Below are 56,917 nucleotides of genomic sequence, written 5' to 3'. Positions count from 1 at the left end.
GTGCGAAGGCGATGAGCGGGCGCGGACCGTTGCCGGTCCACTCCGCCTTCGGCTCAATCACGATGCCGCTGACCGGAATCTTCTCACCCTTGCGGTTGGTGGAGGAGTATAGGATGCGCTGTGCCTTGTACGGGCCCACGTTGGTAATGCCCAGCGTGTTGGCGGGATTGCGCACGGCATCGGAGCGGAAGAGCTGGCCTGGCTCAGAGCCTTCGAGCTCGACTGGGTCGTGGTAGAAGGCCTTGTACTCGTCGCCGACCTTGTTATCGGAGGGGGCTGCGGCGTCGGTGCTTGGCGCGGCGTCGTCAAGCTCCTTGGCGTCGGTTGCGATGTCGGAGGCCTCAGCCGGGCTCTCGTCAGCGACTGGATCTTCGAGGGCCTTTTCAATGAGGGCGCTTTCAGGCAGCTCGGTGTTCGGAGCATCGGCAGCGACGGCGGCGGGGCAGATGCTGAAGGTCAGGCAAGCAGAAGCAAGCAGTGGCAGGTAGGTGCGCAGTGATTTTTGCACGGCAACGTCCTTTCTAGAGATCGGAGGAGTCTTAGTGTTTGTCTGGCTACGCCGTTAGGGGGCGGGGAGAGCGCTGCGCGGTGGAGCTGACACCGATTATTATTGGTTTAATTTTGCTAACTAACAATGGGGAAATGAATTTAATCCGTTTGTACAGGCCCGTATAGGGGTGTACACCGTTAGCATTACGTTTCCGGGCGGGCGTGCTTGAATGGAATCATGATTGATGCGCGCGATAGTCAGGCCCTCGATGTGGCCAAGCTGTACTACAACTCGCACCTATCCCAAGCGGAGGTAGCGCAGTGTCTGGGTATTTCGCGCCCTACCGTCTCCAAGCTTTTGCAGCATGCGCACGACCAGGGCTTCGTGGTCATCAGCATCAACGATCCTCGCGAACGCTCCGATGAGCTGGTGCGTGAGCTAAAGGAGCACTTCGCGCTTGCCGACGCCCGCGTGGTCACCACCCCACGCGGCGGCAACCTCATGCAGGACCTAGGCGCAGCTGGCGCCGCGCTGCTCGAAGAGCTCGTCCACGACGGCTCCAGCGTCGGCGTGTCCTGGGGCCAGACCATGTCCGCCGTGGCAGAGCACCTGCGCCAGCTGCCGCTCGAGGGGGTAAAGGTGGTGCAGCTCAAGGGCGGGCACTCGCACACGCAGCGCTCCACCAAGGACTTCGCCACCCTCCAGGGCTTTGCGCGCGCCTTCAATGCGGAGACCTTTATGCTGCCGCTGCCTGTCATTTTCGATTCGGCCGAGGCGAAGCAATGGGTGGAAAAGGATCGCCATATTGCCCACATCGTGGAGATGGGCTCCCAGGTCGACGTCGCGGTGTTCACGGTGGGCGCGGCCGCGCGCGAGTCTTTGGCGCTGAACCTGGGCTATCTCAGTGGGGAGGAAACGCAGCTCATCTTGGAGCGCGCGGTAGGCGATGTCTGCTCCCGCTTCTTTGACGCTGAAGGCCGCGTCGCTGTGCCCGAGGTGGACGCGCGAACGGTGAGCATTACTTTCGACGCCCTGGCGGCGCGGCCGGCACGCGTCCTCGTTGCCGGAGGGGCGGAAAAGGCCGACGCCATCCGGGTGGTACTCGAGCAAGGATTGGCCACGCATTTGGTCATCGATCACAACACGGCGCAGCGCGTTCTAGCAGGGGAGTGAGCCGTATCATAAAGGTGAACAAATGTAAATAGCATCATTGACATTTGTGCTGGCTGCGGTAGTGTAATGCCTGAAAGTCATTGTCCTTCCGATAGGAGTTCACCGTGTCTGAAGCCGCACACGCAAACGAATTTTCCACCGAAATCGCCACCCCGCACATCAACCCCAAGGGCGCGGAAATCGCAGAGACCATCTTGCTGCCAGGTGACCCACTGCGTGCAAAGTTCATCGCCGATACCTTCTTGGAAGACGTCGTCCAGTTCAACGAGGTCCGCAACATTCTCGGATTCACTGGCACCTACCAGGGCCACCGCGTCTCCGTCATGGGCACCGGCATGGGCATGCCTTCCATCGGCATCTACTCCTGGGAGCTAATCCACAACTACGGCGTGAAGAACCTGATCCGCGTCGGCTCCATCGGCGCACTGCAGGAGGACATCGACCTGCACGATGTCATCGTCGCCTCCGCCGCTTCCACCGACTCCAACTTCCTGAGCCAGTACAACCTGCCGGGCCAGTACTCTCCGACGGCTTCGTGGAAGCTGCTCAAGGCACTCGTCGATGAGGCAGAAAAGCAGAATGCCCACATCCACGTCGGCAATGTCTTGAGCTCCGATGTCTTCTACAACTTCGACCAGGCCGTCAATGACCGCTGGGCACACATGGGCGTGCTCGGCGTCGAGATGGAATCCGCTGCGCTTTATGCCACCGCTGCCGAGGCAGGCGTGAACGCCCTCGGTCTGTTCACCGTCTCTGACAACATCGCTGCCGATACCCACCTTTCGGCTGAGGAACGCCAGACCGCATTCCACACCATGATGAAGCTCGCACTGCCACTGGCAGGCCTGGACTAGGAAGGATGGCTTAAAAAGCCATGTCAAAAGCTACAAACGCTAAGCCATCGGGCGTCGTAAAGCGCGGCGTCGATGCAGCCCTCAACCCCAAGGCAGCCGTACCGGTGCTGCTATTCTGCTTCGTCTTCTCCCTCGTGGTGGATAATGGTTTCAAGACCATGACCATGCCGATTGCGCAAGGCTTGGGCATTGATGACAACACTGCCTCGCTGCAGGCATCCCTTGCTGGCGTCATCATCGGCATCGGCGCCGTGGTCTACGCGGCGCTGGCGGACTCCGTGTCCATCCGCAAGCTCATGATCACCGGTGTGCTCCTCGTGGCTGTCGGCTCGGTTATTGGTTTCGTGGGCTCGGGCTCTTGGCCCATCGTGCTGGCCGCCCGCCTGATTCAGACCACCGGCCTAGCCGCCGCGGAAACCCTGTACGTCATCTACGTGACCAAGCACCTATCTGAAGCAGACCAAAAGACCTACCTCGGCTTTTCCACCGCCGCCTTCCAAGCCGGCCTGCTGATTGGCGCGCTGACCTCCGGCTTTATCTCCACCTACATCTCGTGGACCGCGATGTTCCTCGTGCCGCTCATCCTGGTGCTGTGCATTCCTGCCATCCACAAGATGGTGCCCGAGGACGAAGCAGTGGAGTCAAGCCTGGACGTGCTCGGCCTTATCCTGGTTGGCTTCTTTGCCACCGCGCTGACCATGTTCATGCAGGCGTTCGACTGGAAGTGGCTCATCCTGGCCGTCGTGGCAGTGATTGGATTTACGCTGCACATCCGATCCGCTAAGGCGCCCGTGGTGCGCCCGGAATTCTTCACCAACGGCCGCTACGTGTGGGCAATCACCCTGGTGTTCTTCATCTACTCCACGCAGCTGGGCTACATCTTCCTGTTGCCATTTGCGGCCAACGAGCTGCACGGCATGAGCATTGACCGCGCCAGCCTACTGATGATTCCGGGCTACATCTGCGCCATCTTGGTCGGTGTCTTCTCCGGCAAGATCGGCAAAGTCCTGAACTCCCGCCAGACCATCTACACCGCACTGGTCATGATCGTCGGCTCCCTGGCCGTAGCCGCTCTCTTCGTACAGGAGCACGTCGCCGTGCTGGCCGTGACCATCGTGACCTTCGCATCTGGCTTCGCGCTGATGTATGCACCGCTGGTCAACACTGCGCTGCAAAACATCCCGGCCGCGAAGTCCGGCATTGCCATCGGCTTCTACAACCTGACCATCAACATCGCCATCCCGCTCGGCATCGCGTACACCGCAAAACTCATTGACGTAAGCGATGGCTTCAACCTTGCCCTCGGCGTGCTGACCGCCGTTGGCGCATGTGGCGCCGTCCTCTACGTCGTGGCCGACCGCGTTATGGCGCGCAGTGAAGCGCGCGAGGCGCGATCGGCGTCTCGCGCGGATTCCGTCGACGCTTCCGAAACACTCGCTTAAAGGAGAAGAAATGTCATCCAACGTCGCATCCATGATCGACCACACCCTGCTCAAGCCGGAAGCCACCGCGCAGGACGTCGCCGCACTCATCGAGGAAGCCCAGCGCCTGGGCACCTACTCGGTGTGCATTTCCCCGTCCCAGCTGCCGGTCGAGGTTCCCGAGGGCCTACAGGTGGCAACCGTCGTGGGCTTTCCCTCCGGCGCCGTCAAGCCGGAGATCAAGGCCGCCGAGGCAGGCCTTGCCGTGGACAACGGCGCCGAAGAAATCGACATGGTCATCAACATCGCGCTGGCCATTGAGGGCCGCTTCGACGCACTTGAGGAAGAGATCCGCATCGTGCGCAGCGCCTGCCAGGGCAAGGTCCTGAAGGTCATCATTGAGTCCGCCGCGCTTTCCGACGACGCGATTGTCGCCGCCTGCCGCGCCGCCGAGGCTGCCGGCGCTGACTTCGTCAAGACCTCCACCGGCTTCCACCCAGCCGGCGGCGCCAGCGTTCACGCAGTAAAGCTCATGGCAGATACCGTGGGCGGCCGTCTCGGTGTGAAAGCCTCCGGCGGCATTCGTACTGGCGCGGACGCGCAGGCGATGATCGACGCCGGCGCCACCCGCCTCGGCCTGTCTTCCTCCGCTGCGGTGCTGGCGGACCTAGAAAACTAGTGGCTTAGAAGCTGAATCGAGGAAACAATGTCACTTGTTGAATACGCTCGCACCTGGGCCGAACACGACCCAGACCCGTTAACCCGTGACGAGGTCTTGGACTGGATTGAGGCTGGCGACGAAGCTGCTTTGTCCGCCGGCTTCGCTGGCCCGTTGGCCTTCGGCACCGCTGGCCTGCGCGCCGCCGTTGGGGCAGGCGAGTCCCGCATGAACCGTGCCGTGGTCATCCGCACCACCTATGGCTTGGTTTCGTGGCTAAAGCAGCAGGTGGAAAACCCAGTCGTGGTCATCGGCTGCGATGCCCGCTACGGCTCGGCCGATTTCTACCAGGATGCTGCGGAGGTCATCTCCGCTGCCGGCGGCCGTGCCCTGGTGCTGCCCAAGCAGAACCCCACGCCGCTGACCGCTTATAGCGTGCGCGAGCTCGGCGCCGACGCCGGCATCATGGTCACCGCCTCCCACAACCCGCCAGCCGATAATGGCTACAAGGTTTACCTGGGCGGCCGCGTGGCCACCGGCGACGCCAACGGCGTGCAGCTGGTCTCCCCGGCGGATGCAGAGATCTCAGCGGCTATTGCTGCGGCGCCGCCTGCCGACGAAGTGCCGCGTTCCGCCGACAACATCGAGGAAGTCGATACCCGCGCGCAGTACCTCGAGCGCGCCGCCAAGCTGGTGGGGCAGTCCACCAGCGCCAAGATTGCGCTGACTGCCATGCACGGCGTGGGCGCAAAGCTGGGCACCGCGCTGCTCGAGAAGGTCGGCTTCGAGGTTTCCCTCGTGCCGGAACAGGCCGAGCCGGACCCGGATTTCCCAACCGTTTCCTTTCCCAACCCGGAAGAGCCCGGCGCTCTGGACCTGGGCAAGGCGCACGCGGAAAAGATCGGCGCGGACATCCTTATTGCATACGACCCGGATGCTGACCGTTGCGCGGCCGCTATCCCGACGCACGGTGCGCAAGGCGGCGTCGTCTGGCGTCAGCTCACCGGCGACGAGACCGGCGCCTTGCTGGGTGACTACCTGGCGCGCAGGGGAGTGGGTGGAACGTTTGCTAACTCGCTGGTTTCCTCGCGTCTGCTGGGCCGCATTGCCGCGCACTACGGCCTGCCGCATGAGGAAACACTCACCGGTTTCAAGTGGATTGCCCGCACCCATGACTTGAGCTTTGGTTACGAGGAAGCCATCGGCTTTTGCCCCGACCCGCAGGCCGTGCGCGACAAAGACGGCGTTGCCACCTCGGTGGTTCTGGCCAGCCTGGCCTCGGAGTGCAAGGATGCAGGCATCACCCTGCAGGATCGCCTCGCAGAGATTTACTCCACCGTGGGCCGCCTGGCCACCGCTCCGCTGACCTTCCGTGTGGAAGACCTTTCGCTGATTACCCGCGGCATGGAAAAGATCACCTCGACCCCACCGACTCAACTGGCGGGCTCGGAGATTGCAAAGGCAGAGAAGTTTGCCCAAGGCATGAAGCTCTACACCGTGGACGATGACCGCGTCATCGTGCGCCCGTCCGGCACCGAGCCGAAGCTCAAGTGCTACTTGGAGTCCCCGGATCCGGCCCGCCTGGATGCCATTGCAGAGGATCTGCGGGTCTTTTTCGACATGTAGCTGCAAGTTCTTTGCCTTGGGCCGTGATGCCTGGAAGGAGATGGGGCGTAACGCTGAGCGCGTTACGCCCCCTTTCGCGTCTGGTGCCATTAATTTTAAGAAATTTATGGGTTGTGACCTAACCGTTACCTAACCCTATAAGCTGGCTTTTAACGCTTGAATGAAGACATTTCACAGGTTTATGGCAGGCGATGTCCATACATTGCGGTGGCGGAATCTCGCGACTTCCGTACTGTGGGCTTCAGCGCCGTAAAGCGAGCTAGCACAAACGCTTAGGCTTTCCAAACGGCCTGATAGTTACCTATTTTTTAAAGAAAGAGGAGATCATGACTAACCAGAATGTACGCGATATCAAGGACCTGTTCAACAAGACCGCATACGACGTAAACGGCGACAAGCTGGGCTCCGTCAAGGAAGTATTCGTTGATGACAACTCCGGTCAGCCAACCTTCGTTGAGGTTAGCCACGGTCTGTTCGGCATGAGCGAGTCCATCGTTCCGATGCGCGGCCACAAGTTCGCTGGCGAAGATGACCTCATCCTCGCATTCGACAAGGAGCGCATCAAGGATGCTCCAAGCGTTGACACCGACAAGGCTCTTAGCGCAAACGACCAGAACGAAATCTTCCGCCACTACGGCGTTGACACCATGAAGGACGAGCAGGCCTACACCGGTGGCCGCCACGACGTTTCCGATAAGAACAAGGCTGGCCTGGCTGCTGGCGCTGGTGCAGGTGCAGGCGTTGGCGCTGCTGCTGGTGCAGAGCACGCTGCTGGTGCAGAGCACAAGGAGCACGCTCACAAGGACCACGTTGCTGGCACCGAGGCTGCAGACCACACCAAGAACGCTGGCCACACCCACGCTGACGTTGATGGCCGCGATTCCCTGGTTCGTTCCGAGGAGCAGCTGGACGTTAACAAGGAGCGCGTCGAGACCGGTGAGGTTCGCCTGCGCAAGTATGTCGTAACCGAGACCGAGAACGTTGAGGTTCCGGTTACCCGCGAAGAGGTTCGCGTCGAGCGCACCCCAATCTCCGAGGAAGAGGCTGCTTCCTTGCGCGGCAAGAATAACCTGACCGATGACGAAGCATCCGTCACCCTCCACGAGGAGCGCGTCCGCGTTGAGAAGGACACCGTTCCGGTTGAGAAGGTTGAGCTGAACAAGAAGCAAGTTACCGACACCGAGCGCGTCTCCGAGGATCTGCGCAAGGAGCGCATCGAGACCGAGGGTGTAGACGGCAAGACCACCAAGTAAAAACTTGGATAGTACTAGGTAGCTAGTACCTAGTACAGACACCTCCTAAATAGGCCGCTGGCAGTATTGCCGGCGGCCTATTTGTCTTTATGTCTTTCTCGCTTCCTCCCGCGTTCGGAAAAGACTAGGAACTTCCCTGCCGTAGGGCGCCTCTGCCCATAGACTGGAATCATGAATGTTGAGGTGGATCCGCTGATTGAGGCGCTGTACTACTGGTCCGACGTCAGCGGCGTGTTATTGATGGGGATCATCGGTGGCACGCTTGCTCGCCAGCGCGGCTATGACATTGTGGGCTTTTTCTTTATCGCGATGTTCTCAGCCTTGGGCGGCGGCATGATCCGTGACGTCCTCATCAACCGCGGCACTGTCGCTGCCATGTCGCAGCCGGAATACCTCTACCTTGCTTTCGCCGGCGCGCTGATTGCACGATTCTTCTACTTCAAAGGCAGAACCTGGGACTATATTCAATCTCACGGGGATGCCATAGTCTCCGCGCTGTGGGCAGCCACCGGTACCGTGAAGGCGCTGACCTATGGCCTGCCGCTTATCCCATGCGTGATGATGGGCGTGTTTACTGCAACGGGCGGTTCCATGATCCGTGACATCAGTATGGGCCGCGAGCCAGCCGTCTTCGGCGATAATCAGCCCACGGTGATCCCCGCGGTGGCCTGTGCCGCAGTGGTGCTCGTGGCCGATTCCTTCGACCACCTGGCCACTGGCATGCTGGTGGGGCCGGTCGTTTCCTTCATCCTGACCTTGTTCGGCATCTGGGCCGGCTGGCGCATTCCTGCCCGCCAGGAATGGGCGCCGCTGAACGATACTGCGGCGCAGGTCATGCTGCTCGCGCGTAAGGCCGAGAACAAAGGCCGGGCAGTGGGGCGTCGCCTAGAGCCCACCAAGGTGCGCAGCTGGCGGCACCAACAGATGGAAAAAGCCCTGCAGCGCCGCATCGAAAAGCAAGTGCAAAATGGTCGCCTCCGTGCGGCCGCCACCAGCGATGCCACCGAGCTGCTTGAGTCCTTCACCGACACCATGGAGCAGCTCCACGGCGAGGCCATCCCAGCCACCGACTCCGATTCTGCCGCGAAGAATGAGGAAGCTCTAAGCCAAGAATCCAAGGGCATCCTGCAGGAAATCGGCGTGGACTTAAGCGGCGATTCCTATGAGGACTATGACGAGGATGAACCGCTGCTCGATCCAAAAATGCTCAAGGAGCAGCGTGAGAACCTAGACATCGTGCTCTCGGATGAAAAGCTGACCGATGAGTTGGTGGAGCACTTAGTCCAGCGCTATAAGAAGCAGAATTAAAAAGTGGATACTTAAGTGTAAAAACTCACCTTTTCTTCTGCTTTAGCTGGGCAATCATATAAGCTTATGCGGTGGAATCATTCAGGACTTTCCGAGGCGATTCCTTATATAAGTGGAAAGGGGGAAAACGTCATGTTAAAGCGCGTATTAAGCGTTAGCGCAGCCGCCACCCTGGTATTGGCATTATCGGCGTGTGTTCCCCCAGACCAGACCCCGGATATCTCGGGCGTTGACTTCATCACCACTGACGGCGCGGAGCCGCAGAACCCGCTGCTGCCAGCGGATATCAACGATGTGCCGGCCGCGACCATCGTTAATCTCATCTACTCCGGCTTGGTCTACCTCAACGAGGAAGGCGAGGCGGAATACGACGTTGCTCAGAAGATTACCCAGACCTCGCCTACTGAATACGACGTCGTCTTGCGTGAGGATGCGAAGTTCTCCGACGGCTCTTCAGTTCGTGCGCGTGACTTCGTGGATTCCTGGAACGCAGCTGTTCAAAACAACATGCTTTCCTCCTACTTCTTCAAGCCGATTCTGGGATTTGGGGAGGGCGAGCCCACCATGCGTGGTCTTAAGGTAACAGGCGATAGAACCTTCCACATTGAGCTGGCCGAGCCTACCGCGAACTTCGTGAAACGCCTGGGCCATTCGGTCTTTTTCCCCATGCATCCTTCAGCCGAGAAGGGCTATGACGCATATGGCATGAACCCCATCGGCAACGGTCCGTACCGCCTGGCGCGCTGGGATAGGGATGAAAAGATCAACCTTATCCCAAACGCGGAATATGTCGGCCCGCGAAAGTCCCGTAACGAGGGGCTGGAGTTTCGCTTTTATGAGACCGAAGAGGAATCCTATGCTGCCCTGCAGCGCGGCGAGCTGGACTTGGTCACGGATGTGCCGATCACGCATATCCACCGCTTTGAGGAGGAACTGGACGGGCGAAGCTTCAACGAGACTTCCGCCATGTTCAGCTTCATCACCATCCCGGCCAATGACCCGATGTTCCGCGGAGAGGCCGGCGCTTTGCGACGCCGCGCCATCTCCATGTCCTTCGATCGCACCCGCATCGCGCACGAAGTCTTGGACGATACTGTCACTCCGGTTACATGTTTTGCCACCCAAAAATATTGCCCTGAGATGGGGATGATTCCGGGTCAGGAAGTGCTGGTTTATAACCCAGAAAAGGCACGCGAACTGTGGGCAAAGGCTGATGCCATCTCGCCGTGGACGGGGCCATTTCTTCTGGGATATAACGCGGATGGCGGGCATGCGGAATGGGTCGATGCGGTAACTAAACAGGTTTCAGAGACACTTGGTATCGAGGCTTATGGCCGTGCTTTCTCGACCTTTAAGAAGTACCGGCAAGCCGTAACGGACCGTCAGATGCGCGGTTCCTTCCGTTCCAGCTGGCAGGCTGCGTACCCCTCGGAGGTCAACTTTCTGGAGCCGGTCTTCGCATCTAGCTCGTTGCTCAACGAGTCCGGCTTTAATAACCCGGAATTCGACAGGCTGCTCAAGGAAGCCAATTCCGAACTCGATAAAAAGGTCCAAGAGCAAAAACTGCTTGCAGCGCAGTCCATCCTTTTGCATGACCTGCCGGCGCTGCCGCTGTGGGAATCCAACGTGGTTGGCGGCTATGACACCGATATCGCGCGTCCACATTTCAGCTGGAAGGGAAAGCCGTTTTACTTTGAGCTGACTCGCGACAAAGGCTAACAGCGCATTTTTAGCTTTTAGCCGGTTGTCGTTGCGGAATCCTGGCTAATCTAAAAATATGAACCTCGTTGGCTACTTCTTTTATCGGATGTGGCAGGTCGGAATCGACCATGTCCTGCCGCTTGTCGCGTTGTTGCTGCTGGGCATGTTGGTGCCGCGGCTGGGTCGGCTGGCCATCCGCGTCCTGGAATCGCGGCTCGAGGAAGGCGAAGAGTCCACGAAGGCGCGCCTGGCCTTGGGCGGAGCTTTGGTCTACGTATTGCAGGCGGTGGCATATTTCTTGCTCGTGCTGGCCGCACTCTCGAACGTGGGCGTGCCGGCGCTGGGCGCGGCAATCCCGGCGACGGTGGTTTCTGCCGCCCTTGGTTTTGGTGCACAGAAGATAATCGGGGACTTCCTCGCGGGCTTTTTCATCCTTTCGGAAAAGCAATTCGGCGTCGGTGACTACGTGAGCTTTGAGGGCACAACGGGCGTGGAAGGAACCGTGGTGGCGCTGACCCTGCGCACCACGAAGGTACGTACGCCCACGGGCGAGGTGGTCATGGTTCCCAATGGCTCGGCGGGCGTTATCACCAACTTCTCGCAGGATTGGTCCCGCGCTGTAGTGGACCTTTCGGTGCCGCTCCACGAGGGCGAGACCCTTGAGGAAATCACTTCCCAGGTGCGTACGATTTCCCAGCAGGCCATCAAGGATCCGGCCATTGCTGGCGACGTCGCCGGCGAGCTCGAGATCCTTTCTGCCACCGGCATCGTGGAACCAACTGTTGCGGGTCAGCCTTGGCAGGTTAAATACCGCGTGCTCGTGCAGGTCAACCCTTCGCGGCAGTGGGCGGTTGAGCGCGCAATCCGCTCCGCGCTGCTCTCGGCGTTTTGGGATCACTACAACCTACCCAGCAACGCGACCGGCGTATTTCCTGCAGGTCCTTCCAGCTCCGTGGAAAAGCCCGGTATCGAGCGCACCCCTGAAACCGCGGCGGAAAAGGGGCTGGGCGCGGCAGTGGCGGCGTCGGCAAGCGCAGATGGCGTCGCAGCGCGCGCTAGCGCCCACAACGCAGACAATGATGACACCGCCCTGGAGGAAGTTGCCAAAGCCAAGGACCATGGCCCCGGCAAGCCCGCGAGTGCGGATGTGGAAAAGGAAGAAAAGCCGGCCACCGGCATCTGGCGTGCGGATACCCCAAGCAGCAAGTTCCAGTACGTGTGGACTGCCGGTGGGCGCGTTCGTTCTTCTACCACCACGCTGCTGGCGGCACTTGCGATTACCGGACTGCTCATCTTTGCCTCCTGGAATCCGGAGGACGCCGGCACCGGTTGGCTAAACCCTGCCTACTGGTCACAGCGCGACGCCGCCACCTCGGAAGCGCCCGCCCCAGTCGCGCCGGGGGAGGAGGCCGACTCCTCGGCGGAGACCCCGCCTGCCCCGGGGACCACCACCCCGACCGAGGCCGCGGAGCCAACCACAAGCGCGGAAAGCTCTGCCGATTACGGCTCCAGTGAGGACGGCTCTAGTGAGGACGGCTCTCGGGCGGACTCGCGCTCGGGCTCCTCGGGCGCTGACTCCGACGCCGCCACCACCGTACCTGCTGAAACCGCAACACAGAGCGCGGTGCCTAGCGCGGAGCCCACCGCGGCAGAAGAAAGCGCCGCCGCTGGGGGAAGCGACGGCGCTTGAGCGATAGGGAGGATAGGGCAATAAGTGAAGGGGAATAGGGGGAGATTCCCAACGGCGCCCGCGCGCCGCGTAATGGATATCGAAACGCGCAGGGAAATGTTAACAAGCAACCAGATTGGGGGTAACCGGGGGTAAATTCCTTATTTAAAGCCCCTATTTGAAGCCCTGCCCCTTGCGCCACGTCATCGTGAGGCTATCGCGAACTGGCGAGCCGGGAGTCAAGATGTCATCCACGCGCAACCAATGCATCTCCGCTTCCTCGCGACGCACGGTGACGAAGGAATAACCGTGGTTATCCAGGTCCACGTGCTTGCAGTGTGGGTTGGCGCTGCGCAGGATGTGCTCGGCGGCGTCGGAAAGCGCGTTATTTTGCGGAAGCTTCAACTGCTCGTTGATGTTCGGTGCCGTAACCGAAGCGCACACCAGCTCCGCGCCGATGATGTTGCCTTGGTGGGTGATGTTGTGTGCCCACTCGGTGTGGATATCGCCGGTGACGAAGAGCGCCTGGGAGCCCTTGGCGGCCAGTGCCTCGATGACGCGGCGTCGCTCAGCGCTGTAGCCATCCCACTGATCACCGTTGACGGGGATGCCCGTGATGTTGGAAGAAAGCGCCGAAGATACCTTTTCGGTCTGCGGATCCTGCTGCAGCGTAATCAGGTTCAGCGGGGAAAACATCACGGAATTGCCCAGCATATTCCACGCGGTCTGCGAGGTTTCCAGCTTGCCGAGCAGCCATTCGTATTGCTCGGAGCCCAGCATCGTGCGGTCCTCCTTCGCAAAGCCCGCCGGGTCCCAGGAAAGCTCCTTGTCGCGGTAGGTACGCAGATCCATCATGGTCAGCTCCACCAAATCACCGAAGGTAAGTGAACGGTAGATGTGGCCATCCTGAGAAGGATTCGTCATGCGCACCGGCATCCACTCGAAGTAGGCCTGCATCGCGCCGGCGCGCCGGGAATTCCAGTCGCCCTCGGTTGCCGGATCGTGGTTCTCGGCGCCGCCGGCCCAGGAGTCATTGGCTGTTTCGTGGTCATCCCACACCACAATCCAAGGCAGTGCGCCGTGGGCTGCCTGCAACTCTGGGTCTGTGCGGTAGCGGCCGAAGCGCACGCGGTAATCCTGCAGCGAAACAATCTCGTGCGCCGGGTGATGGTGGCGCACCGGTCCAAAGCCCGAGTACTCGCCGACGCCGTATTCGTAGATGTAATCGCCCAAGAAAATCATGTAATCCAGCTGGCCAGCGCGCGCCCGCTTGGCGATGTCCGTATAAGCACTGAAAAAGCCCGACTCCCAGTTCGCGCAGGAGCCCACACCAAAGGTTAGCTGTTCCGGGGAAGCATTCGCCGCTGGGGCAGTCTTCGTGCGTCCGACCGGGCTTGCCTTGCCCGCGTGCTCGCCGTCGGTGACGCGAAAGCGGAAGAAGTACGTGGTCTCGGGGTTAAGCCCGTGCGGGTCCACGTTAACGGTATGGTCGCGCTCGCCTGTGGCTACCACGTTGCCACGCTTGACGACGTCGCGCATCTCCTCATCTCTCGCCACCTCCCACTCGAGCGTGATGTCGGGACCCACGCCGGAGCCAGGCATTGTGTCAGGCGAGGAGGTAACTCGGGTCCACAGGATGACGGAATCCGGAATCGGATCGCCGGAGGCCACGCCGTGCAGGAAAGGTAGCTCGCCCTTTGGCGGATCGATGAGCTGGCGTTTGTTGCCGGGAAGTGAGCTCTGCGCGTTGGCCGGGCTAAGCCCGCCCGCGGTCAGCGCCGCGGCGGAGGCGACGCTGCTGGTTTGGAGGAAGCGGCGGCGGTTAAAACCGCGGCGGGCAGGCGCATCATTCTGAGAGTTGTTTCGCGGAAAAATATTCATGTTCCCCAAATATTCTCCGGTTTGGAAAGCTCGCAACTCGGGGAGAAAGATTTATTTTTGCCTTTACTTGCGGTTTACGTAGCGTTTTTCTGGCCTTTCGAAAGGATGGGGCTGGGTACGCTGGAATGCATGAGTGAGTTCTCCAAGATTTCCGAATGGCCAGCTGACAATATCGCTGGGGCGCTGCTGCATCGCGGCGAAATCGTTGAGTCGGTGGGCGCGCTGGACAGGGCCTTCTCCGTCGCATCGGTGACCAAACCGGTGGTGGCCTATGGCGTTGCCATGGCCGTGGAGGAAGGCGCGGTGGACCTCGATATGCCCGCCGGGCCAGAAGGCTCGACTTTGCGGCACCTGCTGGCGCATGCTTCGGGCGTGAAGTTTGATTCCCGCGAGCCGCAAAAGCCGGTGGGCGAGCGGCGCATCTACTCCTCGGCCGGCTACGAGTGGGCGGCAGAGGTGGTGGAAGAGGCTACGGAAATGCCTTTTCCGGAGTATCTGCGCGAGGGCGTGTTTGCTCCGCTGGGGATGGGCTCGACGCGTCTTGAGGGCTCTGCCGGCCACGGTTTGGTGACCACGGTCAGTGACCTTGCGGCCTTTACCGCCGAAGTCTATTCGCCACAGCTGTTGGACTCAGGCACTGTGGCCGAGATGCGCCGCGTACAGTTTCCTGGCCTGCGTGGAATTGTGCCGGGCTATGGCAGCTTCAAGGATTGCACCTGGGGCTTGGGCTTTGAGATTCACGGCGAGAAACAGCAGTGGATGGGCGCGCTGCCTTCCAGCGCTGTAGGCCACTTCGGTATGTCTGGAACCTATCTGTGGCTGGCGGGGGATTGGGCCATGGTGGCTCTGACGGATCGCGATTTTGGCGACTGGGCCAAGCTCTTGTGGGCGGAGGCGAACACAGCGATTTGGAAGGAGTGTCAGGCGCGATAGGCGTTACTGGTGAGGCTCTCGAAAACCCTTGTTAACTAATGTTTCTCGTGTGAATTTTCAACCTTCGGTTGAGGTTTATCAAACGGGGGTTGAAGTGGTTGTTTAGGGTTGATGGGGCTCATGTGACGCGGGAGAATCGGCCCCAACGCGCAGACAGTTCGTTGGGGAAGACGAAGCTCGTCTGGCAGCACTTGGAGGCCGCCCCTTTTTAGGGAGGTCTGTGAAGCGCTGCTTTAAACATGTCGAAGGAGAATCGGCGTGAATACTCGCGTTCACGAAGCCGTCGCCACTGCAACGGCACCCAGCGCCTGGCCGCACCGCAATGCCGGTCAGGTGCACACCGCCGTGCTCACCATTGCGGGGATGCCCCGCAAACTGCGCCCGGCAGTAGAGCGTGCCATGGCACGCTGCATCACCACTGAGTCAGAGTTCATCGTCCCCGGCGACGATCCACTCACCGCCCAGTGGTGCACACGGTGGTACCGGGACATGCCCGGTGACGCCGAACTTGTGCGCGCCGTCGTACCGGCACGCGTGGGTATCGGCTGCCGCCAAGTCATCACCGGCACGCAAAAAGAGCTCGCCGCCCTCGAAAGGGAAGTCGAGCTCTTATCAAGCGAGCACGCATTCAGCGCGCGCGTTGACGTAACAATCTAGCCTTAGCTCCGAAGAACTAGTCCTCGGGGAAGGGGCTAGTGACGCGATCAGCCAAATCTGCCACCGAATCCAGCACCTGGTTCGGGCGGAATGGATAGCGCTGGATTTCGCGATCGTCGCTAATGCCAGTGCGCACCAAGATGGTCCGCAGGCCGGCCTCCAAGCCGGACTTCACATCGGTGTCCATGCGGTCACCAATCATGACCGTGTTCTCGGAATGCGCGCCTATGTTATTGAGCGCCGAGCGCATCATGACCGGGTTTGGCTTGCCCACGTAATAAGGCTCCCGGTTGGTTGCCGCGGTAATCAGTGCCGCGACCGCACCCGTTGCTGGCAACACGCCCTGCGGCGCCGGGCCCGTGACATCAGGGTTGGTGGCAATAAAGCGCGCGCCGCTGCGGATGAGATTAATGGCGGTGGTAATAGCCTCGAAGGAGTAGGTGCGCGTTTCGCCCAAGACCACGAAGTCTGGGTCGTTGTCGGTGAGTACCCAACCTGCTTCATGGAGGGCCGTCGTCAAGCCGGATTCGCCCACCACATAAGCCTTGCCCTCGCCCGTCTGGGTGGTCAAAAATGCTGCGGTGGCGGTGGCGGAAGTCCAGATGCGCTCGGCTGGAATCTTCAGGCCCGTGTTGTGCAGGCGCGCGGACAAATCTCGCGGAGTGGACATCGAGTTATTCGTCAGCACCATGAACTCGATGTCATTGTCATAGAGCGCCTGGATGAACTTATCAGCGCCGGGCACCATCTCGCCCTCTTTGATGAGGACGCCGTCCATATCGGATAGGTAAGAAATCAAAGCTAAACCTCCATGTGCTTATCTAGGTATTCGGTAAGTTGGCCGACGGTGTGGATGTCTTTCATTGCGGCCTCGTCAAAGCGCACCTTGAAGCGTTCCTCGGCGCGCACAGCCAGCTCGATGCGCTCGAGCGAATCCACGCCCAAGTCCTCGAGGGCGGCCTCACGCTCTACGCCCTCCGCGCTGCCAGTGACTTTCTTGATGAGCTCAGCCACCGCGCCGAAAGTGTCTTGGCGCTTATCCTCCTTTTCAGGGGCTTGGTTGAAGCGAGCTTGCAGTTGCGCGGAAAGGTCGTTTGCCATGCGTCCTAGTCTAATAGGGTCATATAGGTAGGTGCGGCTATTATGGGAAGGTCATGATTTATAGGGCTCGAGCAAAGACGATTGCGCACAGTTGGGCGCGCCGTTTGCGGCCGACGCGTCGCAACGAACAGCACCTCATGTACGAGTCCTTGCACAATCACACGGACGAGCCTGGGCTGACTGGAATCGATTCCTTGGGCACCGTGCGCAACGATGGCCTGGACATCGCGTGGTACGAGGTCGGCCCGCAGGACTCGGACATCACTGTGGTGTTCATCCACGGCTACTGCCTGTCCGCGGAGGCCTACTACAGTCAGGTGGACTACATGCGCCGGCATTTCCCGGAGGCACGCTGCCTGCTTGTCGACATCCGCGGCCACGGCCTTTCCCCCGAAGTCACCCCCGCGCAGTGCACGGTGGACGCCGCGGCTGACGACGTCCTCGCTGTCCTTTCCAAGCGCGCCTCCCGTGGCAAGCTCGTGGTCGTGGGGCACTCTTTGGGCGGAATGGTGGCGCTCAATGTGATTCGCCGCGCGCCGGACGAGGTGTACCAGCGCGTTGACTCGGCGCTGTTGATTGCGACGTCGATGCGCCGCTTTGCGGCGAAGGGTGTGGCGCAGATTCTCGAGTCGAAGGCGCTGGGCAGTTTGTATAACGCGTGCATGCGGCTGCCGAGGCGGATGGACCGCATCCGCTTTGAGGTCGCGCAGTGGGTTGCGCCGCTGTTTGCTGCTTTGCTGGCGGGTTTTCCGCAGATGGAGAAGCTGCAGTTCCACGTGGCCATGCTGATGGACACGCCGCTGTCCAGTTACACGGGCTTCTTTGACGACCTTCTCGACCACTCCGAGTATGCTGCCGCCGACCGTCTGGCCCGCCTGCGAGGCGAGGTCATCGTGGGTTCAGCCGACATCGTAACCCCGCGCAGCCAGTCGGACGTCATCTTGGAACACTGGCCGGCCGCCCGGCTGACTGAGGTGGACGGCGCAGGCCACATGGTCATCCTCGAGGAGCCCGAGGCCATCTCGGAGGCGCTTGGCCGACTCTTGGTTCCGTTGGTGGACTAGCGTTGCCGCGGCCGCCGGCCCTTTGCCGGCCCTCTACCGACCACCGCGCGCCTCCGCTTGTTTCCCAGAACCCCCGTAGGTTTGGTCCCATTCGTTTGGTCCCATTCGTTTGGTCCGTTTGTGGGGTAAAGGGACCACTAGCGGCTTCTGCCCGGAACCGGTTACTCGTAAAACTACCCTTAGTAGGGGACCCAACCAATGGGACCAGTTGGCCGGTCGGCCAGCGAGTTCGTTGTACGACAAGCCTGCGCCCTTCTGCGCCCTTCTGTGCCCCGGCCGCAACGCAAAACGAGAAGACCGCCCCTTGGCGCCCTGCTAGGAGGGCAACCGAGGAGCGGCCTAAACCGTCCTAGAGCGAGTTATTACTCCTCGTCAGAGGAGGTGGACTCGGTGGCGGTCGGGTCATCGAGCTTCAGCTTCTTCGCTGCTTCCTCGACGACGGAACGCTCCACCTTGCCCTCGCGTGCCAAGCCCTCGAGGACTGCCACGACGATGGACTCGGCATCGATGTTGAAGAAGCGACGAGCGCCCTCGCGGGTGTCGGAGAAGCCGAAGCCGTCTGCGCCCAGAGCGATGTAGGTGCCCGGAACGTAAGGGCGAATCTGCTCCTGCAGGTCGGTGGTGAAGTCAGAAACACCAACGAACGGACCATCAAAGCCCTTGAGCTGCGTGGTGGCGAATGCCTCGGTCGGCTCGACGCCCTTCTGCAGCGCCTCCTTGTTGCGGCGCGCGCCGTCGCGAGCCAGCTCAACCCAGGAGGTGACAGAGAACAGGGAAGCCTTGACGTCGTAGTCCTTGGCCAGGATGTCCTGTGCGCGCAGCGCCTCGTGCACGCCCACACCGGAAGCCAGGATGTTGGCCGGGATGGAGCCGGACTCAGCGGTGTTGTAGTGGTAGATGCCCTTGTGCAGGCCCTCGATGTCGAGGTCCTCCGGCTCAGCTGGCTGGGAGACCGGCTCGTTGTACACGGTCAGGTAGTACATGACTGCCTCGGAGTCTTCGCCGTACATGCGGTTGATGCCGCGGTGGATCAGGTGAGCCACCTCGTAGCCGAATGCTGGGTCGTAGGAAATAACAGCCGGGTTGGTGGAAGCCAGAACCGGGGAGTGACCATCCATGTGCTGCAGACCCTCACCGGTCAGGGTGGTGCGGCCTGCGGTAGCGCCGATGATGAAGCCGCGGCCCAGCTGGTCGCCGGCTGCCCAGAAAGAGTCGCCGGTGCGCTGGAAACCGAACATCGAGTAGAAGATGTACAGCGGGATCATGGCCTCACCATGGGTGGCGTACGAGGTTGCAGCCGCGGTGAAGGACGCAGTAGCGCCTGCCTCGGAAATGCCCTCGTGCATGATCTGGCCGTCGGTAGCCTCGCGGTAGGAGAGCATGAGCTCGTTGTCCACTGGCACGTAGTTCTGGCCGCGTGGATTCCAGATCTTCATGGTTGGGAACCAGGAGTCCATACCGAAGGTACGAGCCTCGTCCGGGATGATCGGAACGATGCGCTTGCCCAGCTCCTTATCACGCATGAGCTCCTTGAAGGTACGCACAAGCGCCATGGTGGTAGCAACGTTCTGCTTGCCCGAGCCCTTACGCACGGAGCGCAGCTTCTCGATGCCCGGAGTGACCAGCGGGGTGAACTTGTCACGGCGCTCCGGCAAGAAGCCGCCGAGTTCTTTACGACGCTCCAGCATGTACTTGATCTCCGGTGCGTCCTCGCCTGGGTGGTAGTACGGCGGTGCGTAAGGATCCTGCTCGAGAACTTCGTCGGAGATCGGGATTTCCTGCTTGTCGCGGAAGAGCTTCAGATCCTCCAGAGTCAGCTTCTTCATCTGGTGGGTTGCGTTGCGGCCCTCGAAGTTGTGGCCCAGGCCGTAGCCCTTAATGGTGTGGGCCAGGATGACGGTCGGCTTGCCAGTGCCCTTGTTGGACAGTGCCTTCGCGTAAGCAGCGTAGATCTTGCGGTAGTCGTGGCCACCGCGGCGCAGGGCCCAGACCTCGTCATCGGAAAGATCCTCAACCAGCTTGAGGGTGCGCTCGTCGCGGCCGAAGAAGTGCTCGCGGACATACGCGCCGTCGTTTGCCTTGAAGGTCTGGTAGTCACCATCCGAGGTGGTGTTCATGATGTTGACCAGGGCGCCTTCTTTATCGGCGTCGAGAAGCTTGTCCCAACCGCGGCCCCAGATGACCTTGATGACGTTCCAGCCAGCGCCGCGGAAGAAGGACTCCAGCTCCTGGATGATCTGGGTATTGCCGCGGACCGGGCCGTCGAGACGCTGCAGGTTGCAGTTGATGACGAAGGTGAGGTTATCGAGCTCGTAGAGCGCGGCGGTCTGCAGGAGGCCGCGGGACTCTGGCTCGTCCATCTCACCGTCACCCAGGAAGGCCCAGACGTGCTGATCGGAGGTGTCCTTGATGCCGCGGGTCTCCAGGTACTTGTTAAAGCGTGCCTGGTAGATAGCGTTCATCGGGCCGATACCCATGGAAACGGTTGGGAACTCCCAGAAATCAGGCATCAGGCGTGGGTGCGGGTAGGAAGGCAGGCCCTTGCCTTCGCCGCGGGAAACTTCCTGGCGGAATCCGTCGAGGTCTTCTTCGCTGAGGCGGCCTTCCATGAACGCGCGGGCGTACATGCCCGGGGAAGCGTGACCCTGGAAGAAGATCTGGTCACCGCCGGAAGGATCGTCCTTGCCCTTGAAGAAGTGGTTCAGGCCGACCTCGTAAAGCGGGGCAGCGCCCGCGTAGGTGGAAATGTGGCCGCCGACGCCGATGCCTGGGCGCTGCGCGCGGTGCACCATGATGGCTGCGTTCCAACGGATCCAGCGGCGGTAGCGCTTCTCCAGCTCTTCGTCACCTGGGAACTCCGGCTCCATGTTGGTCGGGATGGTGTTGACGAAGTCAGTGGAGGTCAGGGCAGGCATCGGAACGCGCTTGGCGGTCGCACGCTCGAGCAGGCGGAGCATGAGGAAGCGGGCGCGTTCTGGATCGGCGTGATCCAGCAGGCCGTCGAGGGATTCCATCCACTCGCGGGTTTCCTCGGGATCGCTGTCGTGCAGGTAAGAAGCAACTCCGTCGCGGACGATCGGGAAGTTGGACTCATCCTTTACGGCGTCCTGGTCGGCCATTTAAACCTCCTAGATTGGTTTTACACAGTTTGCACCCCAGGATACGCGCACCCTGATCATCTGTGTGTGTGAAGGGGGTCAATTGCCGTACGCGGCCGGTAAAAGGCGCTATTTGCTAACTTTGCAAAACTGCTGTGTGCAGTAAATCTCCTGTGTAATCGCGAAAACTACTGTGCAAGGCGTTATGATCTTGCTCATGCCAGAAAATGGAAGGAATAAAGCAGTGGCTGATGCGGCCAGCAAGCTCGGAATCACCGAGGGGCAGATTGCCCTTGAACTCGGGTGGGACGAGGATTGCGATTCCAGCATCTCCGAATCTATTGAGGATGTCCTTGGAGAGGATTTCCTCGATGAAGAAACCGACGAGCTTTGCGACGTCGTGCTTCTTTGGTGGCGCGCCGAAGACGGCGACCTCGTCGATGGTCTTGTCGATGCAACCCGCCCGCTAGGGGACTCTGGCCGGATCTGGCTTATGACCCCAGGGGCAGGCAAGCCGGGCAACCTCGCGCCGGGTGACATCTCCGAGTCCGCTCAGCTCGCAGGCTTGGTGCAGACTAAAGCGGAGCGCCTAGGCGAGTGGCAAGGTTCTTGTTTGGTTGCTCGCGGATATACCAAGAAATAACTTTTACCAGGCGATTTGTTAGCTAACGCTTGTGTGGGCTAATCTTATGCAAGCGTTAACGCAATGCGGCTTTAGCTCAGCTGGAAGAGCAACTGGTTTACACCCAGTAGGTCGGGGGTTCGATCCCCTCAGGCCGCACCAGTGTGAAGTCTCGAGACATCGTTCCTTTGGATGGTGTCTCGAGACTTTTTGTTTCCTTCAAACGCCCTTCGCATTGCCAGGCGTGGTTTCATGTACCGATATATGTAAATAGCGGCCAGAAACCTGGTGATTCAGGCACGCTAAATACACGCAGAGGTACACACGCCGTGGACTGTCTTCAGTTTCCTTAATATGGGCTGCCTACGCGGTATTCTGCTCTAGCCATGCGTTGATGCCGCCGCGCAGGGAGTAGACCTGCGTGTAGCCGCGCTCGCGCAGTGGGGCGACGGCTTGGGCGGAGCGGCTGTCTGGGCGGAAGCCCGCAAATGGTGAGGAGGGATGGGTATATCCAGGCTACTCACGTCACACTGGTTGCTTTGAGGAACAAGAGTTGCGGGGCGACCTCACCATTTGGATGCAAAGGGCGCTAAGCCGCCGTAAATGGTGAGGTCGGCGGCTTAGAAGCGTTCCTGGCCGCGTTCGCGGATCTTTTCATAAAAATCCGGCTTGGAGTCGCCGTAGCGGGAACGGCTGCGACGCGAAGGCGTCGTGTCTGCACGCGGGGTGGATTCCGCGGCGGCCGCGGGCTCCGTGGTTTCCTTTACGGAATCCGTGGAAGGGCTTGCAGTGGGGGCAGAGTCTGCAGCAGAGCCAGGGCCTGCAGTGGGGGCAGAAGCGCCCTCTGCGCTGGTGGCAGCCCGTAATGCCGCTTCTTCCTCGAGGGCCCGGCGGCGTTCGCGGATTTCGGACCACACGAAGTAGCCCAAGCCCAGCGGCGCCATGATGCCGAAGGCAATCCACTGGTAGCCATAAGACAAGTGGTTACCGCGGTCGAGCTGCGGGACCTCCAAGGCGGTCAGCTCACCGGGTTGCTCAGGCGAGAGCTGGATGTAGTCGTGGCCCAACTTTGTATCGGTAAGCGAGGCCACCTCTTCGGTGTGAATTGAGTAGACCTGCTCGTAGCCTTCTTGATCAATCGGCGCAGAGGCGTGCTTCGGCTCGTCCGCGCGAATCATGCCGACAATTGTGGTCTCACCGGCAGGAGCCTTAGGGATCGAGGGCACAGTGTTTCCTTCACCAGCGGCAATCCAGCCGCGGTTGACCAGCATGGTCAGGCCAGAGTCAGTGCGGAAGGGTACCAATGACTGGTATACCGCACCCGAAGAAACTGGACGCAGGCGCAGTAGCACTTCCTCATCAGCCAAATAGCGTCCGTGGAGGGTAGCGCGGGACCATTCATCATCTGCGATGGCACCCTCAGAATCAACGACCTCAGAAAGCGGGCGTGGGTCCGCCTCATAAGCCTGGGCGATTAGGTGATTGCGTTCCACAATTCGGTCATCTTTGCCCAGCTGCCAGGGCGCTAGCACCGTGAAAGCAAAGTAGGAAAAGGTTACCACGAAGATGAGCAGCAGAACCCATCCCGGCTTGAGGAACGTCTTTAACATGCCCTTATCCTAGACCTGCTGCTCGCGAATCCAATCCAGCAGGCCAGGCACGGCTGCTTCGATTTCCTTGCGCGTTCGCGCGAAGTCCTCCTCCGTGCCGTAGTAAGGATCCTCCACGTCGAGCTCCTCGGCATTCGGGTCGAAGCTGCGCATCAAGCGAACGCGCTCCGGGTCGATACCTCGCTCGATGAGGGCGTCGCGGTGGCCGGAATCCATCGCGATGAAAAGATCCGCATCCATGTGCTCAGGGCTGAGCTGCGCCGCGCGGTGGGTTGCGCCGTCGTGGCCGCCGCTGCGCAGCTCCGCGATGGCGCGCGGGTCCGCGCCCTGGCCCACATGCCAGCCGCCCAATCCGCAGGAAGAGGCACGGGCGACGAGATCTAGCATGTCGGTCTCCATGGCATCGCGAACGATGATTTCCGCCATGGGGGAGCGGCAAATATTGCCCGTGCAGACGAACACGAGGTGCAATGCGGAGGGGTTGTCCTCAGAAGTCATGGGGGTTTAGACCTCTTATAAGCAAATAGAGCGATTTCTGAACGAAAGCTAGGATAGTGCAGCAGCGCGCAGAGAGCGAAAACATCGCAAATAATGCATTAAGGAGCCTTAAGCCATGGCGCAGACAACCGTTGGCGATATCCGCCGCGTCCTCGAGGAAGCCTATCCGCCGCACCTAGCCGAAAAGTGGGATGCCGTGGGCCTTATCTGCGGTGATCCGGAAGACGAGGTAGGAAAGGTGGCCTTCGCCCTCGACTGCACCCAGCAGGTTGTAGAAAAGGCAGTGGAGATGGGCGCGCAGATGCTAGTAGTGCACCACCCTTTGCTCCTGCGCGGGGTGACTTCCGTGGCAGCGGACACGCCAAAGGGCAAGGTCATCCACACCTTGCTCAAGGGCGGCGTCGCCTTGTTCGCAGCACACACTAATGCGGATAAGGCCCGCCCGGGCGTTAACGACAAGCTCGCCGAGCTGGTGGGCATCGAGCCGGGACGCCCGATTATTCCGCACGCGCTTTCCGACGCCGAGGTCACCGAGACCAGCCTCGGCCTCGGGCGCATCGGCGAGCTGCCCGAGCCAATGACTCTGCGCGAATTTACGCAGCAGGTCGCGAACGCGCTTCCGGAGACGGTCTGGGGAATTCGCGCGGCGGGTGACCCAGATGGCATCGTCAAGCGCGTGGCGGTCTCGAGTGGCTCCGGTGATTCCTTCCTGGATGCCGCTCGTGAGCTGGACGTGGATGTGTATGTGACCTCGGATCTGCGCCACCACCCCGTGGACGAGCACTTGCGTGCAGGGGGACCTGCCGTGGTCGATACTGCCCACTGGGCCAGCGAATTTCCATGGACTATGCAGGCGCGCGATATCGTGGAAAAGGCTTACAAGGTGGATACTGAAATCATCGAGCTGCGCACCGACCCGTGGACATTGTCCGTCCACGGAAAATAATCGCCTCGGGAAGACCTGCCATAAGGAGAACTAAATGAAACTGTCGAAGCAACTGCAGCCTGTCCTGCTGGAACTTGCCAACCTCGAGCGTTCCCAGGGCGTTACGGGAGAAAAGACCATTCCGGAGCAGCAGGAGTACGAAAAGGCACAGCTTGAGCACAAGCGGCTTGTCGACGCCGCCGGTTCCGCCCAACTCGCCGTCGACGACATGGAGATGGAAATCCTGCGTATCCAGGCCGATGAGCGCAAGCTGCGCCAGCGCGAGCGCGACGATAAGGCCCAGTTGGGAGCCGAGGTTGACCCGGAGCGTCGCAAGGACTTGGAGCATGACCTGTATGCGGCAAAGTCGCGCATCGCAGACTTGATGAGCGAGCTGCAGGAAGCTCACAATGAGATTCACGCGCTGCGCTCGAACCGCGACGTGCACGGTGCGCGTGTGGATGAGTCCCAGCGCAAGTTGGAAAAGCTCGCGCGTGCTGCGGAGGCGGCGCAGGAGGCAGTGGATAACCGCCCGGATCCGGCAATCCGCATTGCGGAGCTGCGCGAGCAGCTGCCTGCCGACGTCCTGGATAGCTACGATTCCGTGCGCCACGAAAACGGTGTCGGTGCGGCGGCCTTCAAGGGGCGCGCATGTGGTGGCTGCTTCATCGTGCTGCCGCCGGCAGAGCAGAATGCGGTGCGTAACGCCCCAACCGAGGTCCTGCCGCAGTGCGGCGATTGCGGCTCCTACCTGGTGCGCCCGGCCTAATGAAGCTGGTTATTTATGCCGATGGCGGTTCCCGTGGCAATCCGGGAATCGCGGGTTCCGGCACCGCTGTCTATTCCGCCGACCGCCAGCAGCTGCTGCGCGAAATCGCATATGTCGTAGGTAAAAAGTCCACCAATAACGTGGCCGAGTACCACGGCTTGCTGCGTGGGCTCGAGGCCGCGGTGGAGCTAGGCGCCGACGAAGTTGATTTCTTCATGGACTCTAAGCTCGTGGTCGAGCAGATGAACGGGCGCTGGAAGATCAAGCACCCAGACATGCAGGCCCTGGCGTTGGAGGCGCGCAAACTCATCGACCAAATCGGCACGTTCAACCTGAGCTGGGTGCCGCGTGCCAAGAACAAGGTCGCGGATGCGTTGTCGAACGTGGCGATGGATGCCGCCGCCGCGGGCGAGCCGGTGGGTTTTGTCGGCGATACTGAGCAGGCGGATCAGGCTCCTGCGGTGCAGGAGACCGCCAGTGTGGAACCGGGAGAGCCGGCCGCTGCGAGCCAGCCCAGCGATTGGATGGCCGAGCAAGGCCCGGTCACGCGTTTCATCCTGGTTCGCCACGGACAAACCGCGATGTCGGTGGCCAAGCAGTACTCAGGCCATGCCGATCCAGAGTTGACCGAGTTCGGCCGCAAACAGGCACTCGCAGCTGCCCAGGCGCTGGCCGATACGCCAGTCGATGCCATCGTCTGCTCACCACTCAAGCGCTGCCAGCAGACCGCACAGGCGATTGCGCGCAGCGTGCGCCCGGCCGGAGCTGATAAAGATGCTCTTGAGGTGGAAACCGTAGCGGGCTTAATCGAGGTCGACTTCGGGCTGTGGGAAGGCAAGACCTTCGCCGAGGCCCACGCTGCCGATGGCGAGCTGCACGGCCAGTGGCTAGAGGATGCCTCCGTGGCCTGCCCCGGCGGCGAGTCCTTGCAGCAGGTTCACCGCCGCGTGCGCAAGACCCGCCAGGAGTTGCAGGAAAAGTATGCGGGCAAGACCGTCGTGGTGGTCTCGCATGTCAATCCCATCAAGTCCTTTATCAGGCAGAGCTTGGACGCAGGTCCGGTGACTTTTAATCGCCTCTTTTTGGACTTGGCGTCGATAAGCATTGCGGAATTCTGGGACGGCGGCTCGATGCTGCGCGGTTTCAACGATGTGGGCCATTTGCAGTCACTGGGCTAGACTGTAACGCGCGAATGAGCCGACCGGGTGAACGCGTCCTTTCCGAACCAACCTCCACGAGGGGCAAGGCGGGGGACGAGGAAAGTCCGGACTCCACAGAGCACAGTGGTTGCTAACGGCAACCCGGGGCGACCCGCGGGCAAGTGCAACAGAAAGTAGACCGCCGAACGACTTCGCTACGCCTCGTCGTACGAAGATTCGTGAGGTAAGGGTGAAACGGTGAGTTAAGAGCTCACCAGCACCGTCAGTGATGGCGGTGGCTGGGTAAACCCCACTGGGAGCAAGGCATCATGGCCGGCATTTTTGCGGGCTTGATCAGGCGTTCGAAGGCTGCTCGCTTTAGCCTGAAGGTAGCTGCTTGAACCAACTGGCAACGGTTGGTCTAGATGGATGTTCACCGCCGCACGCTTGATGCGTGCGGGAAGACAGAATCCGGCTTATGCGTCGACTCATTCGCCCATTTTTCTGGAACAATGGGGTGGCATGAAACTCTATGCCGCCCCATTAGATTTCCGCTCCGTCGCCGCCGAATTCGGTGTGCCCACCGACTTTAGTGAGGAACTGTGTGCGGCGGCCGCGGCCGCGCAGGATCGTTTCGCCACCTTGCGCCGCGATGCGCGTGATATCCCGCTGGTTACCATCGACCCATTGGGCTCCAAAGACTTGGACCAAGCCGTGTGCATTGAGGCGCGCATGGATGGCTACCGGGTGTATTACGCTATTGCCGACGTCGCGGCTTTCATCGAGCCCGGCAGCGCCCTGGAGGAGGAGACCTTCCGCCGCGGGCAGACCATATATCTGCCCGATGAACCAGCGCGTTTGCATCCCACGGTGTTGTCGGAGGACAAGGCCTCCTTGCTGGAGGGCGTGGATCGCCCGGCCGTGTTGTGGACCATCGACCTCGATGGGGCGGGCGAGGTTCTGGACTTTACTTTGGCGCGAGCATTGGTGCGCTCGAGGGCGCGGCTGGATTATGAAGGCGTGCACGCGGATCTGGCAGCGGGCAGCATGCATTCCTCGATTGCTTTGTTGCCGCAAGTAGGAAAGCTGCGGCAGGCTTCCTCGCTGCGCCGGGAGGCGATTAATCTGCGGCTTCCTTCCCAGAGTGTCGAGGAATTCGAGGAAGATTGCCAACACCGCTATGAACTGGTCATTGAGCCGCGGTACGAGGTCATGGACTATAACTCGGAGATTTCTCTGCTGACCGGGATGTGCGCGGGGCAGCTGATGGAAAAGCACGGCGTGGGGTTGCTGCGCACGCTGCCTGCGGCCACGGCGGAAGCTGAGGAGGAGTTCCGCACTGAGGTTGCGGCCTTGGGCTATTCGCTTGACGACGCCTCGATTACTCAGTTCCTGCAAACACTCGATGCGGATTCGCCGCGGGGCATGGCCGCAATGCGGGAAGCGCAGCGCCTGCTGCGCGGTGCCGGCTACGTGTGGCTGGAGGAATCGCCCGCGGAGGTACACGCGGGCATCGGCGGCTACTACGCGCATGTGACTGCGCCGCTGCGGCGGTTGGCGGATCGATTCGCCACGGAGGTCTGCCTCGCGCTCGCACACGGCGAATCTGTGCCGGAGTGGGTTAGTTCGCGCGCTGGGGACTTAACTCGCACGATGGCCACGACCTCGCAGCTGGCCTCCCAAGTGGATAAAGCCTGTCTGAACCTGACAGAGGCAACCGTTCTCGAGCCATGGGTGGGCACGAACTTTGAAGCGATCGTGGTCCAGGGTGGGCCAACGCGTGAGAAAGCCCGCATCTTTGTGACGCAACCTCCGGTATTTGCGGAGGCTGTCGGGCACCCAGATACGGGCAGTGAGTCTAACTTCTCTCTGGTCAAAGCTGACGTGGCAGAGCGCGACGTGCTTTTTGCGTGGCCTGCTGATTAGTTGTGGTTAGTTCGCTGCTGTGGCTAGAAGGTATTAGCTTGCTCGCCGTCGAGCAGTGGAACCACCAGCAATCCGTCCTCGGCGAGGTCCGCTGCGAAGTTATCGGCCTTGGCCGCCGGCACGAAAGCGATGACAGACTGGGAAGTACCAGCGTGTGCTGAACGCGCAGAGCGTGCGCCGCGCACCGTGGCTAGCTCGGCAATCTTTTCCGCGGAGTGCAGGCTATAAACCGTGGTTAGTGCTTGCTGCGACTGGTTAAGCAGCGGGAAGAGATCGGTGCCGCGGCGCGAACGCAGGGCGCGGGCGAGTTCTTGGGCGCGCTCGGTTTCTTCCGAATAGAACACCAACCACTCGGCGGCTTCGGCCAAGGTGGGCTGGTTGGCCGAGCCATGGACCTTGTGAACTGCCTTCAGCCAATCCAGCACACGCTGGGATGCGTCGGGCAAAAGTCGCAACGACTCAGCGCCGAAAGCATGGCAGGCATCATCGATGAAACGCTCACGCTGGCGAATCGCGGCGATGCCTGGTGTGGCATCGAAATCGCCGGGGACGGTAACAGCAAACGCGGCAATCTCGCGGGTAATTGGGTGGGGCGCCTGGGTGACGGAGCCATCCGCGTAGTCCACGATTGTTACTGTCTCGCCCACGCCTCGGAGCGCGGCAGTGTGGCGGGCACGCAGGGCGGGGTATTCGCCGAAGGTGCCGACCGACTGGGAGCAGACATCGGCGATGCGTGCGCGCAGGGGAGCGGAGTGAAGATCTTCGGCATCACCGAGCAACGCTAACGCTACAGCGACATCTCCCGCGGCAAGCGCACCAAGACCGGCTGCGAAAGGAATATCGCTAACCACCGTGACGTCCATGCCGGCGGTTTCACGAGAAAGCAGCTGGCGGTTAATCATGGTGTGTGCGATGCCGCCCCAACGGGCTGCGAAGCCACCGACCGGAGCCGCCGGGATGATGGGCTGGCCCTCAGAATCTATTGACGGCAGCTGCTCTGCGGCACGGGATGCCAGTTCGGTGAGACTGATGGCGTCGTTGATGGTCTCGCCCTCGTGCGGAACAAGGTGAACCGCAATGGTGCCGTCGGTACGTGGGCTAACCGCTGCGGCAGCACGCATCTGCGCTAAGCCCATTATGGCGACGCCACCAAAGTGGTCAATGTGCTCGCCAATGAGCGAGAAAGTAGCGGGCGCACTAGCGCAGTGTGCTGGTTCCGTGCCTACTAGTTCGAGGTGGGCAGCGTTGATTCGCTCCGCTGCGGGGGAAGAAGGCGTGGACCACATCGGCATGGTGCGAGGAACTCCTTGGTGCTGCTTTGGGGGACTTTGGACTTTCATAGTCTAGCGTTTACGCGCCAGACGCCTATTGGGATGTGCCTGTAAAGTGGTGGCACCCCTTAAACACCCTAGTGTGGCCGCCGGCCACCGCTACCCGCAACACGGGGTGCGGACAGTAGCAGCAGAAGGGCTAGTTAAGAAAAGGAGCCTTTTATGAGCAACCCAGATGAGCAGTGGTACTACGACACCGCCACCGGCAAGGTAACCCAGGGCGCTGAAAGCGGTTGGGATAACCGCATGGGCCCGTACGCCACCCGCGAGGAAGCAGAGCACGCTATCGAGATTGCGAAGGCTCGCAACGAAGCCGCTGATGCTTACGACGCGGAAGATGACGCTTAAGACTCGATCCTATTTCTTGAGCTTCTTGCTCAGCGGCTTGAACGCGGACTTGATGGCCTTGAAGGATTCGGCATAATCGTCGAGTGCTTCGAGGCCAATATTGCGTTCACGCTGGTAAAGAAGGCCGTAACCAAAAGTGTCTTCACCGCGGCGGCGAGCGGTGTTGGCCAGCTCTAGGAGCTTGTCACGGGAAGTGACGGAGTCTTGGAAATCACCCAAGACCGATTGCATTTGCTTGCAAGCCTTGTACAGGCCCTTGGTCTTTAGGTTCGTCGCAGAACCGGCAGCCTCTGCTGCATAACGCAGCTTCTTAGCGGCCTTGCGCATGTCGTGGAAGTAATCCTCACGCTCGTGCAGCGATAGTTCTGGGTTATCCCAGTTCTTGATTGCCTTCTCATGACGCTTGACCAGCTTCTTGTACGCCTCGTTGAGGTGCATCGCCATGACCTGGTCCATGGACGGAGCTTCCTGCTTCTTGGCGGCAGCGTCCTTCTTTTTCTTCGGCGCGGTGTCCGTAGCCTCTGCTTCTTGGGCGGTCTCTTCCGAACCCGAGGCCTCAGCAGCGTCCGCGGCTTCTGCAGCTGGAGTAACGGTGGAAACTACTGTGGCGTCTTCGGTCTCTTCGGCATCATCTGCAGGCGCTTCCTCGGAGTCCTGTGCTACTGGTGGGTTGGCTAGTAGCTCATCAAGCGAATCCAGCAGCTCCAAGTAGCGCTCCGAATCGAGTGCGGCAACCACGTGGCGGTGAGCGCGGCGGTATGCGGTGCCCATGTCGCGTGAGATGTGCTCGCGCGTTGCCTCGTCCAATGTGTCGGAATCTTCGGAGGCAAGCAAGCTCTGCCAGCGTTCTTCAACAACCTCAGCGTCGCGTGCTACGCCTAGGATGCCGGCGAGAAGCTTTAGCTCAGATTCGATGCGCTCGATTTCCGGGCCAACGACAATGCCGTGGAAGGTTTGAATGTGGCTGCGCAGCTCGCGGGTAGCCACGCGCATCTGGTGGACAGAATCCCATTCGTTGCGACGGACGCGGGGGTCGTAGTCGACGAGCTTGTCACGGTTCGCCTTCAGCGCACTGACCACCGCGGCGGCAGCGGAATCCGGTTCCACGCTCGAAGTCTGCAGTGCTGGAGGAAGGGGCGCGTTGCGGATGGAATCGCCCAAAGCGGACTTCAGCTTGGACGGGGAGGAGGAAACGCGTGCGCCGGCGCCGATGAGGAGGGACGTGGCTTCGCGGATGAAGCGGCTTCCTTCATTGGTGCCTGGTAGGTCGCCGGCGAGCTCCACTTCCCACTCACGCCAGGTATGCTGACCGCCTCCTTGCAGGAAGGAGAAAGCGGTGACGTGGTCATCGCAGAATTCAGCAACCGGTTTTCCCTCGGCGTTAGCAAGAACCATCTCAGTACGGTTGTTATCAACCTGGGCGATGGGGGCAAGCGGGTGATTGCGGATAACGGAGCGAACCTCGTGGAGAAGCTCTGCTGGGACCTCGTAACGGCCATCTACTGGCTCGCCGAGCTCGGCATGAATCTCCGTTCGGCCTTGGCTGCCCGGAATCTTAATGTGCCAGCCATCATCATTTCCGCCCGTACGACGACGCAACGTGATCTTTGCATGGGTCAGACGCAGGTCTTCGGTGTCGTAGTAGATGGCAGAAAGTGCGTGGTGGTGGGTTTCAGCGATGTGGTCCACGCCAGCGAGCCGGGTGAGCTCAGGCAATTGGATGGATTCAGCGACTGCGAACTTTGCTTCGACTTCGAGGAAAGTCTTCGTAGACATGCACACACCTTTAATCAATACGTATTTAAGGAAAGAAGAGTTACTAAACGAAAGCCTACCCGTCAGCGTAGGTTAATGGGGCAGGCTTTCCAGACGTTAACTGGCGATCTGCCGCTGGCTGCTTGAGCCTATGGAATCGCCTGCAAGATGCGATTTTTCAGCCGCACTTGCACCATCGTGTACCCCGGCCCAACTACTGGCAGAAAGCGTCATTGCGGAAAGGTGAGGGAACAAGCGGTTGCGGGCTTCCTCGGAACCAACCTGGCGCTCATACAGCGCCGGGATTGCCTGCCGGGCAAGGCTGCGGCCATCGGCCTCATTGCCGGTTTCTGCCGTACGGGCATCTGCTGCTTCAGACATTCCGGTGAAGTTAGCTTCATCGAGCAACTCCGAGATGCGGGCGGCATAGGACAACCAGAAACTACGGCGGTAGGCGGCGGTCTCGCCGCGGCTGCGCGCCTGGGCCGCACCGTCTCCGGAGCGCATGTACCAGTCGCATTGGCGGCTCAAGGAATCGAAGAGCTGGGCCACATGCGCGGAATCTTCCGCCGTGCCAACAACGCAGGCGATGCCCTTTTCGTGCGCGAGGATTGAGGCGCAACCATTGTGATAGGCCACAACGCCCAGCAAACTCGCTTGGTGCTTTACATACGGGGCGTGGATATGCACGCGCCGAGCAAGGAAATCTGGAGCGTGCCCAGCAAACACATCTTCCACACGGTAGCGCTGTTGCAGGGACTGCGCCTTGGCAATGAGCGCATCCGCTTCATTCTCAAAGGGAGTGGATTCCGCCTTGCGCAGGAGGTTGTTTATCTTCTCGCGAATCTTCGCTTGCTTCGGATCAATATCCGCTTGGCGGTCCTTCGCGGCCGCGACCAAAAGCTCAGTATCACGCAGCTTAGGCAGTCGTAACAGCTCCAGGCTTAGCTTGCGAAGTGTTTCCTCCGGGAGAATCAGCGAGCCCGAACGTGGTGGCGCTAATTGCAGCCATTGCTTGCGCAGTACCGGCGAAGAAATGCGCGCCGGGACGCGTGGTGCGGCGCGATAGAGCAGGGGATGGACCTTAGGACCTAGAACGTGGAGGATATCGGCCGGTGCCCAGCCTTTCTCGGCGGCCCAGACAGCGTTGATGAGAGCTTCGTTGTGGAGAGCGCGGTGGGAGTGGTCAGTGTCTTGGTACATGGTTTTCCTTTCGGCTGTGTTCGAATGTGTGTTCAGCAAAGCACGCCGCCCAGACATCCCTTCCACGCATCGCCCCCACCTTTTGCCCCCGAGATACTTTGCTGAAATGGTCAAACGCCGCCCAAAGTAGTGTCTAATAGAGTGCGCAATTTACGCGTGTATCGCAGGTAAGGTTTAGAGCATGAACAGCCAACATGAATTCGTCCTCCGCACAGTCGAAGAACGCGATATTCGCTTCATCCGCCTGTGGTTCACCGACATCTTGGGCGCACTCAAGTCCGTTGTCATGAGCCCCTCCGAGCTGGAATCAGCATTCGAGGAGGGCGTAGGTTTCGACGGTTCATCTATCGAAGGTTTTTCCCGCATCGCCGAGTCGGATACTCTCGCCCTGCCAGATCCTTCGACCTTTCAGATCATGCCTTTCGACCAAGATGAGCCGGAGATTGCTTCGGCGCGCATGTTCTGCGATATTGCCCAACCAGACGGCCAGCCTTCCATGGTGGATCCGCGCCATATCCTGCGTCGCCAGGTCACCGAAAGCGCCAATGAGGGCTTTACCTGCATGGCTGCACCAGAAATCGAGTTCTACCTGCTGGAGCAATCGCCGGATAATACAAATCTCATCGCGACGGACAATGGCGGTTACTTCGACCAAGCCACCCATGACCGCGCGCCGAGCTTCCGCCGTCACTCCATGTCGGCGCTAGAGGCCTTGAGTATTGCCACGGAATTTAGCCACCATGAGACCGCGCCGGGCCAGCAGGAAATCGATCTACGCCATGCCGACGTGATGACCATGGCCGATAACATCATGACCTTCCGCCACGTCATAAAACAGGTGGCTGCTGACCAAAAAGTCCAGGCCACGTTCATGCCGAAGCCTTTTGAACACTTGCCAGGTTCTGGCATGCACACCCACTTGAGCCTGTTTGAAGGAGAGCACAATGCTTTCCACGATCCCGACGATGAATTTTCCTTGTCCCAAACCGCCAAGCAGTTCATTGCGGGCATTTTGGAGCACTCCGTTGAGTTGACTGCTGTGACCAACCAATGGACCAATTCCTATAAGCGCTTGATGTTCGGCAACGAGGCGCCGGGCTCAGCAACCTGGGGCGTTTCGAATCGTTCTGCGCTCGTCCGCGTGCCTACCTACCGTCTGGGCAAGGCGGAGTCGCGTCGCGTGGAGATCCGTTCGCTGGATTCTGCGATGAACCCATACTTGGGTTATGCCGTCTTGCTGGCAGCAGGCCTGCGTGGCATCAAGGAAGGCTACGAGTTGGGCGATCCCGCAGAGGACGATGTCCATCAGCTCACTCGCCGCGAGCGCCGCGCTATGGGCTACCGCGACCTGCCCGTCAGCTTGGACCAGGCCCTGCGTGAGTTTGAAAAGTCGGAGTTTATGGCGGAAGTCCTAGGCGAGCATGTCTTCGAGTATTTCTTGCGTGCCAAGTGGGATGAATGGCACTCCTATCAGCAGCAAATCACCAGCTTTGAGCTCAACCTCAACTACTAGTTAGGCACTTTAAAGGATTTTGATGCGCCCTATTGCAGTTCCCTCGCCGGCCACCCTAGGCCTTACTCGAGCGACGGCAGCTAAAGATCTTGAACAACTGGGCTGGGATAATCCCGAGTCGCTAGAGCTTTTGTGGACGCTCGCAGCTTCGGGTGATCCGGACCTTGCGCTGAACACGCTAATCCGCATGTATGAGGCTGTTCCCGAGCTCGATGGGCAGCTGCGTAGCAGCGAGGAATTGCGCGTGCGCACCTTAGCTTTGCTCGGGGCGTCGACAGCATTTGGTGATCACTTGGCTGCTAATCCCGAGCTGTGGCGGGAGCTGGCCAAGCCCTTGCCCACGCCAACTGAGATGCTGCAGGAGATTCTTGGCGCAGTGGGCGCTCAACCTGCAGATTTTACCGAGGACGCGCAAGAGGAACGCCCCGATACAGCCACGCCGGATTTGAACACGGCCGGCACCTACCGAGCCGCCGCAGGGGACCACAAGGCGGTGCTTAAGTCCACCTATCGCACGCTCATGATGCGCATCGCCGCTCATGATCTTGCGGGTACGTTTTTCTCCCGCAAGGGGCAGTCTGCGCCGCAGCCGCGCTTGGAGTTCCAGGTTGTCACGCGGCTTTTGACTGCGCTTGCCGACGCCGCCCTTACTGCCGCGCTCGCCGTCGCCATCCGCAACGTCTACGGCGACGACCCCGTCGACGCGAAACTGGCAGTCATGGCGATGGGCAAGTGCGGAGCTGGCGATCTGAATTACATTTCCGACGTCGATGTCATCTTCTTATCCGACGTCGTTACGCCGAAGATTACGCGGGTGGCCTCCGAGTTTAATCGAATCGGCTCGGCCTCCTTCTTCGAAGTCGATGCCAACCTGCGCCCCGAGGGAAAGTCCGGCGCGCTGGTGCGCACCTTGGAATCCCACGTTGCTTATTACAAGCGGTGGGCAGAGACTTGGGAGTTTCAGGCTCAGCTCAAAGCACGTCCACAGACCGGCTACTTGCCGCTCGGCGAGGATTACCTGGCCCAGATCGGTCCTATGGTGTGGACCGCATCCCAGCGTGATTCGTTTGTGGAAGATGTCCAAGCCATGCGCCGCCGCGTGCTGGATAATGTGCCAAAAGAGTTGCGGCAACGCGAGCTGAAACTGGGAGAGGGCGGGCTGCGCGACGTCGAGTTTGCGGTGCAGCTGCTTCAGCTGGTGCACGGCCGCTCCGATGAGACCCTGCGCGTTCTTTCTACGGTGGATGCGCTCACCGCCCTGGTCAGCGCTGGATACGTGGGGCGTGAAGATGGCACGCAGTTGATCGAGGCCTATGAGTTTCTCCGCTTGCTAGAACACCGTCTGCAGCTTGAGCGCTTCCGCCGCACTCACGTCTTGCCTCCCGCCGATGATAAGCAGGCCCTTAAATGGCTTGCCATCATCTCCGGGTTCACCCCGCAGGGCAATAAGTCCGCCGCCGAGCGCTTGGACCAGTACCTGAAGACCACGCGCTTGCGAATTCAGGATCTCCACTCCCGCCTGTTCTACCGGCCGCTGCTTAATTCGGTGGTCTCCATGTCCGCCGACGAGCTCAAGCTTTCTCCGGAGGCGGCAAAGCTGCAGCTGGCAGCACTTGGCTATGTCTATCCCGACCGCGCCTTTGAGCACCTGACCTCCTTGGCTGCGGGCACGTCGCGAAAAGCTAGGATTCAAGCCATCTTGCTGCCTACGCTCATGGGTTGGCTTTCCTCGACCGCAGACCCAGATATGGGCCTGCTTAACTATCGCAAGCTCTCTGAGGCTGCGTATGACCGGCAATGGTTCCTGCGCATGCTGCGCGACGAAGGCATCGTGGGGCAGCGTCTAATGAGCATCTTGGGCACCTCGCCCTTTGCTTCGGACCTCATCATTAGCGCTCCCGACGTCGTCAAGCAGCTCTCCGACGGCGCTTCGGGCCCGAAGCTGCTGGAAACCAAGCCCGAGCAGGTATCGAAGGCGTTGGTTAATTCCACCAAGCGTCATGCAGACCCCGACAAGGCGGTGGCGGTGGCCCGTAGCTTGCGCCGCGTGGAATTAGCGCGCATTGCCGCGGCGGACTTGCTCGGATTTATGTCAGTGCAGCAGGTGTGTTACGAACTATCCACGATTTGGGATGCCGTGCTGGAGGCAGCGCTGCGCGCGGAGATTCGTGCTTGGCTTGGCGACGCCGCGCAAGAGGAACCGCCCGCACGCATCGCCGTCATCGGTATGGGGCGCCTGGGCGGAATGGAGCTGGGCTTTGGCTCTGACGCCGACGTCATCGTGGTGGCCGAACCTAGCGAGGGTACAGACGAGACGGAAGCGGTCAAGTGGGCAATCGGGATCGTCGATAAGCTGCGGCGTCGGCTTTCTAAACCTTCCGGCGATCCGCCGCTCGACGTTGACCTGGGGCTGCGCCCAGAAGGCCGTTCCGGTGCCGTAGTGCGCACGATTGCCTCTTATGAGCGTTATTACCGCGAGTGGGGCGAGGCCTGGGAGATGCAGGCGCTGCTGCGTGCGGCCTTCGTCGCTGGCGATCGCAGCGTGGGGGAGAAGTTCCTAGCTATGGTCGATGGTTTCCGCTATCCCGATGATGGCGTTAGCGAAAAGACCTTGCGCGCGATTCGTCGTATGAAAGCTCGCGTGGATAACGAGCGTCTGCCGCGCGGTGCTGATCGCAACACCCATACCAAGCTGGGGCGCGGCGGGTTGTCCGACATCGAGTGGACCGTACAGCTTTTGACCATGATGCATGCCCATGATTACCCGGACCTCCACGATCCTTCGACGTTGCGCGTGCTGGACGCGGTGGAAAAACACGAGCTGATTCCGCCGGAGAAGGTTCAGGTGCTGCGGGATGCCTGGCTGCTGGCAACCGACGCCCGCAATGCCTTGGTGCTCGTGCGCGGCAAGCGCGTGGATCAGCTGCCGACGCCGGGACCACAGTTGGCCCAGGTGGCCGGTGCTGCCGGCTGGGCACCGGAGGACAACCAGGAATTCCTGGATACCTATCTCAAGACCACGCGGCATGCCCGCAAGGTGGTCGACGAGGTCTTCTGGGGTGAGGCGGAGACCTTCGAGCACGAAAATGCCTAGGCTGGGAAGGCAGAGAATGAAAACTGTCCCAGCATTGAGCTTAAAGAATTGAGAAAGCCATGTCTTTGAATTTGTCGCTTGATATCACCACCGCCACCTTGGCTGACTTGGAGGCCTTCCTAGCCGCCGCTCGGGCAGCCGGGGCCACAGGCAGCGACGCGCTAGAGCTGGAAGACGCGCAGCTTCGCGTAAGCATCACGAAGCCGAGGCCAGAAGAAAATATTCACGCCCCGGCAGATGAACCAGCCACCACACAACCAACGCAGCCGCAGGCTCCGCGTCATTCCCAGCAGCCGCGCAGCGCGTGGGAGCGCACCTTGGGCGATAATGCACTTCGCTCTGTCATCGATATTCTTTCTGAGCGTCTCGACCCACCACGTGGCGGCAGCTCATTTGGTAACTTCGGCCCAAGTATTTAGAACCGCTCTTAGCCAGGATTAGACTTCAAAACTGTGTACCGCAATAAGATCGTCGCCGTGTGGGCGATTGTGGCCGTGTTGGCTATCCTCGCACTGGGCATTGGCGTGTTTGCCACCACTCGAGATAATCCACCGGCTGGTGCGCAGACCGTGGCAGAGGCCATCGGTGGCGGTGTGCTGCAAAATGACAATTCGGCAGCGCCGTCGAATATCGATGAAGAGCGCATGTACTCGCTGGCTGAAGCGCTTGGCATTCCCCCCGAGTCGATGCCGCGCGACATGCTCGAATCCGCGAATCGCTCCGAGTCCCGCGGAACCATGATCCAGGTTTTGCGCAAAGCAATCGAGCAAGGCGTCCTCAATGATGAGGAGGCCGCCGTTATCCTCAAGGCCTTTGATCTGGGCCTGGTCAACCCGGCCGTCGATACCATCGTCGCGGAAAGTTCCCCAGCGCAGTAATCACAGGAACACACAGGTGCCGTGCAGGCTCACGCGAAGCATCTGGCAGGTGCCAGACTTAATGTAATCCTCGTAAATATAACGAATGCATAACGCATTGCGTGTGGAGGAGGAACATGAACTGGCGCGAGAAACTTGGCACCGCGATCGGCGTTTCATTGGCCGTAGCAATTCCGGTCACTGGCGGACTCGGCGTTTCCTATGCGGTCAATGCCATGCCGATAGAATCCAGTGCGGAAATTCCCATTAACTCTGATGAAGTTTCGCAAAGCCCGTTGAAGGAGCCCGGCCAGGAACTCGGGGAAGCGTTGCGTAGCTTCCATCCCGGCCTATAGTGGGCGAGTATGTTGCTGCGCTCCGTCTCGATAAAGAAACAGGAACTGGATAGCTACCTGCTCCAGCTGCCCATGGTGCAATACCTGCAGGACCTGCCTTACTTCGAGTTCACCTCGCCCGTGACCTGCTTGGTGGGTGAAAACGGGGCGGGCAAGTCCACGCTTCTAGAAGCAATCGCGCTGCGTCTGCGCTTTTCGCCCTTTGGCGGGCGCTACGACGACGCCAAGCGCATCCGCGCGCCTTTTCGCGGCCTGTCCGCGGGGTTGAACTGTAAGCTCGACGAGAATCTACAACGTGGCTATTTCTTACGCGCCGAAACGCATGAGTCCGTGCTTGAGGCGGCTAATAGCCCAGACGAGCGCGCCGGGCGTAATACCTTGCCGCGCGAGGTGGACTTGGAGCACCGCTCCCACGGCGAGTCTGTCTTCGACGTGCTGGGCGAGCATATCGACGGCCGCGGGCTTTATATCCTTGACGAGCCCGAAGCCGGATTGTCCGTCGTGCGGCAGATGGCGCTCGTGGCCGAAATTCATCAAGCCGCAGAACGCGGCGCCCAGTTCCTCATTGCCACGCACTCGCCGATTTTGCTTGCCGTGCCGGGCGCGGACATCGTCGAGCTTGGCGACGCCGGTTTCGAGAGGATTTCCTTCGACGCCGCCGAGCCCGTGGCGGCTACCCGGGAATTCTTGGAGGCGCCAGAGGAAACGATAAAGTTCCTGATTACCTAGGAGACGCTGACAACCTTGACCTTCGGGCCAGTGCCTCCGCCGCGCTTGCGCAGGAAGTGCGTGACAGCTACGCCGAGCATGCCCGCAAGCCAAATGATGAGGGAAGTTACAGCGGCCGCGTGGAAGTCGCCCAGTTCGTAGTGTGGAGCGTGGCCACGGCTATCGAGCACCATGCCAAAAATTTGCGCTGCCACCATCGAAGAGATGAATCCACCCATGTTGGCCAAGCCTGTTGCCGTGGCCACCACACTGCGTTCCATGTTCTCGCGCACGATGTCGAAGCCATAGTTCGAGCACGGAGAGCAAAACGAAATAGCCACCATGAGGATGAAAAGGCTGAAGAAGCTGTTGCCCCAGAGGAAGAAAGCCGTCCACGACATTATGTTGAGTGTCGTGAAAAACAGCGCCATCCAGTCGCGGAAACCCTGCGCACGCGAGGAAATCTTGCCGTGGATTGGTCCTAACGCAAACATGCAGATCGTATAAAAGGTCAGCACCGTTCCGGCCTGTACCTTGGAGATTCCTAGTCCCTCCGTCATGAACGGCATTCCCCACAACATGACAAATACAGTCGCACCCAAAAGGCCACAGAAGTGGATGAAAAATCCCTGCCATGCAACGGGGGAACGCAGCACCATGGCCAGTCTGGTGGCCAAGGAATGCGCCTGCGAATTGGGCTGCTCGGCGGGAGTTTCGATGATGCCTAGAGCTTCAGGCGTGTCCGCTACGGCAACCGCCGCAGCTAGTGCGATGAGAATGCCCGCCGCACCCAAAGCTACAAAGGCCGTGGTCCATCCGGTCCACCCCAAAAGCGCAGCGAAAGGAATAGCGGAGACGAACTGGCCGAGCTGACCCAACGACGAGGTCACCTGGGTAAACATTGGCGTGCGGTGCAAAGGGAACCAATATGGCAGGATGCGCATCACGGATAAGAAGGCCGTGGCGTCGCCCGCGCCAATCAAAAGCCGAGCGGCAATAGCCATCCAATAATTTGTGGTTAGGCCCAGTGCTACCTGCCCCACGCCCATGATGACAGCGCCAATAACGAGCAGTTTGCGAGGACCATACTTATCAATGAGCACACCCGTAGGAATCTGTGCGAACGCATAGATACCCAACTGCACTGAGGTGAAGACCGCAATGCGAGAGGCATCGACGTCGAAACGCTCCATCGCTTCCAGCCCCGCCACACCAAAAGAGGTGCGCCCGGTAATCGCCACGATGTAGACAAGAATCGCGGCAACCCAAATGGATAAGGCTTTGGTGGTCACAACTTCCCGTGGATTTGGCACAGACATGGCTGATACTTTACGCGTGCCCGACTATGATGCAGGGGGTGAAGTACATTTCTACGCGCGACGCTAACCGTCAGCCTGCTTCTTTTACCGATATTCTCTTAGGTGGGCTTGCCCTTGACAGCGGCCTTTACCTGCCGGAATCCTATCCGCAACTAAACGGCGCTGTGCTCAATGAATGGCGTCAGTTGCTCGCTGAGGAAGGCTACGCGGCGCTTGCGGCAGAAGTACTCAAGCTTTTCGTGGATGATATTCCAACTGATGATCTGGAGGCCATCGCGCAGCGCGCGTACACCCATCCTAAGTTCGCGAGCGAGGAAATTGTCCCCGTGACCGCGCTGGGTGATGGCCTTTTCATCGGCCACCTCTCCGAAGGACCTACCGCTGCCTTCAAGGACATGGCCATGCAGCTGCTCGGCGAGCTCTTCGAGTACGAGCTGGGCCGCCGCGATGAAACCCTCAACATCCTGGGCGCTACCTCGGGCGATACTGGCTCTTCTGCGGAATATGCCATGCGCGGGCGCACCGGAATCCGCGTCTTCATGCTGACCCCGGCGGGCCGCATGACTGCTTTCCAGCAGGCTCAGATGTTCGGCCTTGATGATCCGAATATCTTCAACATCGCGCTCGACGGTGTCTTCGATGATTGCCAGGATGTGGTTAAGGCAACCTCCAATGATGCCGGATTTAAGAAGGAATTCCGCATTGGCGCCGTTAATTCCATCAACTGGGCACGCCTTATGGCGCAGGTCATTTACTACATCAACTGCTACCTGAAGGTCACCTCTGACAACGAGCAGAAGGTCTCTTTCTCCGTGCCCACCGGCAATTTTGGTGATATCTGCGCCGGCCATATCGCCCGTTCGATGGGGCTTCCCATCGACAAACTCATCGTCGCCACCAACGAAAACGACGTGCTCGATGAGTTCTTCCGCACCGGCAACTACCGTCCGCGCCCGGCGGAGGAGACCTTCAAGACCTCCTCGCCGTCGATGGATATCTCCCGCGCCTCGAACTTTGAGCGTTTCGTCTTCGATTTGCTTGACCGTGATGCCTCGCGCACCGCGGAGCTCTTTGGCCCCAAGCTGAAGGAGGGCGGTTTCCAGCTCAGCACTGAGGAACTGCGTGCAGCCCGGGATGAGTATGGCTTTACTTCTGGTTCCTCCACGCATGCGGACCGCCTGGCCACCATTGCATCGGTCAAGGAAAGTTATGACTACCTGGTGGATCCGCACACCGCGGACGGCATCAAGGTCGCCCGCCAGGTGCAGAAGGAAGAGGACATCAAGACCCCGATCATCTGCCTGGAGACCGCCCTGCCGGTGAAGTTCTCCGAGACCATCGTCGAGGCTATCGGCACCAAGCCAGCAGTCCCGGAGCGTTTTGCTGGCATCATGGATGTGCAAAGGCATGTCACGGATCTGCCCAATGACGTCGCTGCAGTCCAAGACTTCATTCGCAGCTCCATCGCACAGACCGACGTGAAATAGCACCCCAGAGGAGCATAAAAGATGGCACAGGAACAGTTCTCCGGACCGGAATACTTCACCGAGTTCGATCCAGAGAAGTTCATCCGCGATCTCAAGGAGATGGCGGAGATGGAAAAGGAAAACAAGCAAGCTTCCGAAGCAGACAAGAACACCGATGGTGATGGCACGGTCTAGCTCGCGGGTACCACAGATAGCAGCCGCCGTGGCTTTAGCAATTGGCCTCGGCGGCTGCTCTTTGATCCCCACGCAGACGGTGCAGCACGCGCTTGGCGACGCCGCGGCCACCCTCACTGGCGAATCCGCCGCACCGGAGGCGTCGGAAAGCGATGCTCAGGTAAACAACGAGGGTGACGCGGAAGCCACGCCAGCGCAGCCGGAAAACCCCGCCGCGAGCCCCGGTACCTCGCGGCCTGCGCTCTCGCCCATGCCGGCGGGAACCGCGTTGGATATCTCCGCCCAGGAACCGAAACCAGGAGAGTATTTTGACTTCCAGATGTGCACCGCAGCGTGGTCTTTCTCGCTGGAAGATGGCCGCAACTTCGCGGTGACCGCATCGCACTGCGGCAAACCCGGCGACCGTGTGTGGGCCGGAAACGCGCATCGCACCTTTACTTTCCCGGCAGAACCAATCGGGGAAGTGGTCTATTCGGACTTGTATTCCGATACCACCCACGGCCTCGACTTCGCGCTCATCGAGCTGCATGCCGACGTGGGTTACTACACGCCGAAATACATGGAGGCCGGCGTGGCCACAACGGGCGAGCTCCCACAACAGCTGTGCAAGCTAGGGCGGATCACTGGGGAGACCTGTGGCGAGCTAAGCCATGGCCCGGAAAAGGGCGGGCTGAAGTCCGGCGAGATCCGCATGGAAACCACGGCCGCTCGGGCGCGCCTGTGCGGTACCCAAGGCGATTCCGGCGGGCCGATGTACGCCCAACTGCCAGGAGGACCCGCAATCGTCGGCGTAGTCTCTGGCACCACGCAGGAGCTAAAAGGTCAGTGCGCCGAAGCGTCGGACATGGAGCTTTCCTTTACCCCTGCAGCCGATATCGTAGCGCTCATCCCGGAGATTTTGGGCTCTGAAATAGCGCAGGCGGCCTAGCGCGGGCGCGGCCAAAAGCGGACAAAGAAAGCGGCTAGGGTAGTAGGCATGGCAACCCCTGAATACATCCTCAACCTCCGTGAGAAGGTGGGCCACCAGCAGCTATTCCTGCCAGCGTGCACCGCAGTTATTGTCCGCGATGTTCCCATGAACGCGGCGCTATGGGAAGTCCCATCGGTGCTGCTGGTGCAACGCGCCGATAATGAGACCTGGGCGCCCGTCGAGGGCATCTGCGAGCCTGGCGAGGAAATCACCACCACAGCCATCCGTGAGGTCAAGGAAGAAGTCGGTCTCGATGCCACCGCGGAAGCGCTGCTTGGCGTGGGGCAGGTAGGCCCTGTCACCTACGACAATGGCGACGAGTGCATGTTCATGTCCACCGCACTGCGGCTTTCGGTTCCAGAAGGCGCGGAGCCGGTGGTCTCTGACGAGGAAAACCTTGCGGCGCAGTGGTTCTCCGTGGCCCAAATGCCGGCTTCGGTAAGCGCCCGTAACCGTATGCTGATCGGTGATGCCGTGGCACAAATGAAGCATCCGAAGGGCTTTCGCCCCCGCATGGGATTTGTAAAACGCAACTAGCAATCGCGTATGCCCAAAACCACCTCCAACCTGGATTTCTGTCAGCTAATTGTTTCTATTTGATGGCTGGTGATAGTCTGAAGATCCGTAGGTCGCCGCGCGAGGCGTCCCGCGGATTTTTTGATCTTCAAGGGGTGTCTCGTTGCGCTGAGCTTGCCGCATCAGCAATCAAATTCCTCGAAAGGTGCATTCCATGCCACCTCGTTCCAACCAGAACACCAAATTCATTTTCGTCACCGGAGGAGTTGTCTCCTCCCTGGGCAAAGGCTTAACAGCGGCATCGCTGGGGCAGCTGCTTTCTGCCCGCGGACTCTCGGTGACCATGCAGAAGCTCGACCCATATCTCAACGTCGACCCAGGCACCATGAACCCGTTCGAGCACGGCGAAGTCTTTGTCACCGAAGACGGTGCCGAGACCGACCTCGACCTGGGCCACTACGAGCGCTTCTTGGACCGCAACCTCACGAAGAACGCGAATGTGACCACGGGCAAGGTGTACTCCTCGGTCATCGCGAAGGAGCGCCGTGGCGAGTACTTGGGCAAGACCGTGCAGGTCATCCCGCACATCACCGATGAGATCAAGGATCGCGTGCTCGCGATGGCCGCGCCCGATGCCTCCGGCAATGTGCCGGACGTGGTCATCTCCGAAATCGGCGGCACCGTGGGCGATATCGAATCGCAGCCCTTCCTGGAGGCCGCACGGCAGGTACGTCATGCCGTCGGCCGCGAGAATATCTTCTTCATCCACTGCTCGTTGGTGCCATACCTCGGCACTTCGGGGGAGCTGAAGACGAAGCCGACCCAGCACTCCGTGGCGGAGCTGCGCTCCATCGGCATCGTGCCGGACGCAGTGGTGCTGCGGTGTGACCGCGACGTTCCGGATGGCTTAAAACACAAGATTGCGCTGATGACCGACGTCGAGGAAGAAGGCGTGGTGTCCTGCCCTGACTCGCCGTCCATCTATGACATCCCGGAGGTGCTCTACCGCGAGCACCTGGACACCTTCGTCATCCGCAAACTAGGCCTGCCTTTCCGCGATGTGGATTGGACCCAATGGGGCGAGCTACTGGATCGCGTCCGCAACCCGCGTCATGAGGTCACCGTGGGCATCGTGGGCAAGTACATCGACCTCCAGGATGCGTACCTTTCCGTGGCAGAGGCAATCCGGCATGCGGCCTTTGCTCACCACGCGAAGGCGAAAATCAAGTGGATCACCTCGGATGACTGCGAAGCAGACTCAGCCACTCCGCTGGGCGATCTCGACGCCATCGTGGTGCCAGGCGGCTTCGGAGTGCGCGGCATCGAGGGCAAGATCGCCGCGGTGAGCTACGCCCGAGAGAACAAGATTCCTTTCCTGGGCCTGTGCCTGGGTCTGCAGTGCACCGTGCTGGAGGCGGCCCGCCAGGCAGGTATTGCCGACGCCTCCTCGACAGAGTTTGACCCCGAGACCTCTGCGCCAGTCATCGCCACGATGGAGGAGCAGCAGGCGGCCGTCTCCGGCGAGGCGGATCTCGGCGGCACCATGCGCCTGGGCGCTTATCCAGCTGTGCTCGCTGAAGACTCCGTCGTGGCGAAGGCATACGGCACCACTGAGGTCTCTGAGCGCCACCGCCACCGCTACGAGGTCAACAACGCCTACCGTGCGCAGATCGAGCAAGGCTCCGGCCTGGTCTTCTCCGGCACCTCGCCCGACGGCAACCTGGTCGAATTCGTGGAGTACCCCGAGCACCCATTCATGGTGGCCACCCAAGCCCACCCCGAATACAAGTCGCGCCCAACGAAACCGCACCCGCTCTTTGACGGGCTGATTGCAGCGGCGCTGAGCTAAAGGCCGCCGGCCGCTAAGCAAGCGGCCTAAAATGCGTAAAATCCCTGCGGAGAGCTTGTGCTTCCGCAGGGATTTTCTGTGCACCCTAATTAGCAGTCCTAATTAGCAGTCGTAGTACATCTCAAACTCCTGCGGGGTTGGGCGCAGGCGGGAAGGAGCGATTTCCTTTTCGTTCTTGTACTGCAGGTAGGTCTCGATGAGGTCCTCGGTGAAGACATCGCCTTCGGTCAGGAACTCGTTATCTTCCTCCAGGGCGCGCAGGGAAGCCTCAAGGCTGGTTGGTGCCTGCGGGATGGAAGCCTGCTCTGCCGGTGGCAGCTCGTAGAGGTCCTTATCTACCGGAGCGTGTGGCTCGATGCGGTTCTTGATGCCATCGAGGCCAGCCATCATCATCGCAGCGAAACCGAAGTACGGGTTACCTGATGGGTCCGGAGCGCGGAACTCGATGCGCTTTGCCTTCGGGTTGGAGCCGGTGATCGGAATGCGGATTGCCGCGGAGCGGTTGCGCTGGGAGTAGACCAGGTTAATCGGGGCCTCAAAGCCCGGAACCAGGCGGTGGTAGGAGTTCAGAGTTGGGTTGGTAAACGCCAGAACTGCCGGTGCGTGGTGGAGGATGCCGCCGATGTAGTAGCGCGCGATATCGGAAAGGCCACCGTAGCCTGCCTCATCGTAGAAAAGCGGCTTGCCGTCCTTCCACAGGGACATGTGGGCGTGCATGCCGGAGCCGTTGTCACCCGCGAGCGGCTTTGGCATGAAGGTTGCGGACTTGCCGTACTCAGCGGCGGTGTTCTTGATGATGTACTTGAAGGTCTGAATATCATCAGCCGCGTGCAGCAGGGAGTTGAAGCGGTAGTTGATCTCATTTTGACCCGCGCCCACCTCGTGGTGGAAGCGCTCGATCTGGAAGCCGGCGTTCTGCAGGTTGCGCACCATGGCATCGCGGACTTCGCCATGCTTGTCGACGGGCGCGGTGGGGAAGTAGCCGCCCTTGACGCGGGTCTTGAAACCGGTGTTCGGGGTGCCGTCGAAGTTGGCCTCGTTGCCGCGGTTCCACCAGCCCTCGTCGGTGTCTACCTCGTAGAAACCATGGTCGATGTCGGTGGAGTAGCGCACGGAATCGAAGAGGTAGAACTCGGCCTCGGCGCCGAAGTTGCACACGTCCGCGATGCCGGTGGAAGCAAGGTATTCCTCGGCCTTCATTGCGACGTTGCGTGGGTCGCGGGAGAAAGGCTCCAAGGTGAACGGATCGTTGACGAAGAACTTGATGTTCAGCGTCTTGGAGGAGCGGAAAGGATCCACCATCGCGGTTGCTGGGTCTGGCAGCAGGGTCATGTCAGACTCATCGATGGAGGTAAAGCCACGGATGGAAGAACCGTCGAATGCGAGGCCTTCTTCAGCGGCGGCCTCGGTGAACTCCGAAGCGGGAATTGAAAAGTGGTGCTCGGTGCCGGGAACGTCAGTAAAACGAATATCGACGAACTTTACGTCTTCATCCTCGATGAACTTGACGATTTCCTGGACGGACTCGAAAGACACTGTTTGTCTCCTCAGGGGTTTAGAAAAATGTTCTTCATCGAAGTTTACTAGCTTTATTTGGCCTTCGGACGTTAACCCATCGATCTATAGATATATTTCGTTTTCGTGTCTGCATGCAGGGGGCACTAGATTGGTCAACATGGCTGATAAGCGAACATGGCTCGATGGACCCGCAATCCCGGGCGAAAATGATGACTTCGAAGGCCCCGGCGCATGGCCGGGCGAAAAGCTCGGACTTCCTGAGTCTGGCTCCGGGGCGCTGGCGCCGGTGGCCCGCCGTGCAGGGGCGGTTCTCATCGACTGGATCGTGTGCATGCTGCTGGCCAATCTCATCGTGATGTTCACCCACGCGCTGGGCGGCCCTGCATTCCTGGGCTACATGCTGTGGGTCATCGTCGGCATCCTCTGCGGCTGGCTCTTTGCTCGCACTCCGGGCATGCTTTTGCTGGGCATGGGCGTGGCGCGTCTCGACGCCCCGGGGCAAACGGTGGGCTTCTGGCGCGCGGCAGTGCGCACCATCCTCACCGGCTTCCTCTTCCCAGCCGCAATGGTCGATACCGACGGCCGCGGTATCCACGACCGCGCAACCGGCACCGCAGTGATCATGGTCTAGTTCCTCTATCTTGCGGCGTCGCAGGGCGCTTCCTACAAAACCTAAAAGCGGCCCTTCCTTGGTGGATTCCAAGGAAGGGCCGCTTTTGCACAAGTATTATTTGCCCTTACGCTGCTGTGCGCGGCGCATGCGGCGGTTCATGCCAGCCATGTTCTGCGCCTGGCGCGGCATCGGGCCCTTCGGCAGACCCGGGGTGGTGCCTGGCAGGTCATCCATAGCCTCAATCTTGCGGATGGTTGCGTAGGTCTCATCCTTTTTGAAGTTACGCGGGAACTTCATCACGTGATTGCGCAGCTTGGACACTGGAACCTCGTCCTCGCCGTTGCCCACCCAGACCTCGTAGACCGGAACGCCGCCGGCGAGCTTATCCACGCGCTTTTTCAGGGTGTTGAGAACCGGAGTCAGGCGCTTGCGGTCACCTTCGCAGACGAAGATGACGCCGGCATTGCCGATGACGCGGTGGATGAGGTCCTGATGGCGGGTAACGCCGACCGCGGTCTTGACCTTCCAGACGATGCCCACGGTGTTGCGCAGCTGCTGCTCCAGCGCCCACCCCGCAACGCCCGGCTGATCCTCGACCTTTTTGTACATGTCGCGCTCAAGGCGGCGGGTAAACAGCCACATCGCCAGCAAAGCGCCGATGCCGAGGCCCAGGATGAGCATGAACCACTCGCCGTGAAAGAGCAGGCCGATAAGGAAGAACAACAGGCCCATGCCGAGGAAAGCGGCGAGCATGATAGGAATCAATGCCTTGTCATGCTTGCGCTGCATATTGAACGCTTGCCACATCTGGGAACGGGTTTGCTTGCGCTGCTCGCGTTTTGCGGCGCGCTCTTGCTTCTTTGCAGCCTTCAGGCTTGCCTTATCGTCTTGTGCCATGGTTCCTACTTTAAAGGTCAGCGGTGCAAATTAACGAATTGCAGCGGCAGCGGAGTCAGCGTTTGCCGGGGTCTTGACCATGCGGGTCGTTACCGGGGTTTCCTGGGAAGGGCCGTACTTCTCGAGCAGCGTCGAAGCCTCTTGGGCGGTAGCGCCCTTCGAGGTCTCAGCCAGGTGCTGCAAATTCTCTGGCAGTTTGAAACCGCGGGCCTCCATCGCCTGCACGTACAGGCGACCAGCGCGGTAAGAAGAACGCACCAGCGGGCCAGACATGACGCCGCCGAAGCCGAGCTCCTTGGCCAGCTTGGAGTGCTCGACGAACTCCTCCGGGCGTACCCAACGCTCGATCGGGTGGAAGCGCGGGCCTGGGCGCAGGTACTGGGTAATGGTGATGATGTCGCAGCCAGCAGAGCGCAGATCACGCAGCGCCTCTTCGATCTCATCCTTGGTCTCGCCCATGCCCAGGATCAGGTTGGACTTGGTGATAAGGCCAAAGTCGTGGGCCTGGCGGATAACGTCTAGGGAGCGCTCGTAGCGGAAGGCCGGGCGGATGCGCTTGAAGATGCGCGGAACCGTCTCCAGATTGTGCGCGAAGACCTCTGGACGCGCCTCGAAGACCTCCTGCAGAAGATCCGGCTTGCCGGAGAAGTCAGGGGTCAGGTTTTCCACACCGGTGTGCGGGTTGAGCTCGTGAATCTTGCGCACGACCTCGGCGTAGAGCCACGCGCCTTCATCCGGCAGATCGTCGCGGGTAACACCGGTGATGGTGGTGTAGTTCAGGTCCATCTCCTGGATGTTTTCTGCAACGCGGCGCGGCTCGTCGCGGTCCAACTCCGCCGGCTTACCGGTGGCAATGTCGCAGAAATCGCAGCGGCGAGTGCACTTATCGCCACCGATGAGGAAGGTGGCCTCACGAGATTCCCAGCACTCGTGGATATTCGGGCAACCAGCCTCCTGGCACACGGTGTGCAGGGAAGCGCCGGACACGCGGGACTTCATATCCTCGTAGCCCGGGCCGGTGCGGACCTGGTTGCGGATCCAGCGCGGCTTCTGTTCGATGGGGGATTCCGCATTCTTCTTCTCAATGCGGAGCATCTTGCGTCCTTCAGGCTTAACAGTCACAAAAACTCACTCTACGGGGTTGGGATTGTCTCTTACTAATACAAGTCCGGTGTGTGGAGGATTATTCCGCACTCTGGGCACGCTTTTGGCGGGCCTTCTCGTTGGCGACCTTAATCGGGTCCGGTGCTGAACCAAAGGTGTGGTCCGCGACGGTGAGCTCACCAGAAAGCGCGCGCTGCAGGGCGTCGAGAAGCGGTGTCGCAGCTTCCTCCATGGAGACATCGCGGCCAAGCTCGAGGCTCAGCGTGGTCACGTCGGCGTCGTCAATGCCGCAGGCCACGATGTGCTCGTAATACTCCAGCGTGTTGGTGCAATTAAGCGCAAGACCATGCATGGTCACGCCGCGAGTGATGCGGATTCCCAGCGCCGCAATTTTGCGATCGCGCTTGGGGGCCTGCGGGTCCGTGGCCTGGGTGGTGGAGGGCACCCACACACCAGACCGGCCGTCGATGCGGCCGGCGGTACGAACGCCAAGCTCGCGCACCGTCTGGATGATTGCCTCTTCGAGCCGGCGGACATAGTCCACGACGTCGACAGGCTCCGCGAGCTTCAAGATGGGGTAGACCACCAGCTGCCCCTCACCATGCCAAGTAATCCGCCCGCCGCGATCCACCGTGATGACCGGCAGACCATTGTCCGGCATATCCTCCGGCTGCGTGCGTTTGCCAGCGGTGTAGATGTTGGGGTGCTCGACCACGAGGATGATGTCCCCGCGCTCGCCTTTTGCGCGCTGGGCGGCAAGCTCGGCCTGGAGATCCCACGCCTGTTGGTAATCCATGCGGCCGAGGTGGCGGATTTCCAGCGCTTCCTGTGACGCGCGAATACTGCGATCAGCGGGGAAGAAGGGCTCACGAGGAGCTGTCATGTGTGATGCTTCCTTAATCTAATAAAACGCGGGGGTCGATACTGATAGTGCCACCCAGGCCAATGCCGGCCCAACACCGGGGTGAGGGGGCAGGTGGAGGCGTAGTCGGAGGCAAAAGAAAAAGCGGGAGGAAACCTCCCGCTTTAGCAGTAAGTGGCTTAAACGCCGTTTGCCGCAGCGTACTCTTCTGCGGTCATCAGCTCGCTGGTCTCAGAAACCTCGACCTCGAAGAGCCATCCTTCACCGAATGGGTCGTTGTTGATGACTGCGTAGTCATCGTGAACAGCCTCGTTAACAGCGGTGACAGTGCCGGTAACTGGGGCGTAGAGATCGGATACGGACTTGGTGGATTCGACCTCACCGCAAGTATCACCAGCGGTAACAGTGTCACCAACTGCCGGCAGCTCAGCGAAGACGACCTCGCCCAGGCGGTCAGCAGCAACGGAGGTGATGCCAACGCGGACGGTTGCGCCCTGTGCGGCGTCAGCAGAAGAGTTGATCCACTCGTGGTCCTCGGAGTAGGAGAAATCTGCAGGAAGGTTAGCCATTGTGATGGGAGTCCTTTCGGAAGATGGTATGTGTTCTTATCTTAACGGTTGTCACGCGTCCGCGAACTACTTTTCGCGCTTGTAGAACGGAAGGGCCGCGACGCTAAATGGGTAGCGCTTGCCGCGGATGTCTACCTCGACGGCGTCGCCAGGCTGCAGGTTTGCAGAGGTATCCAGCAGCGCGATGGCAACCGGGTGGCCCAGGGTCGGGGAAGGCTGACCGGAGGTGACAGAACCGACCTTGGTATCGCCAACGAAGACCTCAGCACCGGCGCGGGCGGCGCGGCGCTGATCGGAGACCAAGCCGGTGATGGCGACCTGCGGACCTTCCTCTGCACGTGCGCGGATGACCTCAGCGCCAACGAAGTCGGCTTCCTTCTTGGCAAAAGCACGCGCCATGCCGGCCTCAACAGGGGTGATGTCGCGGGAGAGCTCGTTGCCGTAGAGCGGCATGCCAGCTTCCAAGCGCAGGGAGTCACGCGCTGCGAGGCCACACGGCAGGATGTCGTACTCGGCACCGGCCTTGAGCAGCTCCTCCCACAGCTCCGGGGCATCGGAGTTGTAGACGATCAGCTCGAAGCCATCTTCGCCGGTGTAGCCGGTGCGGCAGATGAAGGCGTACTTGCGCGCTACCTTGCCGGTCATCGCTGCGTAGTAAGGCAGTTCCATGACGGCTTCCTGCTTGTTGTCCTCGACCAGCGGGATGAGGATTTCTGCTGCCTTCGGGCCCTGGATGGCAATCATGGCTACGTCGCGGGACTCGTTGTTGAGGTCCACGTCGAAGCCCTCAGCGCGCTCGTTGAGTGCCTCCCAGACCACGTCAGCGTTGCCGGCGTTTGGCACGACCAGGAACTTGGTCTCGCCCAGGCGGTAGGTGATGAGGTCATCGATGATGCCGCCATCTGCGGCGCAGATCATCGAGTACTTTGCCTTGCCCACCTTGAGGGTGGTCATATCGGAGATTAGGCAGTAGGACAGGAACTTTGCGGCATCCTCGCCGTTGACCCAAATTTCGCCCATGTGGGACAGGTCGAAAAGGCCGGCGGAGTTACGAACCGCGCGGTGTTCTTCGAGCTCGTTGTTGTACTTCAGGGGCATGTTCCACGGGCCGAAAGCCGTAAAGGATGCGCCAAGCTTTTCATGCTCTGCATGCAGCGGGGAGTTGAGCAGTTCAGACATTTTTCTCCTTTAGAGTTCTTTTCTGCTAGTTCGATTCCGTTAGTTGGCCTCCGCGTCAGCGGAGATCTCGAATGCTTCTGGCGGCGGGCAAGCGCAAACCAGGTTGCGGTCACCGTAAGCCTCGTCGATGCGGCGGACTGGTGGGAAGTACTTGTTGGCGCGTAGGGAGGCAACCGGGTAGGCGGCTTCCTGGCGGGTGAAGGAGTACTCCCAGTTATCGGAGGTCACTGCCGCTGCGGTGTACGGAGCGTTGTGGATAACGGATGCTTCGTAGGCGACCTTGCCGTCGATGATGTCCTGGATTTCGGCGCGGATTGCGCGCATGGCCTCGATGAAGCGGTCCAGCTCGGCGAGGTCTTCGGACTCGGTCGGTTCCACCATGAGGGTGCCGGCGACCGGGAAGGACAGGGTCGGTGCGTGGAAGCCGTAGTCCACGAGGCGCTTGGCGACGTCCGCCGCAGTAACGCCGGAGGCATCGGTCAGCTCGCGCAGGTCGAAGATGCACTCGTGCGCGACCAGGCCGGCGTTGCCGGTGTAGAGAACTGGGAAGGAATCCTGCAGGGACTTTGCCAGGTAGTTTGCGCCCAGGATGGCGTGGCTGGTGGCCTGTGCAACGCCCTCGGTGCCGACCATGGCCAGGTAGGCCCAGGAGATAGGCAGCACGCCGGCGGAGCCAAACTTGCTTGCGGTAGAAGGAACGCCCTTTTCAATCGAGGTAGCCTGCTGCGGGTCGATGGAGGAATCGTTCGCATCGGTGGGCAGGAATGACACCAGGTGCTTGGCGACGCCCACCGGGCCAACGCCCGGGCCACCGCCGCCGTGCGGGATGGTGAAGGTCTTGTGCAGGTTCAGGTGGCTGACGTCGCCGCCGAACTCGCCCGGGCGTGCCCAGCCGGTTAGCGCGTTCATGTTCGCGCCGTCGATATAGACCTGGCCGCCTGCCGCGTGGACCTTGTCGCACACGTCGCGGACCTCAGGGTCGAAGACACCGTGGGTGGATGGGTAGGTGATCATGATGCCGGCGATGTGCTCACTGTGCTGTTCGATCTTGGCATCCAGGTCTGCCAGGTCGATGGAGCCATCGTCCGCGGTAGCAACGACGACCACGCGCAGGTTGGCCAGGGTAGCAGAGGCCGCGTTGGTGCCGTGTGCGGAAGATGGGATGAGGATGACGTCGCGGCCAGCGTCGCCGTTGGCAACGTGGTAGCGGCGGATGGCCAGCAGGCCTGCGAGCTCGCCTTGGGAGCCAGCGTTGGGCTGGATGGAGACCTTGGCATAGCCGGTCAGCTCGGCCAACCAGCCCTCGAGCTCCTCGATGAGCGCGCGCCAGCCGGCGGTGGTCTCTTCCGGAGCATATGGGTGAATGCCCGCGAACTCTGGCCAGGAGATCGGCTCCATGGCGGCAGTGGGGTTCAGCTTCATGGTGCAAGAGCCCAGCGGAATCATGGTGCGGTCCAGCGCCAAGTCCTTGTCTGCCAGAGTGCGCAGGTAGCGCAGCATCTGGGTCTCGGAGTGAATGGAGTTGAAGATTGCGTGGTCCAGCGGAGCTTCCTCGCGAACCAGTGCGGAAGGAAGCGCGGACTGTGCTGCGTCATCCTTGGCCACAGCGTCAGCTGCGATCTCGGCACCGAACGCTGCGGCTAGCTTCGCCACGTCTGCAGCGGTTGCGGATTCGCCGAAGGAGACGGATACTTTGTCGGAGCCAATGGCGCGCACCAGGTAGCCCTGCTCCTGCAGGCTGGACTTGATGGCCGCGGCATTGACGTCAGCGATGGTGACGGTGTCGAAGAACTCGTCCGCTACGAGTTTTACGCCAGCCTCACGAACTGCGTCGGCGAAGGAAACAGCCAGCGAATGGATGTGCTGCGCGATTGCCTTCAGGCCTTCTGGGCCGTGGTAGACGGCGTACATGGACGCTACGTTGGCCAGCAGCGCCTGCGCGGTACAGATGTTGGAGGTAGCGCGTTCACGGCGGATGTGCTGCTCGCGGGTCTGCAGAGCTAGACGGTATGCCGCGCGGCCGTCTGCATCCTTGGAAACGCCGACGATGCGGCCCGGCATCTGGCGCTTGAGCTTGTCAGTAACGGCCATGTATGCCGCGTGCGGGCCACCGAAGAACATTGGGACGCCGAAGCGCTGCGCGGAGCCCAGCACGATGTCCGCGCCCAGCTTGCCCGGAGCTTCCAACAAAAGAAGGGAGAGCGGGTCGGCGACGACGGAGACAACCGCACCGCGGGTGTGCAGCTCCTCGATGATGCCGCGTGGGTCAAAGACGTCGCCCTCGGTGCCGGTGTACGCAATGACGGCGCCGATGAGGTCTTCGCCCACGAGGCCCTCGCGGATATCGAGGATTTCCACCTCGAGCTCGATGGCGCGAGCTCGCTCCGCCGCCACAGCGAGCACCTGCGGATGCAGGCGGGAGTCCAGGATGACGCGGCGGCCCTTCTTGACCGCGCGGGACATCAGGCCGACTGCCTCAGCAGTAGCGGAAGCCTCGTCGAGCAGGGAAGCGTTTGCAATCGGCAGACCGGTCAGGGATTCGATCATGGTCTGGAAGTTTAGCAGTGCTTCCAGGCGGCCCTGGGAGATCTCCGGCTGGTACGGGGTATAAGCGGTGTACCAACCAGCATCCTCCAGCAGGCCGCGGCGGATGACGGCCGGGGTAAGTGTGTCGGAGTAGCCCTGGCCATAGAAGGACTTCAACACGATGTTCTGGCTGGCGTATTCGCGCAGCTTGTCCTGCGCTTCATTCTCGCTCAAGGCATCTGGCAACTGCGGTGCCGATGCGGCGCGGATGGTTGTGGGAAGTGCGGCGTCGACAAGCGCGTCCACGCTGTTGTATCCCAGTGCGTTGAGCATCGTCGCTTGCTCGGAAGAATTTGGTCCGAGGTGGCGCGAGATGAAATCCATAAGTTCAATCTCCTTTGAAAGAAGCTCCGTGAAGGACGTCATGGTGAATGCCTAAAACATGGCCTAAACCGACCCTAAGTATAAAGCCTATGGCTGTGACCTAAATCGGTTTATAGAAGTCTTTTCGTGCATCACACAGCAACGGCGTAACCCATGGCCGTGCCAAAAGCCTAAAAGTGCCGAATAGACTCCCTACGCGGCCCGTGGGCGAGGAACAGGGCTGAGAAATCGCCGGACAGATTCGGACAGGCCTAACACCCCCGTTTGCGGGGAGATATGTGAAAACCCCGCAGGCTCCCGAGTATCCACAGCAGTGGAAACAGGGGAGCCTGCGGGGCGGAAACCCTAAACTACTAAGGGTTTAACTCCTTAGACCTCGAGGTCAGCCTCGAATTCGGCGGTCTCAAGGCGGTCCTTGATGGTGGTGATGAAGCGACCTGCGTCTGCACCATCGACGACCTGGTGGTCATAGGTGAACGGCAGGTAGCACATCTGGCGGATGGCGATTGCGTCCTGGCCATTCTCGTTGACAACGACTGCGCGCTTGGTGATAGCGGCGGTGCCCAGGATGCCGGCCTGTGGCGGAACCAGAATCGGGGTATCGAGGAGTGCGCCCTCGGAGCCGATGTTGGTGACGGTGAAGGTGGCACCGGTGAGGTCGTTCGGCTTCAGCTTGTTGTTGCGGGCCTTGTCAGCCAGCTCAGCAATAGCCTTTGCGATCTCTGGCAGGGACATGTCCTGTGCCTTGTGGATGACCGGCGTCAGCAGGCCACGTGGGGTATCGACGGCGATAGCCACGTTGACGTCTGCGTGGTAGGTCATTTCCTTGGTCTCAGGGTTGTAGGAAGCGTTGACGTTCGGGTGGGAAACCAGAGCCTCAACGGTTGCCTTAACGATGAACGGAAGGAAGGACAGGTTAGCGCCGTGCTTGTCGATGAAGGCCTGCTTGGACTTCTTGCGCATATCCCAGATGGCAGTCATGTCGACTTCCTGGACGTGAGTCAGCTGTGCGGAAATCTGCAGAGCCTCAACCATCTTTGCAGCGGTGATCTCGCGGATACGGTTGACCTTCTGGGTGGTGCCGATGAGCTCCTTCTTTTCCGGATCCACGGACTTGGTGGACCAGCGTGCGCGTGGGTTGGAGGAGCCGGCTGCCGACGCCGCCGGTGCCTCGCCCTCGCCTGCAGCTGCCAGGACATCCTGCTTGCGGATGCGGCCGCCAACGCCGGTGCCGGAAACGGTGGAAAGGTCAACGCCGTGCTTTTCCGCCAGCTTGCGTACCAGCGGGGTGACGTAAGGAACGTTATCGCCGTTGTTGATCTTGGAAGAGCCCTCGGAAGCAGCCGGGGTGGAGGAAGCGTCTGCAGACTTCTCAGCCTTTGGCTCTTCCTTGGCTTCTTCCTTTTCGG

At 60.4% G+C, this 56,917-nt stretch carries 49 protein-coding genes, 1 tRNA gene and 1 other RNA gene (1 of these 51 cut by a window edge); 32 read left to right on the top strand and 19 right to left on the bottom strand.

Annotated elements, in window-relative coordinates; translation table 11 throughout:
• On the bottom strand, positions 1–508 hold the 5' end (the start) of the coding sequence (locus HMPREF3169_RS08200; RefSeq protein ID WP_070432656.1) for a lipase family protein. The gene continues 854 nt to the left of window position 1, outside the view; 508 of the gene's 1,362 nt are visible here — the first part of the coding sequence; its start codon is at positions 506–508; the stop codon falls past the left edge of the window.
• Between the two features lie 219 nt (positions 509–727).
• Here HMPREF3169_RS08200 and HMPREF3169_RS08195 point away from each other — a divergent pair, with 219 nt between their 5' ends.
• From HMPREF3169_RS08195 to HMPREF3169_RS08155, 9 genes are all read left to right on the top strand, one after another.
• Complete coding sequence (locus HMPREF3169_RS08195; protein ID WP_061923827.1) at positions 728–1,663, top strand: sugar-binding transcriptional regulator; 936 nt, start codon at positions 728–730, stop codon at positions 1,661–1,663.
• Between the two features lie 104 nt (positions 1,664–1,767).
• On the top strand, positions 1,768–2,517 hold the full coding sequence (gene deoD / locus HMPREF3169_RS08190; RefSeq protein ID WP_061923823.1) for a purine-nucleoside phosphorylase: 750 nt from the start codon (positions 1,768–1,770) through the stop codon (positions 2,515–2,517).
• 20 nt (positions 2,518–2,537) lie between these two features.
• Positions 2,538–3,959: an MFS transporter gene (locus tag HMPREF3169_RS08185; protein ID WP_070456107.1), complete on the top strand. Its 1,422-nt coding sequence runs from the start codon at positions 2,538–2,540 to the stop codon at positions 3,957–3,959.
• Between the two features lie 10 nt (positions 3,960–3,969).
• Complete coding sequence (deoC, locus tag HMPREF3169_RS08180; RefSeq protein WP_070456106.1) at positions 3,970–4,617, top strand: deoxyribose-phosphate aldolase; 648 nt, start codon at positions 3,970–3,972, stop codon at positions 4,615–4,617.
• A gap of 27 nt (positions 4,618–4,644) precedes the next feature.
• Complete coding sequence (locus tag HMPREF3169_RS08175) at positions 4,645–6,222, top strand: phospho-sugar mutase (RefSeq protein ID WP_070456105.1); 1,578 nt, start codon at positions 4,645–4,647, stop codon at positions 6,220–6,222.
• A gap of 326 nt (positions 6,223–6,548) precedes the next feature.
• Positions 6,549–7,475, top strand: coding sequence for a PRC and DUF2382 domain-containing protein (locus HMPREF3169_RS08170; protein ID WP_070456104.1), 927 nt, complete (start codon positions 6,549–6,551; stop codon positions 7,473–7,475).
• Positions 7,476–7,646: 171 nt separating this feature from the next.
• A complete protein-coding gene (locus HMPREF3169_RS08165; RefSeq protein ID WP_070456103.1) occupies positions 7,647–8,783 on the top strand; it encodes a trimeric intracellular cation channel family protein in 1,137 nt (378 codons plus the stop codon).
• A gap of 132 nt (positions 8,784–8,915) precedes the next feature.
• Entirely contained in the window at positions 8,916–10,502 is a 1,587-nt protein-coding gene (locus tag HMPREF3169_RS08160; protein ID WP_070456102.1) for a peptide ABC transporter substrate-binding protein, read from the top strand.
• Between the two features lie 58 nt (positions 10,503–10,560).
• The gene (locus HMPREF3169_RS08155; RefSeq protein WP_070456101.1) at positions 10,561–12,174 is read left to right on the top strand and encodes a mechanosensitive ion channel domain-containing protein; all 1,614 of its coding nucleotides are present in this window, start codon (positions 10,561–10,563) and stop codon (positions 12,172–12,174) included.
• A gap of 153 nt (positions 12,175–12,327) precedes the next feature.
• Here HMPREF3169_RS08155 and HMPREF3169_RS08150 read toward each other — a convergent pair whose 3' ends face one another.
• Entirely contained in the window at positions 12,328–14,034 is a 1,707-nt protein-coding gene (locus HMPREF3169_RS08150) for an alkaline phosphatase D family protein (RefSeq protein WP_070456100.1), read from the bottom strand.
• 129 nt (positions 14,035–14,163) lie between these two features.
• Between HMPREF3169_RS08150 and HMPREF3169_RS08145 the strand changes: the two genes are divergently transcribed.
• Both HMPREF3169_RS08145 and HMPREF3169_RS08140 read left to right on the top strand, forming a co-directional pair.
• Positions 14,164–14,967, top strand: coding sequence for a serine hydrolase domain-containing protein (locus tag HMPREF3169_RS08145; protein ID WP_070456099.1), 804 nt, complete (start codon positions 14,164–14,166; stop codon positions 14,965–14,967).
• A 258-nt stretch (positions 14,968–15,225) separates the two neighbouring features.
• Positions 15,226–15,624: a hypothetical protein gene (locus HMPREF3169_RS08140; RefSeq protein WP_062038085.1), complete on the top strand. Its 399-nt coding sequence runs from the start codon at positions 15,226–15,228 to the stop codon at positions 15,622–15,624.
• 16 nt (positions 15,625–15,640) lie between these two features.
• Here HMPREF3169_RS08140 and HMPREF3169_RS08135 read toward each other — a convergent pair whose 3' ends face one another.
• Both HMPREF3169_RS08135 and HMPREF3169_RS08130 read right to left on the bottom strand, forming a co-directional pair.
• A complete protein-coding gene (locus HMPREF3169_RS08135) occupies positions 15,641–16,423 on the bottom strand; it encodes an HAD-IIA family hydrolase (protein WP_061923793.1) in 783 nt (260 codons plus the stop codon).
• 2 nt (positions 16,424–16,425) lie between these two features.
• Positions 16,426–16,725 (bottom strand): acyl carrier protein, encoded by a 300-nt coding sequence (locus HMPREF3169_RS08130; RefSeq protein ID WP_061923789.1) that lies wholly within the window; start codon positions 16,723–16,725, stop codon positions 16,426–16,428.
• Positions 16,726–16,778: 53 nt separating this feature from the next.
• On the opposite strand from HMPREF3169_RS08130, the gene HMPREF3169_RS08125 reads away from it, so the two are divergent.
• Positions 16,779–17,789, top strand: a complete 1,011-nt coding sequence (locus HMPREF3169_RS08125; RefSeq protein WP_061923786.1) for an alpha/beta fold hydrolase — start codon at positions 16,779–16,781, stop codon at positions 17,787–17,789.
• A gap of 362 nt (positions 17,790–18,151) precedes the next feature.
• Here the strand turns inward: HMPREF3169_RS08125 and aceE are convergent, their stop codons facing one another.
• A complete protein-coding gene (gene aceE, locus HMPREF3169_RS08120; RefSeq protein WP_061923784.1) occupies positions 18,152–20,908 on the bottom strand; it encodes a pyruvate dehydrogenase (acetyl-transferring), homodimeric type in 2,757 nt (918 codons plus the stop codon).
• Positions 20,909–21,104: 196 nt separating this feature from the next.
• Here aceE and HMPREF3169_RS08115 point away from each other — a divergent pair, with 196 nt between their 5' ends.
• Together HMPREF3169_RS08115 and HMPREF3169_RS08110 are read left to right on the top strand one after the other, a co-directional pair.
• Entirely contained in the window at positions 21,105–21,530 is a 426-nt protein-coding gene (locus tag HMPREF3169_RS08115) for a DUF3052 domain-containing protein (RefSeq protein ID WP_061923928.1), read from the top strand.
• 65 nt (positions 21,531–21,595) lie between these two features.
• Positions 21,596–21,671, top strand: a tRNA-Val gene (locus tag HMPREF3169_RS08110).
• 458 nt (positions 21,672–22,129) lie between these two features.
• Here HMPREF3169_RS08110 and HMPREF3169_RS08105 read toward each other — a convergent pair.
• Both HMPREF3169_RS08105 and HMPREF3169_RS08100 read right to left on the bottom strand, forming a co-directional pair.
• Positions 22,130–23,119: an SURF1 family cytochrome oxidase biogenesis protein gene (locus HMPREF3169_RS08105; RefSeq protein ID WP_070432646.1), complete on the bottom strand. Its 990-nt coding sequence runs from the start codon at positions 23,117–23,119 to the stop codon at positions 22,130–22,132.
• Between the two features lie 9 nt (positions 23,120–23,128).
• Positions 23,129–23,617 carry a low molecular weight protein-tyrosine-phosphatase gene (locus HMPREF3169_RS08100; protein ID WP_070456098.1) on the bottom strand — a complete coding sequence of 163 codons (489 nt, stop codon included), beginning with the start codon at positions 23,615–23,617 and terminating at the stop codon, positions 23,129–23,131.
• Between the two features lie 115 nt (positions 23,618–23,732).
• Here HMPREF3169_RS08100 and HMPREF3169_RS08095 point away from each other — a divergent pair, with 115 nt between their 5' ends.
• The 5 genes from HMPREF3169_RS08095 (at position 23,733) to HMPREF3169_RS08075 (ending at position 28,376) form a co-directional block, all read left to right on the top strand.
• On the top strand, positions 23,733–24,563 hold the full coding sequence (locus HMPREF3169_RS08095) for a Nif3-like dinuclear metal center hexameric protein (RefSeq protein ID WP_070456097.1): 831 nt from the start codon (positions 23,733–23,735) through the stop codon (positions 24,561–24,563).
• 34 nt (positions 24,564–24,597) lie between these two features.
• Positions 24,598–25,311 (top strand): zinc ribbon domain-containing protein, encoded by a 714-nt coding sequence (locus HMPREF3169_RS08090; protein ID WP_061923772.1) that lies wholly within the window; start codon positions 24,598–24,600, stop codon positions 25,309–25,311.
• Positions 25,311–26,489 carry a bifunctional RNase H/acid phosphatase gene (locus HMPREF3169_RS08085; protein WP_061923769.1) on the top strand — a complete coding sequence of 393 codons (1,179 nt, stop codon included), beginning with the start codon at positions 25,311–25,313 and terminating at the stop codon, positions 26,487–26,489. Before HMPREF3169_RS08090 ends, HMPREF3169_RS08085 begins: the two co-directional genes overlap by 1 nt.
• Before the next feature lie 15 nt (positions 26,490–26,504).
• An RNA gene (rnpB, locus tag HMPREF3169_RS08080) (RNase P RNA component class A) lies at positions 26,505–26,945 on the top strand.
• Between the two features lie 27 nt (positions 26,946–26,972).
• Complete coding sequence (locus HMPREF3169_RS08075; protein WP_061923766.1) at positions 26,973–28,376, top strand: ribonuclease catalytic domain-containing protein; 1,404 nt, start codon at positions 26,973–26,975, stop codon at positions 28,374–28,376.
• A 23-nt stretch (positions 28,377–28,399) separates the two neighbouring features.
• Here HMPREF3169_RS08075 and HMPREF3169_RS08070 read toward each other — a convergent pair whose 3' ends face one another.
• Complete coding sequence (locus HMPREF3169_RS08070) at positions 28,400–29,668, bottom strand: galactokinase family protein (RefSeq protein WP_061923763.1); 1,269 nt, start codon at positions 29,666–29,668, stop codon at positions 28,400–28,402.
• Between the two features lie 201 nt (positions 29,669–29,869).
• On the opposite strand from HMPREF3169_RS08070, the gene HMPREF3169_RS08065 reads away from it, so the two are divergent.
• Positions 29,870–30,055 carry a hypothetical protein gene (locus HMPREF3169_RS08065; RefSeq protein ID WP_061923761.1) on the top strand — a complete coding sequence of 62 codons (186 nt, stop codon included), beginning with the start codon at positions 29,870–29,872 and terminating at the stop codon, positions 30,053–30,055.
• Between the two features lie 9 nt (positions 30,056–30,064).
• Here HMPREF3169_RS08065 and HMPREF3169_RS08060 read toward each other — a convergent pair whose 3' ends face one another.
• A complete protein-coding gene (locus HMPREF3169_RS08060) occupies positions 30,065–31,831 on the bottom strand; it encodes a CYTH and CHAD domain-containing protein (protein ID WP_061923758.1) in 1,767 nt (588 codons plus the stop codon).
• 96 nt (positions 31,832–31,927) lie between these two features.
• Positions 31,928–33,013 carry a DUF2786 domain-containing protein gene (locus HMPREF3169_RS08055; protein WP_062043853.1) on the bottom strand — a complete coding sequence of 362 codons (1,086 nt, stop codon included), beginning with the start codon at positions 33,011–33,013 and terminating at the stop codon, positions 31,928–31,930.
• A 181-nt stretch (positions 33,014–33,194) separates the two neighbouring features.
• Here HMPREF3169_RS08055 and HMPREF3169_RS08050 point away from each other — a divergent pair, with 181 nt between their 5' ends.
• The 6 genes from HMPREF3169_RS08050 to HMPREF3169_RS08025 all read left to right on the top strand — a co-directional run bounded on the left by HMPREF3169_RS08050 (position 33,195) and on the right by HMPREF3169_RS08025 (position 39,562).
• Positions 33,195–34,526, top strand: a complete 1,332-nt coding sequence (locus HMPREF3169_RS08050; protein ID WP_070456096.1) for a glutamine synthetase family protein — start codon at positions 33,195–33,197, stop codon at positions 34,524–34,526.
• Positions 34,527–34,548: 22 nt separating this feature from the next.
• Positions 34,549–37,620: a bifunctional [glutamine synthetase] adenylyltransferase/[glutamine synthetase]-adenylyl-L-tyrosine phosphorylase gene (locus tag HMPREF3169_RS08045; protein ID WP_070456095.1), complete on the top strand. Its 3,072-nt coding sequence runs from the start codon at positions 34,549–34,551 to the stop codon at positions 37,618–37,620.
• Between the two features lie 59 nt (positions 37,621–37,679).
• Complete coding sequence (locus HMPREF3169_RS08040; protein ID WP_061923747.1) at positions 37,680–38,039, top strand: hypothetical protein; 360 nt, start codon at positions 37,680–37,682, stop codon at positions 38,037–38,039.
• A gap of 33 nt (positions 38,040–38,072) precedes the next feature.
• Positions 38,073–38,498: a hypothetical protein gene (locus tag HMPREF3169_RS08035; RefSeq protein WP_061923745.1), complete on the top strand. Its 426-nt coding sequence runs from the start codon at positions 38,073–38,075 to the stop codon at positions 38,496–38,498.
• 116 nt (positions 38,499–38,614) lie between these two features.
• Positions 38,615–38,833, top strand: a complete 219-nt coding sequence (locus HMPREF3169_RS08030; RefSeq protein ID WP_070432644.1) for a hypothetical protein — start codon at positions 38,615–38,617, stop codon at positions 38,831–38,833.
• Between the two features lie 9 nt (positions 38,834–38,842).
• On the top strand, positions 38,843–39,562 hold the full coding sequence (locus HMPREF3169_RS08025; RefSeq protein WP_070456094.1) for an AAA family ATPase: 720 nt from the start codon (positions 38,843–38,845) through the stop codon (positions 39,560–39,562).
• Here the strand turns inward: HMPREF3169_RS08025 and HMPREF3169_RS08020 are convergent.
• Positions 39,559–40,860, bottom strand: a complete 1,302-nt coding sequence (locus HMPREF3169_RS08020; protein ID WP_061923739.1) for an MFS transporter — start codon at positions 40,858–40,860, stop codon at positions 39,559–39,561. The genes HMPREF3169_RS08025 and HMPREF3169_RS08020 overlap by 4 nt on opposite strands.
• 38 nt (positions 40,861–40,898) lie before the next feature.
• Here HMPREF3169_RS08020 and thrC point away from each other — a divergent pair, with 38 nt between their 5' ends.
• The 5 genes from thrC to HMPREF3169_RS08000 all read left to right on the top strand — a co-directional run bounded on the left by thrC (position 40,899) and on the right by HMPREF3169_RS08000 (position 45,856).
• The gene (gene thrC, locus HMPREF3169_RS08015) at positions 40,899–42,347 is read left to right on the top strand and encodes a threonine synthase (RefSeq protein WP_070456118.1); all 1,449 of its coding nucleotides are present in this window, start codon (positions 40,899–40,901) and stop codon (positions 42,345–42,347) included.
• Between the two features lie 21 nt (positions 42,348–42,368).
• Entirely contained in the window at positions 42,369–42,521 is a 153-nt protein-coding gene (locus HMPREF3169_RS13150; protein ID WP_162839576.1) for a hypothetical protein, read from the top strand.
• A 28-nt stretch (positions 42,522–42,549) separates the two neighbouring features.
• Positions 42,550–43,449, top strand: coding sequence for a trypsin-like serine protease (locus HMPREF3169_RS08010; protein WP_246815615.1), 900 nt, complete (start codon positions 42,550–42,552; stop codon positions 43,447–43,449).
• A gap of 48 nt (positions 43,450–43,497) precedes the next feature.
• Positions 43,498–44,028 carry an NUDIX hydrolase gene (locus HMPREF3169_RS08005; RefSeq protein ID WP_061923922.1) on the top strand — a complete coding sequence of 177 codons (531 nt, stop codon included), beginning with the start codon at positions 43,498–43,500 and terminating at the stop codon, positions 44,026–44,028.
• 193 nt (positions 44,029–44,221) lie between these two features.
• Positions 44,222–45,856 carry a CTP synthase gene (locus HMPREF3169_RS08000; RefSeq protein WP_070456092.1) on the top strand — a complete coding sequence of 545 codons (1,635 nt, stop codon included), beginning with the start codon at positions 44,222–44,224 and terminating at the stop codon, positions 45,854–45,856.
• Positions 45,857–45,958: 102 nt separating this feature from the next.
• Here HMPREF3169_RS08000 and glnA read toward each other — a convergent pair whose 3' ends face one another.
• Positions 45,959–47,392 (bottom strand): type I glutamate--ammonia ligase, encoded by a 1,434-nt coding sequence (gene glnA, locus HMPREF3169_RS07995; protein ID WP_062038139.1) that lies wholly within the window; start codon positions 47,390–47,392, stop codon positions 45,959–45,961.
• A 139-nt stretch (positions 47,393–47,531) separates the two neighbouring features.
• Here glnA and HMPREF3169_RS07990 point away from each other — a divergent pair, with 139 nt between their 5' ends.
• A complete protein-coding gene (locus HMPREF3169_RS07990; protein ID WP_061923726.1) occupies positions 47,532–48,005 on the top strand; it encodes an RDD family protein in 474 nt (157 codons plus the stop codon).
• Between the two features lie 96 nt (positions 48,006–48,101).
• On the opposite strand, the gene HMPREF3169_RS07985 is transcribed toward HMPREF3169_RS07990, so the two are convergent.
• From HMPREF3169_RS07985 to sucB, 7 genes are all read right to left on the bottom strand, one after another.
• Positions 48,102–48,884, bottom strand: coding sequence for a DUF4191 domain-containing protein (locus HMPREF3169_RS07985; RefSeq protein WP_070432640.1), 783 nt, complete (start codon positions 48,882–48,884; stop codon positions 48,102–48,104).
• A 30-nt stretch (positions 48,885–48,914) separates the two neighbouring features.
• Positions 48,915–49,979, bottom strand: a complete 1,065-nt coding sequence (lipA, locus tag HMPREF3169_RS07980) for a lipoyl synthase (RefSeq protein WP_070432639.1) — start codon at positions 49,977–49,979, stop codon at positions 48,915–48,917.
• Between the two features lie 88 nt (positions 49,980–50,067).
• Entirely contained in the window at positions 50,068–50,871 is an 804-nt protein-coding gene (gene lipB / locus HMPREF3169_RS07975) for a lipoyl(octanoyl) transferase LipB (protein ID WP_070432638.1), read from the bottom strand.
• 158 nt (positions 50,872–51,029) lie between these two features.
• Entirely contained in the window at positions 51,030–51,419 is a 390-nt protein-coding gene (gene gcvH / locus HMPREF3169_RS07970; protein WP_070456091.1) for a glycine cleavage system protein GcvH, read from the bottom strand.
• A 66-nt stretch (positions 51,420–51,485) separates the two neighbouring features.
• Entirely contained in the window at positions 51,486–52,598 is a 1,113-nt protein-coding gene (gene gcvT, locus HMPREF3169_RS07965) for a glycine cleavage system aminomethyltransferase GcvT (RefSeq protein WP_062043890.1), read from the bottom strand.
• Positions 52,599–52,637: 39 nt separating this feature from the next.
• Positions 52,638–55,508 (bottom strand): aminomethyl-transferring glycine dehydrogenase, encoded by a 2,871-nt coding sequence (gene gcvP / locus HMPREF3169_RS07960; RefSeq protein WP_070456117.1) that lies wholly within the window; start codon positions 55,506–55,508, stop codon positions 52,638–52,640.
• A 369-nt stretch (positions 55,509–55,877) separates the two neighbouring features.
• Positions 55,878–56,917: 2-oxoglutarate dehydrogenase, E2 component, dihydrolipoamide succinyltransferase (sucB, locus tag HMPREF3169_RS07955; protein ID WP_070456090.1), on the bottom strand; the 1,040-nt coding region annotated here is incomplete at its 5' end.

Source organism: Corynebacterium sp. HMSC08C04, from assembly GCF_001807495.1.
In the GTDB taxonomy this organism is placed as follows: domain Bacteria; phylum Actinomycetota; class Actinomycetes; order Mycobacteriales; family Mycobacteriaceae; genus Corynebacterium; species Corynebacterium simulans.
This window is presented reverse-complemented; position numbering and strand designations above follow the sequence as displayed.

Excerpts from the sequence above, each read along its gene's own strand:
- HMPREF3169_RS08195 (WP_061923827.1), top strand. The coding sequence starts at position 728 with ATGATTGATGCGCGCGATAGTCAGGCCCTCGATGTGGCCAAGCTGTAC.
- HMPREF3169_RS08185 (WP_070456107.1), top strand. The coding sequence starts at position 2,538 with ATGTCAAAAGCTACAAACGCTAAGCCATCGGGCGTCGTAAAGCGCGGC.
- deoC (WP_070456106.1), top strand. The coding sequence starts at position 3,970 with ATGTCATCCAACGTCGCATCCATGATCGACCACACCCTGCTCAAGCCG.
- HMPREF3169_RS08175 (WP_070456105.1), top strand. The coding sequence starts at position 4,645 with ATGTCACTTGTTGAATACGCTCGCACCTGGGCCGAACACGACCCAGAC.
- HMPREF3169_RS08170 (WP_070456104.1), top strand. The coding sequence starts at position 6,549 with ATGACTAACCAGAATGTACGCGATATCAAGGACCTGTTCAACAAGACC.
- HMPREF3169_RS08165 (WP_070456103.1), top strand. The coding sequence starts at position 7,647 with ATGAATGTTGAGGTGGATCCGCTGATTGAGGCGCTGTACTACTGGTCC.
- HMPREF3169_RS08160 (WP_070456102.1), top strand. The coding sequence starts at position 8,916 with ATGTTAAAGCGCGTATTAAGCGTTAGCGCAGCCGCCACCCTGGTATTG.
- HMPREF3169_RS08155 (WP_070456101.1), top strand. The coding sequence starts at position 10,561 with ATGAACCTCGTTGGCTACTTCTTTTATCGGATGTGGCAGGTCGGAATC.
- HMPREF3169_RS08150 (WP_070456100.1), bottom strand. The coding sequence starts at position 14,034 with ATGAATATTTTTCCGCGAAACAACTCTCAGAATGATGCGCCTGCCCGC.
- HMPREF3169_RS08145 (WP_070456099.1), top strand. The coding sequence starts at position 14,164 with ATGAGTGAGTTCTCCAAGATTTCCGAATGGCCAGCTGACAATATCGCT.
- HMPREF3169_RS08130 (WP_061923789.1), bottom strand. The coding sequence starts at position 16,725 with ATGGCAAACGACCTTTCCGCGCAACTGCAAGCTCGCTTCAACCAAGCC.
- HMPREF3169_RS08125 (WP_061923786.1), top strand. The coding sequence starts at position 16,779 with ATGATTTATAGGGCTCGAGCAAAGACGATTGCGCACAGTTGGGCGCGC.
- aceE (WP_061923784.1), bottom strand. The coding sequence starts at position 20,908 with ATGGCCGACCAGGACGCCGTAAAGGATGAGTCCAACTTCCCGATCGTC.
- HMPREF3169_RS08115 (WP_061923928.1), top strand. The coding sequence starts at position 21,105 with ATGCCAGAAAATGGAAGGAATAAAGCAGTGGCTGATGCGGCCAGCAAG.
- HMPREF3169_RS08105 (WP_070432646.1), bottom strand. The coding sequence starts at position 23,119 with ATGTTAAAGACGTTCCTCAAGCCGGGATGGGTTCTGCTGCTCATCTTC.
- HMPREF3169_RS08100 (WP_070456098.1), bottom strand. The coding sequence starts at position 23,617 with ATGACTTCTGAGGACAACCCCTCCGCATTGCACCTCGTGTTCGTCTGC.
- HMPREF3169_RS08095 (WP_070456097.1), top strand. The coding sequence starts at position 23,733 with ATGGCGCAGACAACCGTTGGCGATATCCGCCGCGTCCTCGAGGAAGCC.
- HMPREF3169_RS08090 (WP_061923772.1), top strand. The coding sequence starts at position 24,598 with ATGAAACTGTCGAAGCAACTGCAGCCTGTCCTGCTGGAACTTGCCAAC.
- HMPREF3169_RS08085 (WP_061923769.1), top strand. The coding sequence starts at position 25,311 with ATGAAGCTGGTTATTTATGCCGATGGCGGTTCCCGTGGCAATCCGGGA.
- HMPREF3169_RS08075 (WP_061923766.1), top strand. The coding sequence starts at position 26,973 with ATGAAACTCTATGCCGCCCCATTAGATTTCCGCTCCGTCGCCGCCGAA.
- HMPREF3169_RS08070 (WP_061923763.1), bottom strand. The coding sequence starts at position 29,668 with ATGCCGATGTGGTCCACGCCTTCTTCCCCCGCAGCGGAGCGAATCAAC.
- HMPREF3169_RS08065 (WP_061923761.1), top strand. The coding sequence starts at position 29,870 with ATGAGCAACCCAGATGAGCAGTGGTACTACGACACCGCCACCGGCAAG.
- HMPREF3169_RS08060 (WP_061923758.1), bottom strand. The coding sequence starts at position 31,831 with ATGTCTACGAAGACTTTCCTCGAAGTCGAAGCAAAGTTCGCAGTCGCT.
- HMPREF3169_RS08055 (WP_062043853.1), bottom strand. The coding sequence starts at position 33,013 with ATGTACCAAGACACTGACCACTCCCACCGCGCTCTCCACAACGAAGCT.
- HMPREF3169_RS08050 (WP_070456096.1), top strand. The coding sequence starts at position 33,195 with ATGAACAGCCAACATGAATTCGTCCTCCGCACAGTCGAAGAACGCGAT.
- HMPREF3169_RS08045 (WP_070456095.1), top strand. The coding sequence starts at position 34,549 with ATGCGCCCTATTGCAGTTCCCTCGCCGGCCACCCTAGGCCTTACTCGA.
- HMPREF3169_RS08040 (WP_061923747.1), top strand. The coding sequence starts at position 37,680 with ATGTCTTTGAATTTGTCGCTTGATATCACCACCGCCACCTTGGCTGAC.
- HMPREF3169_RS08030 (WP_070432644.1), top strand. The coding sequence starts at position 38,615 with ATGAACTGGCGCGAGAAACTTGGCACCGCGATCGGCGTTTCATTGGCC.
- HMPREF3169_RS08025 (WP_070456094.1), top strand. The coding sequence starts at position 38,843 with ATGTTGCTGCGCTCCGTCTCGATAAAGAAACAGGAACTGGATAGCTAC.
- HMPREF3169_RS08020 (WP_061923739.1), bottom strand. The coding sequence starts at position 40,860 with ATGTCTGTGCCAAATCCACGGGAAGTTGTGACCACCAAAGCCTTATCC.
- HMPREF3169_RS13150 (WP_162839576.1), top strand. The coding sequence starts at position 42,369 with ATGGCACAGGAACAGTTCTCCGGACCGGAATACTTCACCGAGTTCGAT.
- HMPREF3169_RS08005 (WP_061923922.1), top strand. The coding sequence starts at position 43,498 with ATGGCAACCCCTGAATACATCCTCAACCTCCGTGAGAAGGTGGGCCAC.
- HMPREF3169_RS08000 (WP_070456092.1), top strand. The coding sequence starts at position 44,222 with ATGCCACCTCGTTCCAACCAGAACACCAAATTCATTTTCGTCACCGGA.
- HMPREF3169_RS07990 (WP_061923726.1), top strand. The coding sequence starts at position 47,532 with ATGGCTGATAAGCGAACATGGCTCGATGGACCCGCAATCCCGGGCGAA.
- HMPREF3169_RS07985 (WP_070432640.1), bottom strand. The coding sequence starts at position 48,884 with ATGGCACAAGACGATAAGGCAAGCCTGAAGGCTGCAAAGAAGCAAGAG.
- lipA (WP_070432639.1), bottom strand. The coding sequence starts at position 49,979 with ATGCTCCGCATTGAGAAGAAGAATGCGGAATCCCCCATCGAACAGAAG.
- lipB (WP_070432638.1), bottom strand. The coding sequence starts at position 50,871 with ATGACAGCTCCTCGTGAGCCCTTCTTCCCCGCTGATCGCAGTATTCGC.
- gcvH (WP_070456091.1), bottom strand. The coding sequence starts at position 51,419 with ATGGCTAACCTTCCTGCAGATTTCTCCTACTCCGAGGACCACGAGTGG.
- gcvT (WP_062043890.1), bottom strand. The coding sequence starts at position 52,598 with ATGTCTGAACTGCTCAACTCCCCGCTGCATGCAGAGCATGAAAAGCTT.
- gcvP (WP_070456117.1), bottom strand. The coding sequence starts at position 55,508 with ATGGATTTCATCTCGCGCCACCTCGGACCAAATTCTTCCGAGCAAGCG.